Below are 57,671 nucleotides of genomic sequence, written 5' to 3' on the forward strand. Positions count from 1 at the left end.
GGCAAGGTTTATGATGAAATCGTCGCCCGATTAAAGGCGTGAAATAGACGATAATTTGGATTACGTCGCGAGGGAGGTCAGGCAAGCGGCGCAACGCTTTCTCTACCAACGCAATTATTGATGCCTGGGGCAGAGGTTGCTCCGTGGTCGCTTGCGCGAGTGAGGAAACTGGCGGGCAGAAATCGTGGGCCATGTTAGTGCGGCACGCACGGGAGTGACACGGCCTTACCTGGTGCCTGCGGTGAGATTAAATCGCAGAGCGCGTACGCGGGACTCCGCATTCGGAAAGTGCTGGCGCTCCGTAATGTTTATTTGCCGGTGGTGAGGACGGCGCGGAAGCGGGCTTTGCCGCTCATCATCAATTCGTAGGCTTCATTTGCTTTCTCCAATGGGAATACCTGGTTCATGGACTTCACGTTGCTGAGGAGGCTGAATGCAAGTGTATCCTGGGAATCAATGGAGGTGCCGGAATACCAGCCTCTGATTGAGCGGCTTCCCCCGATCAGCAAAAATGGAGATACTGTGAGTGAGGGAGGCGCACCGAGGATCATGAACGTGCCTTTGATGCCTAGACCACCCATGACGGCCGTCATGGCGTCGCCGTTGGTGATGGTGGCCAGAACCACTTTGGCTCCGCCGAGTTTAAGCAGTTCGGCTGCGGGATCTTGTGCCTGGCTGTCGATATAATGCCACGCGCCAAGTTTGCGGGCGAGCGCTTCCTTGTCTGCTCCCCGGGCGATGGCGACCGTCCGGAAACCCATTTTGGCGGCATATTGAACGCCGAGATGGCCGAGTCCACCAAGGCCAAGCACGGCAACGAGTTCGCCAGCGCGTGCGCCGCTGTTGCGGAGGGCGTTGTAAGTGGTAACGCCGGCACACATCAGCGGTGCGGCGTCGGCGGAATTAAGTTCATCTGGAAAAGCCGCGAGTGCGCTGAAGGGTGCAGTCATATATTCAGCGTAACCGCCGTCGGAAGTGATGCCGGTGACCAGGCCCAGAACGCAGGCGAAGAATTCACCACGGCGGCAGGGTTCACAACGGCCACAGTAGCCTCCGTGCCAACCGACCCCGACGCGTTGGCCAACGGTCCATCCCTGAACGCCGGAACCCAGGGCATCGATGACCCCGACGATTTCGTGGCCAGGGACGCGTGGATATTGAATACCGGGAAAGATTCCCTCTTTCACCAATGAGTCGCTGTGACAGACACCGCACGCCTGAACTTTAATGCGAACGGAGCCAGGTGCGGGTTCGGGGATGTCGCGTTCGACGATTTCGAAAGGTCCTTTGGGATGGGGAACTTGTACCGCGCGCATTTTTGGCATAATATTTCCAATCTGATTATTTCTTGCTTTGCGAATCTGATGAAGCAGCCGGGTTCTTTAACTTCTTTTCTTCAGCCATCGGGAACTTAGATGATGTGAAGAGTTGTGCAAGTGTTTGATGGAAGAATTTTTGAGGCGGACCCACTTCAAGGTGGAACCAAAAACATTTCGACTGCTGAATTTCGGACTTCAAATGAGATGAGGATCAGTGGGAAATTCGGGGACAGAAGACAAACGAGCTGCCAACCAGGACTCCCTGCCCTGCCTCGAGTTGTTAACAAGAAAGTTGAAGCGAATTTTAGGGTTGGTTGGGACGTCGGATTTTGTAACCAGAGGCACGAGGATTTTGTCTGGTGTTAGATACGAGAGCTCGTTTTAATGATTTATCGCCCAATGAATTGGAATCTGTCAGCAATTTTTGGTTTGTGCATCGCGCTGTTGGTGGGCGCGGAGTTTGGCTTGGTGCGTGCAGCGGCGGCGGTGAAGCCAAATGAAGAGGGATTGGAATTCTTTGAGAAGCATATCCGGCCAGTGCTGGTGGAGCGGTGTTATAAATGTCACAGCATTAAAAGCGAAAAGGTAAAGGGAGGGTTGCTGCTGGATTCCAAGGCTGATTTGCTCAAAGGCGGCGATAGCGGCCCTGCGATCGTGCCGGGAAAACCAGAGAAGAGTCTCCTGATCAAGGCGCTGCGTTATACCGACCCGGATTTGCAAATGCCGCCGAAACAGCAGTTATCGACAAATCAAATCAAGGACTTCGTGGCCTGGATCAAGATGGGTGCGCCCGATCCGCGCAAGCAACCATTAAGCGTGGCGGGGAAATCGGGAATCACCGGGATGAGCGTGGCAGATTCAAAAAAGTTTTGGTCGTTTCAACCAGTGAACGAATCGACTCCGCCCTCTGTAAGGAATAAAAAATGGGTGAAAAGTCCGGTGGATCAATTCATCCTGGCGAAGATGGAGGCGAGGAACATCCCCCCCAACCCGGCGGTGGATAAGCGAACTTTGATTCGGCGCGCGACGTTTGACCTGACGGGATTGCCGCCGTCGCCGGAGGAAATCACCGCATTCCTGGCGGACAATTCATCCAAGGCCTATGAGAAGTTAATAGACCGTTTGCTGGCATCGCCGGCGTACGGCGAGCGTTGGGGGCGGCACTGGTTGGACGTGGTGCGCTATGCGGATACGTGCGGCGACAATTCAGATTTTCCGGTGCCGACAGCATATAAGTATCGCAACTACGTGATCAATGCATTCAATAAAGACATGCCGTATGACGAGTTTTTGCGCGAGCAGATCGCCGGTGATTTGATGTCGGCAAAATCGGATGAGGAGAAGTTTGAAAAAATTATTGCGACCGGATATCTGGCAATCTCGCGGCGGTTTGGTTCACGGGCAAATGAGTTCCATCTGACAATCGAAGACACAATCGATAATGTCGGCAAGGCGATGCTGGGCCTGAGCGTAAGTTGCGCTCGTTGTCATGATCACAAGTTTGACCCGATTCCGAACTCGGATTACTACGCGCTTTACGGAATTTTCAACAGCACCAAGTACGCGTTTCCCGGCACTGAGATTTACCGGCATCCGAAGGATTTCGTGCCACTGGCAACGGGGACGAACATCGCGGCGGTGGCGGAGTATCAAACAGAATTGGCGGAACTGGATACGAAGATTGAGAATTTGCTGGAGCAGAAGCGCAAGTTCGACCGGTCCGATGCCGGCAAAACTGAATCCAAGGACGATGCCGCTTCGGACGCAAAGGAAAGCGATTCGGAGCAGAAGTTGCTGCAGGTGAAAGCGGATTTGGAGGACGCAAAAACGCGCCAGAAGAAATTGGAAGCAAATCCACCACAGGTGGAGAAGGCCTTCGCCGTTGCGGAAGGAAAGCCAGCCGATGCGAAGATTCAGTTCAAAGGCGAGCCAACCAATCTTGGTGAATTGGTGCCGCGCGGGTTTTTACAAGTTTTGGGTGGACAGAAGTTGCCAACGGAAGAGAAAGGGAGTGGGCGGTTGGAATTGGCGCAGTGGATCACGGACGCAAATAATCCGCTGATGCCGCGAGTAATGGTGAACCGGATTTGGCAACATCATTTCGGTCGTGGAATTGTGGATACGCCGAATGATTTCGGTGTGCGCGGAAAAGCGCCGACGCACCCGGAGCTGTTGGATTACCTCGCGGGGCAATTTAAGAAGAGTGGTTGGTCAATCAAGGCAATGCATAAATCAATCATGCTTTCGGCCGCCTACCAACTTTCCAGTGAGGAACGTGGGGATAATGCGGTGGTGGATGCCAACAACGATTTGTTCTGGCGCTATAACCGGCGGCGTCTAGACGCGGAGGAGATTCGGGATGCGATGCTGGCGGTGAGCGGTGCACTTGACAAGACGATGGGCGAGGAGCATCCGTTTCCGCCAGAGAACGACTGGCATTTTAGCCAACACAAACCGTTTGTGGCGGTTTATGAAACAAACAAGCGAAGTGTTTACCTGATGCAACAACGCATCAAGAAGCAGCCCTTTCTGGAAGTGTTTGACGGCGCTGATCCGAATGCCACAACTGGAGCAAGGCCGATCAGCACGACCCCGATCCAGGCCTTGTTCATGATGAATGACAAATTTGTTTATGAACAGGCGGACAAGCTTGCAGTGCGCATCGGGCTCGCACAATCGACCGAGGGCAAAAGGATTGATTATGCATATCACCTTGTCTTTGGGCGTCCAGCCACACCAGAGGAGATCAAGATGGGCCGCGACTATCTGAGAGATTCGCGCGCAGCGTTGAAGGAAACCAGAGTGCCGACGGATCAGCAGCCGCGCGCTGCACTGGCGAGTTATGCCAGGGTGTTGTTCAGCAGCAACGAATTTTTGTACGTGGATTAGAGAAGGTTGATCTTCCCTGGTCCATTCCCACGCAAGATTTGCATCCGGTTTTGAAATGTGTCAGCGATGCTTGCGGCAGCATTCTTGGCTTCGATAGCCTTGGGCCCGGTGAAGTGCTCATCGACGGTTTGTTTGAAGAGTGACAGCCAACGAGAAAAGTGCGCAGCATTCACCGGCAGAATGGAATGCTTGGGCCAGGGGCGTCCTTGATAAGTGGCAGTGCGAAATAAGATCGAACTCCAGAACGAATACATGGTGGGCATATGAAGCTCCCAGTTCGTATGCGCAAAATCATTAAAGATGGGTGAGAGCAATTCGTCAGCATTGACCTTGTTATAAAAAGAATCCACCAAGGTTTTAACGTCGTTTTCGCCGGTAATGTCAGTAAGGCTTTGCTGCATGTTGCCTGAGGATAACACAACTCCCATCATCTGGAAATAGCTGAGCAGAATATGCTGAAATGCAGGAAAGTAATTATTGAGACTAAATCTCATTATGTGTTATAGGTATGTGGTTGTGACTGCTGAACCCCCAATTGAGGTAAGACGGCGCGCTGGTAAATCGGGCAGAAAGGCCGGTTTTACCGAGGCTGGCGTCTGGGAGACTGTCGGTGGCGGGTGGAGACAATTGCACGGCAATTTTAGCGATTTGGGGTTTAGTGTGGAGTGGCATGATTTCCAGACAACCCGGAATCTGGATTGGTCCCGCAGTTTTCATCCCGGCAGCATCGAGATTTGCCTGAATATTTTGGGAAATGGCGAAGTCAAGACGCAGAAGCGGGAACTGATCCTGGGCCCTTCCACGGGCGGTTTTTATTTCCAAACCCTGCCGCGTCTATCAGCGTTGCGAAATGGGGGAGAACGGCACCAATTCATCACCATCGAACTGGCTCCAGTTTTTCTGAGACAATACCTGGCGGCCTCAGACGAAGGGTTGCACCCGAGGTTAAAAAGTTTTTTGGGCGGCAAGAATATTTCAGAAGTTTCGGAGCCCATTCACCTGGAGAGTGAGCAACAGCAAATGGTGGCGAGCCTTCAACATCCGCCGGTTCATGTGGGAGGTCGGCGTTTATGGTATCAGGCCAAGGCGTTGGAAATAGCGGCGGCAGTGCTTTATCAACCGGTTTTGCGGGAAGAGTTATTTTGTGACCGTCAGAAACGGCTTAGCCAGGAACGGGTGCAAAAAGTAATTGCGATCCTCAAGGAAAATTTATCCGAACCACCACCTTTGGAGGAAATAGGCCGGCGTGTCGGTTGCAGCCATTTTTATCTCAGCCGCATTTTCACCCAGGCGATGGGCAAAACGATTTCCGCGCAACTGCGTGATTTGCGGATGGAACGTGCAGCTGCATTGCTCCGCGATGGACGTATGAACGTTACCGAGGTGGCGTTGGAGGTTGGTTACTCGAGCTTGAGTCACTTCAGCACTGCGTTTCATCAGGAGTTTGGTTGCTGTCCCGGTCTCTATCCTATGGCAACCATTGTGCAGCGGAACGCAAAATCACTTCGTTCCTAAACAGGCGACCAAAGAAAACGGAAACTGGCTTGTGGAGAGGTTCCAGAACACAAGGGTGGCCGAGGGCGACGCGGTCAGATCTTCGTAACGACCACCGCGGTGCCATAGCAAAGAACTTCGGTGGCCGAACCTTTGCTGACGACTTCTGAAGCGTCATAACGAACACCAACGATGGCGTTGGCACCCATTTGTTGCGCATGGATCAGCAGCGAGTCATAGGCCTGCTGCCTAGCCTGTTCACACATCTCAGTATAGGCACCGATGCGGCCGCCGATGATATTTTTCAATCCGCCAACTATTCCCTGGGCAATGGTTGGCGCCCGCACAATAATTCCTCGGACGAGACCTTTGTATTCAACGATCTTGTAACCATCAAAATCGAACGTAGTTGTAACCATCATATATTTTAAGAGTGCGATCAGGTCATCAAAAGATGAGGCTGCACCGCCAATTTGGGACGATCATAGAATGTCACATGGGCATGTCCAGCCGACATTTGTATTACCCAGGTTGGATACCGGCATCGGCAAGGTGTACTGGATTAAGACATCAATTAGCAATCCATCCCCCCAACGCCCGGAACTCAGGAATCTGCTTTTGCGGCAAGAGAATCTTTACGTTCGAGAATTTCCCCACAAAACTCGGCACCTCATATGACTAATGCGCGGTTGAGCAAAATCGATGGCAGATGGCATGCAAGATGCTGACACTCGGCTCAAAGTGATAGGAGTTGCCTCTGCCGCCTGAATTCATCGGGGCCACAGGTTTATTCCACACTTATCCCAGTATGAATGCGAGCGAGCAGTGAATAGCTATACAACAAACCATCGGCGCGATGAGGCAAAGGAAATTCCCACGACTTCCTTCTTTCACTCCGCGGCCAGGTGCAGCCTGCTTTTTCCTGTATTTGGGATTTTAGGCAACGGAGCGGTGCATGCTTGTGGAGAATACATCGAGCAATATACCGGGGTGGATGAACACACCAGCCAGTTGATCATGGGAACTCTGTCGGCAGTCCTGATCGTGCTGGGATTTCTATTCGGATTTATAGCTCTTTGCGGAGTGCCACGATATGGGGCCAGGGGAATTCTGGTCAGATCATTACTGGGAACGCTGTTTAACGGTGCCATTCTCGGACTGGTTCTTGCGATCGCACTTCCCACAATATTGAAGGTAAGAGCCAGAGAACTGAATCCATCCTTGTCGGCGCAGATCGATCAAGCTGTTGGTGTGATAAAATTGGAAGCTCAACAAAAGCTGAGTAGTGGCAAAACCACCCAAGTCACGACGAACAAGGATTCCGCAGCGAAGGAAAGGGAATTGGACGAGTTTTTGCAGAAGGCTTCAAAGGAATACACCGGCGATTCCAAATTGGTTCTGACAGGAGCCAGCCGCTTTCTGCGTCAGGCGGTGACATTGGAGAAAGATTACAGCGAAAAGACAACGGCGCTTTTGCATCCCCCCGTCACCAGCCTGGAGGGAGTGGTGAAGCGAGAAGACCTGCAAGCGAGAAGAACCAATGTGATGGCTTATTTCGAAGCCAGCAAACGGCTTAAGGAGTTTGTGAAGAACTCTGATTCGCTTTTGCAGGAAGATCTTAAAAGCCGAAATGTGCCAGATGAAGCGGTTCAAAAAGCCATGGCGGGTTATCGAGAACAGGCGCCCTTGCGTGAAAGCTTGATGAAGATTTGGACGACTGATCAACGCATGGTGGCAGCGATGTTGGGTCTGTTGGATACACTCGACCAAAATTGGGGTAAATGGCACCTTGATGGAGGCAGTGGCAGAATCATTTTTGAAAGTTCCGACACATCGAAATATTACGATTTTTATATCAGCGAGTTGCAATCAACGAGTGTGGAAGCAAAGTCACTGCAACTGGAAGTGATGGCAAAATTGGAAAACTGATTTGCCTCAGTTCCTGGGAACAGTGCCTGAATCAACTTCATACCTGCGATTAATGCCCCGGACACATTGAATGCATGGCAGAGAGAGTCTCTGTTGGGAACATTCGTACAGAGATGAGATTGTCCAGGCTTAAGCAAACTTTGGTTCGGTACTTCCGCTTTAACGGAAATGTCTCATTCCCTTAAGGATTCGTTCCCGTTCTGGGTGGCAAGGGTTGCGCACCGGGGGCGGTTGGAGCCGGGTTAACTGCGTTTACTGCCGCACCGGGCTGGCTTTGGGCGCCAGGAGGAAGAGGGGGCGCAACGACAGCAGGTTGAGTTGGCGGCGTGACTGGAACCGGTGGAGGCTGGGCAACAGCTGGTGGGGCGGCATATACTGGCGTCTGAGTGGTGAATCCCGTAGTTACAGCATTTTTTGTTGGCAATTGTTCCGCGGGACTGCTGCTGATAGTGGTCGAATCCGTAGTAACAGCTCCACCAGTGGCACCTGAAGCATTGGGTGCAGTTGTATCAATCGCTCCTCCAGTACCACCGACTGCACTAGAAGAAGCCGAACTCGCCCCCACTGCCAACTGGTCCACCACTCTCACAAGGCCGGGTTGCGCCTGAACCTGCGCTAGAATGCGATCCTTTTCCTGGATAGTAGGAACCGAACCAACCAAGGTGACGACCCCCTGATCCACTATGACATTGACCGGAGCCTTCGCGCCACCAGCCTGCGGTTGGGTCAAAACGGATTGACGAATGCGAAGGAGCAACGCGCGGTCAGACTGCGTCGCCGCCCGATCCTGCATGCGTGAATTGGTATTAAAGGAAGAGCCGGTACGATTCGTACTGTAAAAGCGGTTGGTAGCGCCAGGGGAGGAAGCAGGGGTAAGATTATTCTGATTGGTGCCGCTGCCGGTCAATTGATTGCTGCTGACTCCAGAAACGGATGTCCCTGTCCCCTGCCCTGTAGATGTTTGGTTTTGATTCAAGGCGGGCGTCTGGGCAGCAGACTGCGAAGAATTTAGGGCATTGTTGTTCTGGACCGCGCCACCGGTTTGAGATTCGGCAGTGACGGCGCTGAGCACTACAAGCGCCCCGATGGTTGATAAGATCTTTTTCATGGTTTTTCTATTTAAAGCTTCGCTTTAGTGAGGTTGTCCCACAGTTTTGGGCTTAAGTAACAAACCACGTGAAAGTCCTATGCTCAATGGGGTTATGCCTGAAGAAAAGTAAGGCCGTTACCTACTGCCTCATTTCTGCCATGACGCGGCGGTTGGCAAATAATCAGCAACAAAACCAGGTCCCAACGCTCCTCTGTTCAATTTACCTTTTATTACCTATACAAAAGAGATGCTTCTCACCACGCAACAGGAGGTGATTTGCGACCAGGACAGGTGAAGCGATGATTTGTTCGCCCATGTCGTTCTCAGCCAAAAGATCAAACTTGGGTTCAATACGGGCGACGAAGACAACCCCATCCTCACGCACAGCATAGATTTTGCCGTCAGCGACAGTAGGTGACGCATAGAATTCGGAGCTGGTTCGAGGTAACTCGTCGCGCAACAGTGTCTTGCCAGTGGTGGGGTCAATGCATTCGATAACACCACGGTCAGGTCCATGATCGTGCAGCAAGTAAACCCGCCCTTTGTATTCAGCAGGTGTGGAACAAAAGGAACCAGTATCTTCGCGCATCCAGATGCGGTTGGTGATTGTGACGTCGGCCGTTCCGCCCAGCTTGATGCCGTGCAAACGTGTTCCGCGTCCGTAGGGAACAATGACCATGTCACCTGCAATCACGGGTGAAGCGACGGGCACCCAGTTCCTTTTCCCTTGAGGATTAAAATCGCCGCAGGACCAAAGAACTTTGCCGTCGTCAGCGTCGTGAGCCGTCAAATGCTCTCCACCCAGAACCAGCAGGGTTTCCCTGCTCTCGTGTTTCATGAGTATGGGGGTGGCATAACTATGATCGCCCTCATCAGGGGTGATATAGTTGCGTGCGACCTTCCAGTGGAGTGCACCGGTCGATTTATCAAATGCAGCAAGATAAGATTCACCGTGGTGGAGACGGGCAATGACAACGTCCCTTCCCGTGAGAACCGGGGAAGTGCCATAGTCCCAATAGAGAGTGTCGCGGCCATAAAGTTCGACGAGGTTGGTTTGCCAAAGGACTTTGCCATCAAAATCGAGCGCGGCGAACTCGCCGCTCTTATAATAAACGAATATGCTTTTGCCATCAGTGACGGGCGAAGGGTTGCTGCCGGAGCCGTGAGCGTTTTTGCCCGAACGTTCGGCACCAAACCGGGTTGTCCATAGCAGTTTACCTGACCAATCAACGGCCAGAATGGAGTCCTGCCCGTCAACGGGTGCCGTCACGAAAATATGATTCTGCCAAACAATGGGTGTGGAACATCCTTTTCCGGGTAGTTCAAGTTTCCACGATAAATTCGTCTCCGCATTCCATTTTACCGGATAGGTGCCGGTTTCAACACTTCCGTTGTCACGAGATCCGCGCCAATGTGGCCAGTTGGCAGAGGTATCCCCAGTCGCGTAGAGAGAGCGCGCAAGCAATGGGATGAGAACCAGAGCCGGAAGAAGTTTCATGGTCGCATTCTGTAGAAACGAAGAAGGGAAGGAAGAAAAAAAATAGAATTGTACAGCATCCCATCGAGGACGTCGCAATTTGCACGCTCCTGAGACTTTTATAAAAGGATTTGGCTTAAATGGTCAATTATTCCTGCCAACTCGCTGGACAGTGCCGAACCGCAGGCGTACGGTTTATTTAGAAGGAGACCTGAAATCAAAAGTTAGTAGTAAACAGAAACAGCCCAAAGGATTTTTATGGCAAAAGTTCTCGGTATTGATTTAGGCACCACCAATTCCTGCGTCGCCGTGATGGAAGGCGGCGAACCCCTCGTTTTGGACAACTCCGAAGGGAGGCGTGTTACTCCATCAGTGGTTGCGTTCACCAAAACAGGCGAACGCATCGTAGGGGATGCAGCCAAGCGACAGGCAGTGACCAACTCGCGCAACACCATTTACTCCATCAAGCGATTCATGGGCCGAAAATTTGATGAAGTCCAGGGGGAAATCAAAATGGTCCCCTACAAGGTCGTCCGGGCAAACAACGGCGATGCCGCCGTCGAAGTCATGATTGACGGCAAGCCCAAGCAATTCAGCCCACCGGAAATCTCGGCAATGATTCTGTCCAAGCTTAAAGCCGATGCGGAAACCCGCCTGGGGGAAAAGCTTTCCCAGGCAGTTATCACGGTTCCAGCATATTTCAACGATTCCCAACGACAGGCCACCAAGGATGCCGGGCGCATCGCGGGACTAGACGTTCAACGCATCATCAACGAACCCACTGCAGCTTCACTGGCTTACGGCCTGGATAAAAAGAAGGACGAGGAAATCGCCGTGTATGATCTGGGAGGCGGCACGTTTGATATCTCGGCGTTGGAGATCGGCGACGGGGTTTTTGAAGTCAAGGCTACCAATGGCGATACCCACCTGGGAGGTGACGACTGGGACAATCGCATCATGAACTGGATCCTCGACGAGTTTAAACGAGACCAGGGAATGGATTTGCGTAATCAACCGGATGCGGTGCAGCGCATTAAAGAGGAGGCGGAAAAGGCTAAAATCGCCCTATCCAGCACACTTGAATACGAGATTAATCTTCCCTTCATAACCGCGGATGCCAGCGGTCCCAAACATATCAGCATGAAACTGACCCGCGCAAAATTGGAGCAGCTTTGCGAGGACCTTTTTGAGCGGACGAAACCACCGGTAAAACAGTGCTTGAAAGATGCCGATCTCACTCCAAATGACGTGGATGAACTGGTTCTGGTAGGCGGCATGACCCGGATGCCACGCGTGGTTGAGATCGCTCGTTCACTCGTTAACAAACCACCGCACCAAGGTGTCAATCCCGATGAAGTGGTTGCGATTGGCGCTGCCATTCAGGGCGGCGTGCTTCAGGGAGACGTAAAGGGCGTGTTGCTGCTGGATGTGACACCGCTTTCACTCGGCATTGAAACGCTTGGCGGCGTAACCACCAGGTTGATCGAGCGCAATAGTACGATCCCGACTCGTAAATCGGAAATTTTTTCCACTGCAACGGACAATCAACCGGGCGTGGAGGTACACGTATTGCAAGGGGAACGACCTTTGGCGAAGGATAACAAGACCATTGGGAAATTCCAATTGACTGATATTCCCCCTGCCCCACGCGGTGTGCCGCAAATCGAAGTCGCCTTCGATATCGATGCCAATGGCATTTTACACGTGAGCGCCAAGGATCTTGGCACTGGGAAGGAACAGAAGATCACCATCACTGCCAGCAGTGGGCTTTCAAAGGAAGAAATTTCCAAAATGCAGCAGGATGCCGAAATGCATGCCGATGAGGACCGGAAACGGAAGGAGGAAATTGAATCGCGCAATGAAGCCGATGCGGTTGCCTACCGTGCAGAAAAAATGTTGCGGGACAATGCGGACAAAATTTCGGAGGAGGATAAGCGCAAGCTGGAGGAAGCCACTCAGTCGGCCAAGGAAGCGCTCAAGGGCAGTGACACCTCGGCGATGAAGAGCGCAACTGACAAACTGAATGAAGTCATGCAGGCTGTTTCCGCTGATCTTTATCACGCCGCGTCAGGCCGAACTGAGGCTGGTCAAGGTGCCGGTGCACAACCGGGAGGAAGAGCGGGCACTGAACAAGGAGCCAAGCCCGAGGAAGGCGATGTGCTGGAGGCTGAGGTTGTGGATGACAAAGGTAATAAGAGTTGAACCCGGCCAGGCTTTTCACCGAGCAGGCAACTCTTTGAAGCCGCACCGGTCCTGAGTTGAGGTTGTTATGGACTTAAATAAGTTTACCGAGAAGGCACAGCAAGGCTTGCAGGAGGCGCAAAACATCGCAAGCCGGAACCAACACCAGGCCGTGGATGTCGAGCACGTTGCTTTGGCGCTTATCCAACAGGAGAACGGATTAGTGCCTCGGCTATTGGAAATGATGCAGGCTCCGGTGGATGTGATCCGGGCAAGATTGGAAGAGGAACTTACCCGAATACCTCAGGTGACAGGTGATACCAGCGCCGCACCCGGGTTGTATGTTACCGCCCGGTTGAATAAATTGCTCACGAAGGCGCAGGACGAAGCGAAGAAACTTCGCGATGAGTACGTAAGTGTCGAACATATCGTTCTGGCCATGACTGCCGAGCCGGCCAGTTCACCCATCGGAAAGATTTTCAAGGAATTCAAAATTCGCCGCGACGAATTCTTAAAAGCGTTATCCTCAGTACGCGGCAATCAACGTGTGACCAGCGCCAATCCTGAGGCCACTTACGAGGCACTGCGCAAGTACGGTCGTGACCTGACCCAAATGGCGCAACAAAACAAACTCGATCCAGTCATCGGCCGTGATGCTGAAATCCGCCGTTGCATTCAGGTCCTTTCGCGGCGGTCCAAAAACAACCCAGTGCTGATCGGTGAGCCAGGAGTGGGCAAAACGGCGATTGTCGAGGGTTTGGCTCAAAGGATAGTGAGTGGCGATGTCCCGGAAAGTCTTAAAGACAAGAGCATCGTGGCCCTCGATATGGGGTCTCTGATCGCTGGTGCCAAATACCGCGGGGAATTCGAAGAACGCCTTAAAGCGGTTTTGCACGAAGTTGTTGGGGCGGAGGGCCGGGTCATCCTGTTCATCGACGAAATCCACACCGTCGTGGGTGCCGGGGCATCGGAAGGGTCCATGGATGCCAGCAACATGCTCAAACCGCCATTGGCTCGCGGGGAACTGCATTGCATCGGGGCCACCACATTGGATGAATATCGAAAGTACATTGAAAAGGATGCCGCGCTCGAACGCCGGTTCCAACCTGTGCAGGTCAACGAGCCCACGGTCGAAGACACCATTTCCATTTTGCGCGGGTTGCGCGAACGATACGAAATCCATCATGGCGTACGCATTCAAGATGCCGCTCTGGTCGCCGCGGCCCAACTCTCGCACCGCTATATCACCGACCGTTATCTACCGGACAAGGCGATTGATCTGATTGACGAAGCAGCGGCCAAACTCCGCACCGAAATCGAAAGCATGCCGGAAGAGCTCGAAGGGCTTGAACGACGGATCATGCAGCTCGAAGTGGAGCGCGAAGCCTTGCGCAAGGAAAAGGACCAGTCCTCGCGGGAGCGTCTGGCTGCGATAGAAAAGGAATTGGCCGATCTGAAATCCAACCGAGACTCCTTGCGGGCGGAGTGGGAGAACGAGAAAAAAGCCATCACTGAAATCCGCAAGCTTCGCGAGGAGCTCGAGTCAGTGCGTCATGAAATTGAGGTGGCACAACGCAGCGGGGAGCTGGGCCGGGTGGCAGAACTAAAATACGGCCGGCTTCCGCAATTGGAGAAACAGCTCAAAACTGCCGAGACAAGAATGCAACAAAGAGGAGGTCCGCAACTGCTCCGCGAGGAAGTGACTCCTGAAGAGGTGGCTGAAATCGTGGCGCGCTGGACGGGCATTCCCATTGCGCGATTGGTGGAAGGAGAAACAGGACAAGTTGCTGCGTCTGGACCAAGATTCTTCATGGGCGGGTTATTGGCCAGGATGAAGCCGTGCAAGCTGTGACCGATGCGGTAATTCGCGCCCGCTCCGGTTTGAAAGATCCCAAACGTCCGATTGGTTCATTCATCTTCCTGGGCCCTACTGGCGTCGGAAAAACCGAGTTGGCCCGCGCCCTGGCAGAAACGATGTTCGACAGCGAGGAGAACATGGTCCGCATCGACATGAGTGAATACATGGAGAAGCATGCGGTGGCCCGGCTGATTGGTGCGCCGCCCGGATATGTAGGTTATGAAGAAGGCGGTCAACTGACTGAAGCCGTCCGGCGCAAGCCGTATAGCGTCATTCTCTTTGATGAAATTGAAAAGGCCCACCACGATGTCTTTAACATTTTATTGCAAGTGTTGGATGAAGGCCGGTTGACTGACAGCCATGGTCGGACGGTGGATTTCAGGAACACCATCATCATCATGACGTCCAACATTGGCAGCCCGTACCTGACGCAACACGCGACGGAGACAGGAACCATTCCAGAGCGTGTTCGAAAGCAGGTGATGGCCGAAGTGCGGGATCATTTTCGTCCTGAATTCCTCAATCGCGTGGATGAAATTGTCCTCTTCAAGCCACTGACGCTGGCAGAAATTGAAAGAGTGGTCGAGCTGCAACTGAAGCTGGTGCGTGAACGATTGGCTGAACGACACATCGAGTTGGAATTGACCGACGCCGCCAAAGAGTTCATCGCACGATCAGGATTTGATCCGGTGTATGGTGCGCGTCCACTGAAAAGGTTTTTGCAACGAACGATCGAGACAGCCCTCGCACGCAAGTTACTAGCGGGAGAGGTTCACGAAAACAGTCATGTGCTGGTGGATCTTGAGAAGAACGAACTGGTCTTTACTTCCCATCCGTTGCATGAACATATCAGGGAAGCTGCCTGAACTTTTCGGAAGGCGCATCTGGCGAAACGGTTGCCGGCCATATCCAACCCTCGTCTGTCAACCGATTCGCAACGTATGTCACCGACTGCATGAGGATCGAAAGAAATTAATGATCTCCTCATACGGCCCGGGAGAGGAGATAGAAACCGAACAGGATGAGCAAAAATCGGATTATCATAGTTGGCGGTGGCTTCGGCGGAGTGAAGTGTGCCAAAACATTAAGCCGTGAACTGTCGCTCGACCATACAGAGGTGGTGCTTTTCAACCGTGAGAATCATCTCGTCTTCAGCCCGCTATTGGCGGAGGCTGTTGGTTCCTCCGTAAATCCGCTTGATGTTGTAGTGCCATTGCGCCAGTTGTTGCCGCGTGTCTTTTGCCGAACCGAGGAGGTGCAGAACATTGACCCACCAAGGAATGAAATCGAATACCTGGCGGAGGACTGCCAACCTGGTCGAATGCGTTACGACCACCTGGTTGTTGCGTGTGGCAGCATGGCGAATCTTCATGTCGTGCCCGGCATGGCGGATCATGCCTTTCCCCTGAAGAACGTCGGTGACGCCATAACACTGCGCTCGCACATCATGGAGGAAATGGAGAAGGCTGAAGTTTGCGCCGACCCGGAGCGGCGGCGGTGGCATCTCACCTTCATCGTGGTAGGCGGTGGATACAGCGGTGTGGAAGTTGCCGGTGAAATCAATGATCTTGTCCGCAGCAGCACGCGCTATTTTCAAAACGTCCGCGCGCAGGATGTGAAGGTCATTTTGATTCATTCCCGCCACCAGATTCTGCCGGAAATCGGTTCCCGTCTACGCGAGTTCACCCGCAGGAAAATGGAGCAAAGAGGTGTCAAAGTCATGCTTGACACATGTGTCAAGCTGGCATCGCCCGAAGGCGTGGTTCTAAAAGACGGCGAGTTCTTAAAAGGCGGCACCATCGTTTGCACGATAGGCAACTCGCCAACGTCAATCGTCGAAGCCCTCACGACGGCGAAGGAGAATGGCCGCCTGGCAACCAGGCCAGACATGCGCCTGCGCGACTGGTCCAATGTATGGGCCGTCGGCGATTGCGCCCAGATCATCAATGGCCATGATGGCCGACCGTCACCGCCAACAGGCCAGTTTGCGGAACGCCAGGGCACGCAGTGTGCACACAATATCATCAGGGTGTTGAACAACCGGGAGACGAAACCGTTTTCCTTCAAGCCGCTCGGGGAACTCTGTTCCATTGGCGGCCATTCCGCCGTGGCGGAAATATTTGGCCATGATTTGGCCGGGTTCGCCGCATGGTTTGTCTGGCGGGGCGTCTACCTGTTCAAGCTCCCGACGTGGGCCAGGCGCTTTCAGGTTGGGCTCGATTGGTTTCTGCTGCTCCTATTCCCGCGAGATCTCTCGCATCTGCGTGACCGTCAAACGGACCGCGTCACGCGAACGCGCTATCAGCCGGGAGATTTTATCTTTCAACAGGGTGAACCACGAACAGACTTCTATGTGGTCACGCACGGGGAAGTGGAAGTGCTCGATGGGGCAGCAAAGGATCCTGAGCATGCGGCGTTAGCGGTGCTTGGACCCGGCTCGTTCTTCGGAGAAAAATCGCTGCTTAATACCGAGCCGCGCATCACTTCCGTGAGGGCACGGACTTCCGTGGAAGTGCTGGTAATGGGAAAAAATGTGTTCACGCAAATCTCTCCAGCTCTTGGCCCCCTTCGAGATGCCCTGGCTCAAACCCTCAACTGCCGCACGCTTCAATGGGAGGCAAACACCTGATTGACTTTCTCGAACCATGGTTGAGCCTGAAATTAAAGATTATGAAATTTATTTAGAGTTGGATGATCTTCGCCATGAAGTGTGGAGAAAATTGAAGCATTGGTTCAGCCGTGTTTATCCGCTCGTGTGAATAAAGGATTCTGAAGCGACGAAGAGGAAGGAGAAATATGAACAAGGATGACATTTCAGCGGTGGGCGCTGTCAGACGGCTTTCGCAACCAAAAAAGCGCGCACGGCAAGCCGCCAAATCACGAATCGAGGAGAAGAAGACCACAATGAAGGCGGCCGCCATCGATAAGTTTGGTCCGCCATCGGTTTTAAAACTGCATATGCTGCCGATGCCCAAGCCCGGGCCGGGCGAAGTGCTCATTGCACTGCGTGCAGCCGGCATTGGCGTATGGGACGGGGACATACGGGGAGGATGGTGGCCGCAGGGACGTCCCAAGTTTCCACTGGTTCTTGGATCAGACGGCGCGGGAATTGTGGTTACGAAAGGAGTGCGTGTAAGACGTTTTCGCGAGGGCGACCGGGTATGGGCCTATGAATTCATCAATCCGAAAGGTGGATTCTATGCCGAGTATGCGGCAGTAGACGCTGAGCATGTCGGACGCCTGCCGCGGCGATTGGATTTTTTGCATGCTGGTGCTTCAGCTGTGACCGGGCTAACTGCGCTTCAGGGGATCGACGACCATTTGCGGGTTCGAAAGGGCGAGACGGTGTTGATCTTTGGTGCATCCGGCGCGGTGGGCACGCTGGCAGTGCAATTTGCGAAGCGCCGGGGCGCTAAGGTATTGGGAACTGCATCAGGAAGTGAAGCAACAAAACTCGTTCGCCGCCTTGGCGCTACTGGCGTATTTGATCCGCGAAGTAAAAACGCCGTGGAACAGCTCAAGGCGCTGGCACCTGGCGGAATCAATGCGGTTCTTGCTCTCGCGGGTGGGAATATGCTTGAGCGATGCATCGATCTCGTGCGCCCGGGAGGAAGGGTGGCACATCCGAACGGTGTTGAACCCGAACCAAAGCAAAGGAAAAACGTCCGGGTGCTCGCCTACGATGCAGCAGCAGGTCGGAGGGAGTCCGAACGTCTGGACCGCGCGGTGGAGGAAGCCCGGCTCCGCGTGCCCATTGCAGCGATTTACCCATTGGCACAGGCTGCGAAGGCTCACCAACGTCTCGAGAAGGGTCATGTCCTGGGCAGAATCGTGCTCGAAATCAAGTAACTCAACGGCTGGCATTCCCATGAAATCTCACCCAATAGCATTTTCCAACATCGAAGCTGCCTGTCCCAAGCTGGACGACGCACAAATCCAGGAATTGGCCAGGGTTGCCAAGTGCAAAGAGTTTCACGCAGGAGAGACCCTGCTGGCTGCAGGTGAACGCGAACTCAGATTCTTCGTGATCAAAGAGGGTGAAGTCGCCATCGTTGATCCTGTTTCCGAGAAGAAAGAGCCAGTTACGGTGCTTGGGCCCGGACAATTCACCGGCGATGTTGAACTTCTGGCTGGCCGGCCATCAGCCGTGAGTGCCATTGCTCAATCTGATTGTGAAGTGTACGAAGTTTCCGCGGACGACCTGAAGCGTGTCCTGAGTGATCTGCCACGCATAGGCGATACCCTGCTCCGGGCCTTTCTCATGCGCAGACAGTTGATTGAGGAGTTTGGTTTGGGGGCTTTACGCGTCATCGGCTCGCGCTATTCCAAGGACACACATCGGATTTGCGAGTTTCTGGCGAAAAACAAAATCCCGTTTAACTGGCTTGACCTGGAGAGCGATCCGCAAATGGAGGCGCTGCTGGCACGGTTCAAGATCACCGCCGATCAAACGCCGGTGGTTGTCTGCGGCAACGATAAGCTCCTGCGCAATCCTTCCAACGCCGAGTTGGCGGATTGCCTCGGAATTCGAAAACCAATTGAACAGACGACCTACGATCTCGTGATCATTGGGGCGGGGCCGGCGGGACTGGCGGCTGCCGTGTACGGGGCTTCGGAGGGTTTGAAGACATTGCTCCTCGACCGGGTGGGACCAGGAGGACAAGCGGGGACCAGTTCAAAAATCGAAAATTACATGGGCTTTCCAGAAGGTCTTTCAGGGATTGATCTGGCTGATAGAGCCGTGATTCAGGCCGAGAAGTTTGGCACGATATTATCGACTCCGGCGGAAGTAGCCGGGCTGGAGAGTGAGAGCGGATATCACAAATTGCGCATGGACAGCGGCGAGGAGGTATTAACAAAATGCGTGCTCATTGCCTCGGGGGCATACTATCGAAAGCTAAATCTTCCCAATTTTGACAAATTTGAAGGTGCCGGAGTGTACCATGCTGCCACCGCAGTGGAAGCTCCATTGTGTCGCCAGGCCCAAGTGGTGGTGGTTGGCGGGGGAAATTCTGCCGGTCAGGCGGCGGTTTTTCTTTCCGAACAGGCCAGCAAAGTGCTGTTGGTAATTCGTGGGGACAAGCTAGGAAAAAACATGTCGTATTATTTGGTGCGTCGCATCGAGCAAACGCCCAACATAGAAGTGCATCGCAACACAGAGGTTACCGGATTGCATGGTGACAAGTCGCTTGCCGCTGTGGATTTGACGAATAATAAAACCCACGAAACGGAAACGATTGGCTGTCCGGCTGTCTTTGTTTTCATCGGTGCGGTGCCGCACACGACCTGGGTGCCGCCCACGATCCGGCTGGATGACAAGGGATTTGTGGAAACGGGTCAACAGGTTGCAGAATCCGGAGCCTGGTCATTGCAGCGCCAGCCTTATATGCTGGAGACGACTGTGCCGGGAATATTTGCCGCGGGAGATGTGCGACTCGGCTCGATCAAACGCGTGGCTTCGGCAGTCGGAGAAGGGTCCATGGCGGTGCAGTTTGTTCACCAATTCCTCGCGGGCAGTCAAAAGCAGATGACCAGCCAACAACCTTCAGCAAGCGAACGTAAAACTGAAATTTCTACCTATGAAGACCGCGAGCATCAACACCGTGAAGTTGCCATCAGGTAAACGCGTGCCGGCATTTGGCCTGGGCACCTGGTATATGGGAGAAGACCCGGCAACACATGCCGAGGAACTGGCCACGCTTCGACTGGGACTGGACATGGGGGCCACCTTAATCGATACCGCCGAGATGTATGGCGAAGGCCGTTCCGAGAAACTGGTGGGTGAAGCCATCGAAGGGCGGCGTGACGAGGTATTCCTGGTGGACAAGGTTCTGCCACAAAATGCCTCGCGGAGACGGATGTCCAAGTTTTGCGACAGCAGTCTGCGGCGGCTGGGCACCGATCGGATTGATCTTTATCTGTTGCATTGGCGCGGAGAAGTGCCGCTGCTGGAAACCGTGGAGGCTTTCAAGGAATTGCGGCACGCTGGCAAAATTCTTGCCTACGGAGTGAGCAACTTTGACATCACGGACATGGAGGAGTTGTGGTCGATTCCCGTAGGTACGGATGTACAGACTGACCAGGTGCTCTACAATCTCACACGACGGGGCATTGAATGGGACCTGTTGCCGTGGCTGCGTGAACGTCGCGTTCCGATCATGGCCTATTCACCGATTGAGCGTTCGCAACTGGTGACCAATCAAAAACTCGTTCAATTCGCGGAGCGTTACGAGATGACGCCGGCACAGGTAGCACTCGCTTGGCTGCTCGCCAAAACGGATGTCATTGTTATCCCCAAAGCGAGCCAGCGCGAGCATTTGATCGAGAATCTGGGAGCACTGGAGCATCATCTCACCAAGGCACAGCTTGCCGAGCTGGACCGCTTATTTCCCCCACCCTCCAGGCCTGTTCCACTGGAGATGATTTGATGGTGGAAACTGACGCTTCGATCAAGGCGAAGAGTTTCAGTGATCACGCTTAAAGATGCTTAGCACTACGACAGCGGTAATAACAACGACCACGGCAGCGGTGACCATGAGAATGGAGTTCGTGCGGTATTTGCGCCGGACGTCAGCGTGCAGTTGGTTGGTGGGAATGGGGCCGCACTTTTGACATTTCAGCGGACTGAAAGCGGACGCAATCAAAGCTCCAATGAGTCCAAAGAGCATGCCCGGACCTCGACTGGCCTCGCGCTTCAGCTTGCCGCCACAACGCGGGCACCAGTAACCGGTCGGGACAGACGGAGGTGTCTGAGGCATCGAAGACGTTGCATTCTGATGGTCGCTCATGGGTTATTGATGGCTGCGTTTGGGTCAGCTTTTGTCGTTATGATGAATAAGAACTTCTGCTCTGCGGCGGAAAATCTACAAATGTGGCTTCTGCGAGTCGAGGAGGAAATGGTTGCCATTTATTGTATGGTCAGGTGAAATGTGGGCATGGATGAAATGCCACCATTAAATGAGAACACGCCGAAGCAGCCCCCGCCGCTGCCATCGCAAATTCAAGCTTCTCTCAATTCATTATTTGAACAAAAGGCAGCCACATTGAGCGTGTGGGCACCGATGCTGGCTCTGATACTCACTGCATCCTTGTATGGCCTGGTGCCCTCCGCAAGCGAGTGGGCGCAGAAGGGCAAATTTCTGGTCTTGAGCTTTGGTGGTTTGCTGATTCTTACCGGATTGATATCGGCAATCGTGGCATTGAGGAATAACGAGCGCGGAGTTTTTGGCCGGGCTTTGGCGGGGTTGCTGATTAATGCGGCCCTCATCGCTCTTTTGGTATTGGGTCTCCCAGTTGTATATGCAATCAAGGAACGAGTGCATAAACAGAAGGTAATGGCAAACGTGCAGGAGTCAGAGAGGCAACTGCAGGCCGATACCAAAAAGGCATTTGAAGCCGGCACCGGAACCAGGTCTGCGTCCGACCGGCTGCAAAAATTCCAAAAGAGCATGGAGAATGCCGCACAAGATTTGAAGGGCGATGATGCACTCGTGTTAAATGCTTCCAGTGCATATTTGAAACAATTACAGATTCTGACCAAGCAATATACCGACGCGGCAAACCCAATCCTGCACCCGTCAGTATTGAACATGAGTGAGGTGAAAGAGAAGGAGGATTTGGATGTGAAGCGGAAGGCGGTGGTCAAATTCCTGATCGCAAATGAAGAGTTCAAGTTATTTATAATGAAAGGTGAGGCTCCACTGAAGGAAGAATTGGAAAAGCTGCACGTGTCTGAACGAACGGCGGAATCCTGCCTCCGAGGATTTAGAGGTAAGCAGTATCTTCGGACCACCGTGGTCAAGATCCGGGAGCTGGATACGCGGATCGGCAACACAACCTTGAGCATGCTGGATATTCTCGATACCAACTGGGGAAAATGGAATTATAGGAGCGACAAAAAGAACGTGTTAATCGAAGACCACGATGCGTTGGAACGGTACAACGCATTTTGCAAGGAATTAATGGCGGCCGGCCGGAGTCAGGCAATGCTGCAAAAGCAACTGTTGAAAGAGCAGGCAGAGTAGAGTCGCCTAACAAGGCATGGTTTCTCATTCAGGCCGTCGGCAGCAATACTCCGAAGCGTGGTTATATTGAATGCCAGGCGCCTGCGGGCATGGCTAAGGAAATGATTGCGGTTTACTGAAGGGTTGGATGAAAAGTTGATGATGGATGACATGGGAAAAACGCGTTTCAGGGAGGTTTCAAGCCAGAGCGCGAGGTCGGAGCCTGACTGGCCATCGAACTTGACCAGGAGGGAATTCCGGGAGTTTGTAGCGAGAGGAGCAGAAGCAAAGGGACAAAAGAGACAGGCAAGGAGAGTCGCCAGCGACAAACGCAATGATGCCGTTAAAAAGGGTTTTATAATTTGAATGGAGTCCGGACAGAATTAGCGTAGCGGCTATTCATGCAGTAATGGTTTGTGATTTGAAATGAAAGCAGTTTGGAACAGGAATTGAAAGTCAGTTGAAGGAATCTGATGCAGTTGACACACAGTCCCAATGCATCACTGGGGCTTGTTTGGAGAGCGCCCGGAAGGACAGTATTAAGTGATATTATACTTTCGTTTTGAAGACAATTTCTCCTAGTGCGAGTCTGAAAAGACTCTACTATCAACGGCGTAAACAAGGAGATGAAAATATGTTGTTCAACTTGAAAGATTCGCAGTCAAACCACCCCGCGAGAAAGGGCAATAGCGCCCGAAGTGTCGCCTGGTTTGCAGGGGCGTTGCGCGGCATTCAGCTTGGGCGTTGCACGGCGAGGGAAATGGGTGATTACGTAGAGCGGAAAATCGTAACCTCGGAGGGTTGCGGTACGTCTGCTAAAAACAGGCCCGGCAGGCGCAAAAGCAGGGGTTTGATGAATGGTGTGGCAGCGCCAGGCGTCGGAAATAGTGATGGCATGAGTGAGCGGCTCGGTATTCAATCGAAGGAATGCGGATAGTGGAAGTAGACGGCAGTTATCGGCAGTTAATGGCAACAGTAAAAATGAATCAGTTGTTCAATCCAAACGAGTTTGGCATGACGCGGCGTCAGATGGTGCGGTCGCTGGTGAGTGGCTCGATTTTATTGCCGGGAATTTTGTCGCAATTGCTGGCCCAATCAGCAAGGGCTGATGAAGTGAACCCACTGGCGCCGCGGGCGCCGCATTTTCCGGGCAAGGCCAAGCGGGTTATTTTCCTCTACATGACGGGCGGGGCTTCGCATCTGGACACATTTGACCCGAAAGAAAAACTGATCAGGCAACATGCGGAGAATTCCACCACAAATGACAAGGGACCGAAGTATCTGGCTCCGTTGTGGGATTTCAAGCCGGGCGGCAAATGCGGCACTGAGGTGAGCGACCTCTTTCCGTATTTGCGCGAGTGCATGGATGATATTTGCGTGATTCGCTCGATGCACGGGGATCATAACGATCATTTCCAGGCGACGCTTGGGGGTGCATACCGGGGTCGGCCTCAACCGCGGGGCCAAGTATTGGGTCATGGGTGAGTTACCCTTTGGGGACGGAGAATCAGAATTTGCCGTCGTTCGTGGTGTTGGCGCCGCAGTTGCCATACGCGGGAAGCCAGGTGTGGAGTTCGGATTTTCTGCCCGGATGTCATCAAGGAACGCGCGTTTTGGCAGGCGCAGAACCCATTCCAGATTTGAACCGGCGCGCCCCGAGCGAAAAAATCGAGCGGATGGAGCTAAGTTTATTGGAGCGCTTCAATAAGAAGCATCAGCAATCGCGTCAGAGCGATCCGGCATTGGCAGCGAGAATTAAATCGTTCGAGACCGCGTTCGGCATGCAGCAAGTAATGCCGGAGGTCCTGGACTTTTCAAAGGAGACAGACGCGACGCTGGAACTTTACGGCTTGGAACGGGGCAGCACGAAAGGTTTTGCGTGGCAATGCCTGGCGGCACGCCGAATGGCGGAGCGCGGGGTAAGATTCATCGAGTTGATTGACGTCGGGTCGAGCGGGAATTGGGATGCCCATGCGGATATGAGATCGCATGAACCCCTGGCAAGGAATGTGGACCAGCCGATTGCGGGTTTGCTGAAGGATTTGAAGTCACGCGGCCTGTTGGAGGATACGCTCGTCGTCTGGACAACAGAATTTGGACGTTCGCCGGGTGCTGAGAGCAAAAAAGGGCGCGGGCACCATGCGTCGGCCTTCACAAGCTGGATGGCGGGTGGCGGGATCAAGGGAGGCATGGTTTACGGCAAAACGGATGAGATCGGTGGACGCGTTGTCGAGGACCCGGTGCATGTGCATGACCTCCATGCGACGATTTTACATTGTCTTGGATTCAACCACGAAAAATTGACTTTTAGACATGCAGGTCGTGATTTTCGACTTACCGATGTGGCGGGTAATGTAGTTAAGGCAGTCCTTGCCTAGGGAGTTCGGAAGTTTTTCAAAGAGGTATCAGCACGGATTAGTGCGCCCCGGTCGAGGTAACACCCCCGCCGCCGCCAGTAGGAAAGGCACGGGTGATGGAATCACCTGGTGCCACATGAGGTGCCGGTATGTTTGGGCCCGATACGGTGGACACTCTCTCGGAACTACTTTCACTTGCTGCACCAGTGCCACCAGCACCTCCGGAACGAACGGTGTTGCATCCGGCCAGCAGTAGTGCCCCACCAACCAAAAGCAAAAAATGTTTCATAATTTCATAAGAGGTTTGGATTATAAAAAAACGAACAGTCGGCCCTGAAATTCTCAGGACCGACTTTATTCAATTCAGCGGGTTGGGACCGCCGAATGCGCCTTGAACCTCGATTATGAGGTTAAGGATTGCTTTGACTGCTCGAGTTGCTGTTTAAGTTTGTGCTGCTATTCGCGCCGGAGTTGTTGCCGGAGTCACTGGTCCCCAGACCACCGCTGCTGGAGCTGTTGGTGCTTGAGTTGGAACTTGAGTTCGTGCTGGAACCGCTGGTACCTAGTCCACCACTGGAGGAACTATCAGACGAGGAAGAGTTGGTGGAATCATTGTTCAAGCCGGTTTTTGGCGAATCTGTGGCCGTGCTCGTCGATCCCGATGAACTGGTGCCGGAGTTGTTGCCAGAACTCTTGTCAGTGCTGGATGAGCTGGAATTATCATCGAGTCTGGCCATTTGGATAACGCCTTTAAGCGGACGAAGAGAAGCACCGGGACCGCGTGGAATGGTTGGGTTGCTATTGGTAACAGAAAAGCCGCCGCCGATGTTGGAATTGATTCCCGAGCCGATGCCGCCCATGTTTGTGCCAATGCCGCCGATGTTTGTGCCAATGCCGCCGATGTTGGAGGTGCCGAGACTGCTTCCACCTACGCTGGGGGAAGGAGTCCCAATCTGGCCAACACCTGTGCCGGGTGAGGGAGTTCCAATCTGGCCAACACCTGTGCCGGGTGAGGGAGTTCCAATTTGGCCGGAACCCGTGCTTGGTGAGCCGACACCGATGCCTGTGCCACTACTGGTCGTTCCCGCTCCCGTTCCGCCAGCGCCAGATGAACCAGAAGCCCCCGCGCTCCCTGCTGCTCCAACGCCCACTTGAGCCAGCTCAAAGCCCGGTTTTAGGAAGCTGGATTTATTGGTGTTGTAACTCGGATTTGCGTTGCTGTTGGTATTGCTCAAGCTGGAACCGCCGCCAGTGTTGCTATCGGTGCCGCTGCCGGTTCCACCGGATGAAGGATTTAATGCATCAGGGTTTGAGTTCGTGCTGCTGGAACTCCCGGAATTGGTGCTGGAGCCGCTGGTGCCCAGGCCACCGCTGTTGGTATCAGATGAGCCACTGGAACTGTTGGTGTAGCTCAAGCTGGAATTAGTTCCAGAGTTGTTGTAACTGCCAGTCCCAAGACCACCGCTGGTGTTTGTGGCTGCGCCGCCTTGCACGTTGTTGATACTAGCCGGACTACCGTAGAGGGTAGTGCCTGAGACGCTGCTGCCAGCGCCCACGGCACCCGCATTTTCGGTGCCTGCACTGCTGCTGGAACCGCTGACACCGCTTGAAGAAGTTCCGGGGTTATTGCCGGAGACACCCACGCCCGCTGCACCTGTGCCGCTATAATTATAATTATAGTTCTGATTTTCGTTCATCGTACCGCTGGTACTTGAAGAACCGGCGCCCGCCGGGCCTTGGAGAACGGAGTCGCTGCCCGTACCGCCCGTGCCGCGGTCACTATGACATCCGGCGAGCAGTGCCGTGGATCCCAACAAAATAAGCAATCTTTTCATAATCGTGAATTTCATAAACTTTTCTCTCCTGACAACCTCCTCCGTTGGCTATCGATCTCAATGGGGTGAAACCCGATTTACAGGTCAAAAGAAAAGCGCCGACTGAAAATTGCAGTGAATGGAAGATGCTTGCGGGCAAAGTTTTTTGCGACTGCAAGCAGATTAAAAATGTTGAGTTTGATGGCCTGGCCACCTAATACCGCAAGCGGAAGTAACGCATGGGAGGAGAGGCAAAAGTGTTGGTAAACGGACTGGTGGCAGTGGGGATGTTGGTGTAGGGCCCAATCACACTCGTGGCGGATTGCAGGGTAAAAGTGCCGGTCCAAGTAAGCACCAGGTTTGTTCGATTGTGAGCGTAAATGAGCGTTGGAGCTGGAGCGACATCCACACGAGCCCACCAGGTTCCCCAGGCATTCGCAGGACTGGCGGCGTATTCCTGAAGAGTCCACATGGTAATATCGTTTAGAGGATCGACGCAGGTGGCACTGTAATCGCCCCAGCGATTAATCCGGGAAGGATCCGAGGAATCATAAACGACATAAGTGGCCAGGCCCGTTTTATAAATCACATCGCCGCGAACGGTGTTGGCTGTGTCGGTGGAGTATCTCACGGAATAGCCGGCACTCGGGTGTTGACTGGTGGCGAAGCGGGAGTAACCAATGAGGAGATCGTTGTGCGAATTGACCGCCAAAGTCGGATAGGCATAATAATTTGTGTTCCCAGTGTCCTGGATGCGGCCAAACTGTTGAACGGTACCGTTGGTGGAAACCTGCCACCATTGGGCGGCAGAGCGCGTGGGCGCGGCGATTGGCAGGAAGGCATTTTGAGCGAGCCAAAGAGAACCGTTGCGAAAAGCACAGGACAGGATGCGCGAGTCGCCAGCGTCAATCCGCATAGCGCCAAGTTGGGGAAGAAAATTCGTGCCAACAGAAAAGCCCCAGCGATTGGTAGTGGTTGGGAGGCTGGTCCCAAGCGTGAGTTTTTCAGAACCAATATTGCCGGTAATCGTGCTGATGCGCAGTTCACCCAGTGTATTGTTATAATCCTCAATCATGTATTCGGTGGCCAGACTGGCATCAAAGGTGACGGCCGGGATGATGGAGAAACCGAGGCCGCTGGAATCAGTAAACAGTTTATGTGACTGAGCTCCATGAGCGTAGAGGTTGGTTTTGTTAAACACATAAATGTTCGCAGCGACATAGCCTTCTGTTATGAGGTCAAACATGTTCGCCGTTAACACAATCCAATTTTTGTTAAAGCCCAGATTCGGATAATCCGCCCAACTGGCATGGGTGGTGTCTCCCTGGATTTCATACAGAAACCAATTTCCAGTGGGGTCACTGTTTTGCGAAACGCCGACCAGAAGACTGGAAGAGGCCGTGTCGCCATTGGCCCCTGCGGAGGTGATCCAACGGCTGTTATAGGGATCGTAGAAGATGTGGGGATCAAAGGCGTCCGGCGACGTGCCCAGGGGAGACCAGAAGTTGTTCAAGGTGACCGTGCGAACAGTTCCACCATTGCGGTCCTGGATGCGAAATTCGCTGTTGAGAACAGTCGCCACGTGATTGGGGCCAACAGCACCATCCGTATCCGGAGGGAAAACTGTGTTGTTGTCCACCAAGCCCAAAAAATTGGTCGTAGGGCTGGGAGAAGGTGTCACCGGCGCAAGCGGTTGGCCAGGTTTGGTCCCAGTCGATGTCGCCTCCGCAGTGCCGACGGCATTCGTATCGACTGAATTGGTGGCAGGTGATACGACACGCTTGTTCGGGCTGAGTTTGTGACGCGGAATTTTTTTATTTGGTTTCGCCAGGTTCTTGTTAAGGGACTGCTGCCTGGCTAATTCCGAAAAATTCATCACGGCCTGGCTTTTCGTGACGCCAGGCTTCCCTTCGATCTCCTGTTGAGCATGAGCTCCAGGGCAGAAAAGCATGACAACTGCGAAAATGAAGGAGTTGCGCCATACCGCGCGCCAGAAGTCATTGACACTTATGTTCATTAGCTTCGAGTAAAAATCAGGGGCAGTTTACCATCCATTCAACACAGGGCAAAACATCATTTAAGGAATTCCCACCTACTCCCCGCCTGACTTGGTAACACAAAGATGAGGTGAATATCAAGCACTTACATTTGCGACATGCCGTCTTAATTGTTCAAGGAACCACCATATATGGCTCCATTTTTGATTCCAATAAGGCAATCAACTCCGGGTCCATAAACTTGTAATCATCAGAGATATGGAGGCAGATGAGTTGTTTGCCGATGAGTGCTTCGGGAAATCGATCGCGCAGACGCTGTGCATGGCGCTTCTCCATGACAAAAATGAGATCCGCCCAGCCGATGTGACCTTCAGTGACACGAATCCTCGCGGACGCCTCCGTGCCAGCGGAACGGACAGCGTAGCCAGGAAAACCCTCGAAAGTTTTTTCAGCGGTCAGACTGCGCCAGCGGTTGCGGCTGCAGACGAAAAGAATTTTAACTGGTTCGTTCAGGCGGATGATTATCTTCGAAGACATTCGATTTGCCAATACCAAGGTGCTTTTGGAATCGACGGGTCACGAGTGAGAGATTCGCACGAACACGGGAGGGCGCACGATTCAGCTTGAACCAGAGGCAGCGAAGGGGAAAATGTGACCTTAATCATATGAAGTTACCTTTACTCGCACTCGCCATAGGTTTGATGGCAGGAACTGCAATCGGAGCGGACTCCCCTGCTCCGCCTCGAGGCGATCAACAGCGACAAGCAGCTTATCCTGAAATTCATGAGGACAGGACTGTGACCTTCCGTGTGCGGGCGCCCGGGGCCACGAATGTATCAGTTGCGGGTGAGTGGCGAGGCGGCGGAACACCGATGACGAATGACCAGGGGAATTGGAGTGCGACTATTGGCCCGCTGGCACCGGACCTCTACAGTTACAGCATCGTGGTGGATGGATTGCATGTGATCGATCCATCAAACAGCCAACTGAAGCCGATGCGGTTTCCGAACAGCAGTGTTTTGGACATACACGGCGAGACACCATGCCTGCATGATTTTCAATCAGTGCCGCATGGCACGGTGCGTTTGCATGAATATAACTCCAAGGCGTTGGGAAGGATTCGCTCGTTGCGGGTTTATACGCCGCCGGGATATGACAAGAACACGCACACGAAATATCCGGTGCTTTATTTGTTTCATGGCTCGGGAGACAATGAAGCGACGTGGACGGAGTTTGGGCACGCGCATTTGATCACGGATAATCTCCTGGCCCAAGGCAAAATCAAACCAATGATTATCGTAATGCCCGGAGGGCACGCGTACACAGGACAGTCAGCTGGAACAAACACTGAGGCGCGCATGAAGAACATCAACCTGTTCGAGCAGGACTTGTTGGGCGATGTGCTGCCAATGATCGAGGAGAATTATCGGGTGAAAAGCGGGGCGGAGAATCGGGCGATCATTGGATTGTCGATGGGCGGTTCGCAGTCGCTGAGCATTGGATTGAAGCATCCTGAATTGTTTGCCTGGGTGGGCGGGATGAGTTCGGGGATACGGAATCCGATGGAACAGTTTGAGGGTTTATTCAAGGACCCGAAGGATACCAACAAGAAGTTGAAGTTGCTTTGGTTTGCGTGCGGGAGGTCGGACCAGTTGCTGGAGAGCAATCAGCAGTTTGATAAGTTGCTAACGGAGCATGGGATCAAACATCAGTTTCAGGAAGTGGAAGGAGCGCATCAGTGGCGGGTGTGGCGTAATAATCTGGCGGAATTTGAGCCAATGATTTTCAGGCGATAAACGGGGATGAGAGGCGAATTTCGGATCTGGACACGAGGCAGTTGCTTACCAACACATTGGCCGATATGAGAGTATGATGATTATTCCTCGGCCACATACCGCGACTCAAATCCGGTTTGAACCCAAATGAAACTGGTAAAAAAAAAGTGGTTGGCTTAGCCTAATAATGACTGACACTTTCCGTCGGTTTCTGACCACCACAGATTTGCAATCGGCAAGTCCTTGGCAAGCGGAAGCAGACCAGCATGGATTATAAAGATGAGAGGCAAACCACAACGGGCTCAACCCAACGCCGGCAGAGACGAGGCGGTTGAGAATTTTTTGTTTTTATTCATTAAAGAAAATCAGGAACTGTCGTCAAAAAGAGGGAATTTTCCCCAGCCGACCCGGCAGTTTCATGCTACGGAGCCATCAGGACGTTTCCTGGTAGAAATTCAAACCCAAGATTTTCACCACGATGCTAGAATTCCCTGAAAGTATCACCCGCGTATTAGAGAGCATTGCTGATTCATTTCTGGTGGTGGACGGAAATTGGCGGTTAACTTACATGAATCCGGCTGCCCGCCGCATCTTCACGGACCAGGGTTTAAAGGTGGAGGAACTTATCGGAAAGCACTTCTGGAACGAAGCCTTTCCCGAAACACGCGGCACCCTGATTGAGCAGGAATATCGGCGTTCCATGACTGAACGCGTTTCCGGGGAGTTCGATTACTATTTGAGGGCGTGGCAACGTTGGTTTGCGATTCGGGTTTATCCCGTCGAAGCAGGTGGCATCTCCATTTATTTTCACGACATCACCAAACGCAAGCTCACAGAGGAACGCGCGACATTTCTGGCCTCACTTTCCAAAAAATTGGCGTCGGTCACCGAGGAGGAGCAGATCATTAGAATCACCGTGGAGGCGGTGGGAAGACACCTCAATGCCGACCGTTGCTATTTCGTGGAATGCCTTGAACACGAGAACCGGATTCTCATAGGCCACAATTGGCATCGATCCACATCTTCCAGCATCGAAGGAGCGATGAGCCTCTTCGACTTTGGCGGGATTGATTGGTGGCATCAATACTCACAGGGCGATTTTGCCGTGGAGGATGTGGAAACCGAACCACTCACCCGGGAAAAAGCAGCCAACTATGTCACCGTCGGCGTCCGCTCTTACGCCGTGCAGCCTTGCCGGCGCGAGGGAGAATGGACAGTCGTACTTGGGGTTACAGAATCGTTCCCACGGAAGTGGACAGCCGATGAGTTGAGTTTAATGGATGACGTCATAGCCCGCGTTTGGCCGCTCGTGGAGCGGGCGCGCGCTGATCAGGCGTTGCGCAAATCAGAAGCCCGCTTTCGCGCCATTGTCAGCCAGGCAACGACGGGGGTGGTGCAGGCGGACGCTGAGGGACAAATGACGCTGGTGAACCGGCGCTGGTGTGAAATGCTGGGATATACTGAGGCAGAACTACTGACGATGAACATCGCAGAAGTGACTGAAGGCGAGAGCCTGCGTGCGACGCTCTCAGCGGTACATCGACTGGCGGAAGGGGGACCTTCGTTTGACATGGAGAAGCGCTACAAGCGCAAGGATGGTTCGACGTTTTGGGCCAGCAGCAGTGTGAATGCAGTGCGCGGCCCGGCCGGCGAGTATCAGGGCCTGGTTGCCGTCGTGCTCGACATCAGTGAGAGAAAGCGGGCGGAAGAACGGGAACGTCGTGCCGCTACGGATGCGCTGGAAGCTGCGAAAGTCAATGCCAATTTCCGCACACTTTTCGAACAGGGAACCTATTTCGCCGGGGTCATGAGCCTTGACGGCACGGTCGTTGAAGCGAACCGCATCGCCCTCGTGGCCTGCGGTTTTAAAAAGGAGGAAGTCATCGGGAAAAAGTTTTGGGATTGTGGTTGGTGGAATCGTTCACCGGCCCTCATGGAAATGGTACGCAAGGCCAGTCAGCAAGCGGCGGAAGGGAACATATTTCGGCAGGAATCGCCTTACTTCGTGGCGGATGGCAGTCAACGGTTTGTAGATTTGAGCATCGCCCCCGCCAAGGACGATTCGGGACAGGTGGTGTTCCTGATTCCAACTGGCACTGATATCACCGAACGCAAGCGAGCGGAGGAAGCGTTGCGTGAAAGCGAAGAGCGTTATCGGACGCTTTTCGAATCAATGGACGAAGGTTTTTGCATTATTGAAGTTATTTTCGACGCCGGCCAAAGGCCCATGGATTATCGCTTTCTGGAGATCAATCCCGCGTTTGAAAAGCAAACCGGATTCAAAGACGCCAAAGGCAGACGGATGCGCGAAATGGCTCCAGAACACGAGCAGAACTGGTTTGAAACTTTTGGGAACGTCGCCTTGACGGGGCAACCCGCACGCTTCGAAAGCCAGGCCACCGCGCTGGGCCGATGGTTTGAGGTCCATGCATTCAGCGTGGAGATGCCGGAGAGGCACCGGGTCGGGGTTGTTTTCAGCGACATCACCGAGCGACGGCGGGTGGTGGAAGCGGTGCGCGAAGTCGGGGAGCGTTATCAAACGCTATTCAATTCCATCGACGAAGGTTTTTGCGTTATTGAAGTGCATTTTGATGATAGAAACCGAGCGCAGGATTATCGGTTTTTGGAAACCAATCCGGCTTTCGCGAAGCAAACCGGGATCAAGGCCGCCGAGGGTAGATGGATGCGCGAGATTGCCCCCGAGCACGAAGAGCATTGGTATGAAATTTACGGAAAGGTGTCTTCCTCGGGCGAATCAGTGCGATTCGAAAATCGGGCCGGGGCATTGAACCGCTGGTTCGATGTCTTTGCCTTCCGCATCGGTGAACCGGAACAGCGAAAAGTGGCAATTCTTTTCACAGATATCAGCGAACGCAAAAAAGCCGAAATTGCCTTGAAAGAAGCACAGATGGCCCTGGCGAGACAGAACGAGTTTTTAGATCAGACGGTGCAACAGCGGACGGCGAAGCTGCAGGAAACCATCATGGAGCTGGAGGCGTTTTCGTATAGCATTTCCCATGATATGCGCTCACCACTTCGAGCCATGCAGGGATATGCCGAAGCACTCCTGCAGGATTATCAGAGCAACCTGGATGACCAGGCAAAGCATTATCTGGAAAGAATTCATCGGTCAGCCGCACGGTTGGATCTGCTGGTGCGGGATGTGCTGGCTTACAGCAAAGTTGCCAAAGGAGACATGCAGATGAAAACCATCAATCTGGAACATTTGATTGGTGATATTGTCCAGAATTATCCCAACCTCCACTCGTCCAGGATTCAGGTGACCGCATCCCCATTCCCCCCGGTGATTGGACATGAAGGGCTGCTTACTCAAATTGTTTCCAATCTCCTGGGAAATGCGGTAAAATTTTCATATCCGGGACAGTTGCCGGAGGTGGCGATTTCAGCCGAAACGATGGGCCCTGACGTACGAATCTGGTTTGCTGACAAAGGGATTGGGATCGCTCCGGAGCATCACGAGCAGATATTCCACATTTTTGGCCGGGTCTATCCGGATAAGAAATATGAGGGAACCGGCATCGGACTGGCTATTGTGAGAAAAGCTGCCGAGCGCATGGGCGGCTCCGCTGGTGTGGTCTCCGAGTTGGGAAAGGGAAGTCAATTTTGGATAACGCTTAAAAGATCTGCATGACGACCAATGGAGCCGTCCTCCTCGTGGAGGATAACGAAGATGATGTGTTTTTGATGAAACGCGCGCTTAAGGGCGCGGGAGTCACCAATCCTTTGAGTGTGGTGGAAGATGGTCAGGGGGCAATCGATTACCTATCAGGCACCGGTAAATTCAGCGATCGCAAGCTCTATCCGATTCCGACCCTGATATTGCTCGATCTAAAGCTTCCGCTGGTGAGAGGGTTGGATGTCCTGGCGTGGATACGGAAGGAGCCAAAACGAAGCAGCATCATAGTAGTGGTGCTCACGTCATCGGATGAACCGTCGGATTTGGCGCAGGCCTACCGGCTGGGAGCAAACTCCTATCTGGTAAAACCGCCCACAGCTCCGCAACTGCTCGACATGGCGAAGGCATTCAAATGGTACTGGCTGGGGTTAAATAGAACTGAATCCCAGGATAGTTGAGAATTGAGCCGATCGAAAACTGTGCGGAAAGCAAACTTCAGCCTTTGAAAGGGGGCTTCGATCGAGGATTGCTTCACCTCACCTATATGAATGCTATTTGAGATGTTCTCATTGAGCACATGGATAGGTAAATTTTTTGAAACTTTGGCAAAGCGGCGGTGTATTAAAAATGGAGCCGTTTGGGTTTTCTGCTCCTTTTCATGGGTTGGGCCAGTCCTGAGTTGGACTGGCCTTTTTATTAATTCACATTCAGCTTGGCCTACTTATCCCTGTCAGGCGTTCTACAGGCTGACAGGAGAACACCTGAAGCCGTCAGCAATCGGGGCCAGGGTTGTGAGAAACTCATCGAATGGTTCCACTCTCCTACCCAAAAATATTATACCGCAAAATTGTCATGAGCGCCGTCACCCCATCTTTCCAACCAATCTTCTTCCCCTCTTCGTAGGTGCGCCCCTGATAACTAATGGGCACCTCGTAAATCCGCCAGCGTTTCTTCGCCACCTTGGAGGTGAATTCCGGTTCAAAACCGAACCGGTTTGATTTAAGCGTAATGCCGTTGAGCACCTCACGGCGGAAAACTTTGTAGCAGGTCTCCATGTCCGTCAGGTTGATGTTACTGAATATATTCGACACCGTGGTAAGAAACTTGTTGCCTGCATAGTGCCAAAAATAGAGGACACGATGCGGCCCGCCCAAAAATCGGGACCCAAAAACCACATCCGCATTTCCGTCCAAAATCGGTTGCAGCAAGGTCTGATACTCCGCCGGGTTATACTCCAAGTCCGCATCCTGGATGACAATGATATCTCCCGTCGCCGCCTTGAACCCGGTTCTCAGCGCTGCGCCCTTGCCCTGATTCCGTTCCTGATAGATCACCTTGATGTCGGGCAGCTTCGCCAGTTCGGCAAGTTGGTCGCGTGTCCCATCCGTTGAGCCGTCATCCACGATGATGATTTCCTTGTCGAACGGTGTCTTGCGCACGCGCGCCACAATTTCTTTAATGGTCCCGACTTCGTTAAAAATCGGAATGACAACGGATAATCTCATAGATAACAAATAGTTACTTCCAGCGCGGATTATGATCCGCAAACGCCACGCGCTCCTGTCCGGCCGACCTCGGGCCGATGACGGGCAGCGTCAGTTCGCTCAACCTCGGAAAATTCTGCACGTTCCGTGCCAAGATTACAGCCGTTTCATCCATGTAGACTGTTTTCCAGCCTGGACGAAAAGAAAGTGCCTGAGTACCAGCCAAGTTTCTCGGTAAAAGCGCCAGGTCCGCGTCGTCGGGATTGAAGACCCGGGTGTCATACGGCTCACTCTTGTAGAATTTCCATTGCGCGGCGATCTGCGCGCGCGAGTAACAGGTGTCCAGCCGGCCATCCAGCGACGGCGGGCATTCGGGCAGGTGGAAAATCACCATTTCACCCCAATCAAAGAAGACCAGCGACTTGCCGCGCAGTTCATGCTCGTGCATGAAGGCAACCGCCTCATTTGGATATTGCGAACCCGGGATCTCCATCGTCAGTGGATGACTTTTATGCAAGGTGAAGGTGCCAACCCCAATCCCGATGGTAGCGCAGACGAGAAGAACCGTGGCAATTTTTTGAAAACCTGGTTGACGCAGGAGAGAGCGCAAATTTTCAAGCTGCCCGGAAAACCGCGCCAGCACATCAGCGAGGTGCGGCGTGGTGAGTGCCAGTGCGACAAGGCTGAAGAGAGGTGCATTGCGCAATGCCCGCCATCCCAAAAAAGCAAAGGCCGCACACGCAGCCATCGCCCACCATGCGCGGGGACGGCGCGTGAAAATCCAAGAGAACAGTGTTAACGCCATCAAAATGAAAAACACGGCATGATCCCAACCAAACGGCGTTGGGTTCCATTCCGTGATTTCCGGCCGCAGCCAAAGAACGCTGCCAATAAGCCACCGGAGCAATTCCGCCTTCCACGGGTTGCAGAAGAGGGCGGCCGTAGCGCCAAACAACGCCAGCCAAAGCACTACCACGGTTTTAAGCGACACTGGCGGCACGAGGGCATCTGCGATGCCTGGCCGAATTTTGCGAGCCAAAAATTGGCAGGTGGTACTTCCTGCAGACAATCCCAGCAGGCCGAAGCCGGCCAATGCGCCACCGTGAGTATTGATCCAGACTCCAAAGAGCACCGGCATCCCCAAAGCCCAAAGATGCGCCCCGGCATGAATCCTGAGCAGCAACGCCAACTCCACCACCAGAAACAACGCAGTGAAAATTTGCGGGCGGGCGGCGAAGCCATATGAAATTTCCACCACGGCCAGCGCACCCATTGCCCAGGCGACGAAACGATCCGACCGCGACAGACCGGACATGCCGAGCCGCAAGCTGAGTCCAAACGCCAGTAAACCAACAGCGACCTTGAGCAGCAACACTCCGCTCCCGCCCAGCAGAGCATGTACGCCACCTAAAATAATTTCCGCAACGACCTCATGATTGACCCACGGTTTTCCCAGCGCGGTGTAGGAGTAAATGTCCGCCTTTGGAATGGACCGGCTATGCAGCATCTCCTGTCCATAAACGATGTGGCCCCATAAATCCGGGTCGGTTGTATTTTCCGAAAGCTGGTAGATGGCGAGCATGAGCACGAACGCGCAAAAGCAGATTCTCATGGCGCGGAGACGTGCGTTGCACCATTCTGCCGGGGCCGCAGGCGCGGAGGAATTCAGTTGATCAACAGGCAGATTGCCGGTACTCATGCGGGGTCATGTTTAATCAATCAGCTATTTAAAAACAACTTTATTAAATCCCCAAACCGGCGACGTAAACGATTCCTGTCTGCCGTTGACGCCGCGAGAACCTAGCTTCATTTCGACGATGAACTCCCCCTCAGACCACAAGACCCCCCGATGGCCCTGGTCTTCGTTGTGGTCGGGTTTGGGCCTTGTGGGGATTATCTTTGTTGTTGCGGCGGCCCTGACCTGGCGCAAATGGCCGGATGTGCTGATTGACTTTGGCATGCAGCTTTATTTGCCATGGAAAATTTCGACCGGCAGCGTGCTTTATCAGGATGTGAACTACCTGACGGGAGGTCCGTTGTCGCAATATTTTCACGCACTGCTGTTCAAGTGTTTCGGCGTTTCGCTACTGACGCTGGTCGTTTCCAATCTGGTGATTGCCGCGGGCCTGCTGGTTTTAATCTACCGCCGTTTCCTGGCTGCTTCGGACCGATGGACGGCAACGACCATTTGCCTGGGGATTGTGCTGGTGTTCGCGTTTGGCCGGTATAGCAACATTGGCAACTTCAACTACATCACTCCTTATTGCCACGAAGTATGGCACGGTCTGGCGCTTTCGATCGTGGCAATCGCGTTATTATCGAGTTGGGTGGCGAAGCAGCGCATTTCGTTTGCGATGGGCGCGGGATTGTGCGCCGGCCTCGTGTTCATGACCAAACCGGATGTATTTATCGCGCTGCTGACCGGGACGGGTGCAGCGTTCATTTTGTGCGGTCTGACCAGCAGGCGCGCTGACTTCGTCCTGAAATCGCTGGCGATATTCGTGCTTGGAGCAGTGTTGCCTCTGCTTGGGTTCCTGTTTTATTTCCACCGGACGGAAGGGTGGCGGGACAGTTTGCGTTCGGTTTCTTTTGCCTGGGTGCCATTGCTGGGAACCTCGGTTTCGCAAGGCCCTTTTTATCAATGGTGCCTGGGCCTGGACGCACCGGGATTAAACATTCGCGCAATGTTGATTCACTTCGCAGTCATTGGCGCGGCCATCGTTGTCACTGCTGTGTTAGCCCGGCGCAAGCTGGACGTTTCAGCGAACCGCATGCTCGTAGTGGGATGGATTGCACTGCTGTTAGCCTTGGCCAGCGGCTTTGATTGGGTGGATTGTGGACGGTCGCTGCCGTTGCTGGACGCCGCGTTGTGCCTCATCCTGTGCGTGAAATACCGGGAATTGTCGCCCGGAACGCGGCCAGTATTTCCGCTGCTGTGGGGTATTTTTGGGTTGGCGCTACTGACCAAGTTGGGCCTCTACAGCCGGATTTGGCATTATGGATTTGCGCTGGCAATGCCGGCATTTGCTGTTGCAATTTACCTGCTGCACTGGTTGTTGCCGCAGGTGTTGGAGAAATACGGGGTGAATCGCCGGGTTTTTCGAAGCGCGGTCTGGCTGGTGTTGATGGTTGGTTTCGTGCGGTTGTTCCTGCAGTCACAGTCTGCCTATCGCGACCAGACGGTCGCGGTGGGGCGAGGCGCAGACAGAATAATTGCTTCCAATGAGCAAGCCACCCCGGCGGGCGCGGCGATCCAATCCGCCCTCGTCTGGCTTGAAACGAACGCGCCGCCGGAGGCCACGTTGGCGGTGTTACCTGAAGGCATCATGGTCAACTACCTGGCCCGCCGGACCAATCCCGCGCGCTATTTTGTTTGGAACCCAAGCGAACTGGCGGCGTTCGGCCAGGACAAAATGACCACCGCCTTCCAAGCCGCCGCTCCTGATTACGTCATGCTGATTCACCGGGATGCAGGCGAGTACGGAGTGAATTACTTTGGCCGGGAAGAAAGATTCGGTTTGGGACTCATGCAGTGGATTCAAAAGAATTACGAACCAGTTTGCCTGATCGGCGCTGAACCGCTTCGCAACTCATCCTTCGGCATCAAGATTCTGAAACGAAATTCCGTCGCGAAATAAATGGGGAAGCAACCGAACTCTCTGTATTTTGGCGATTGCCTTGGAACGAACGGAATCCCCACCCGGTTTAATCTCACCCGTACTTTTGAATCCCATCTCATTTGCGATGCCCAGACAAAAGTTTCTCACTCCCATAAATTGAATGCGTCTGTCCTGATACTGCCTGCCAACAAGGTTGCCAGTTGAGCAATTCAACACTAAGCTGATTGCCCTGTCGGCGGTTGGAACAGAAGCCACCTCGCAAACGGCACAACGGCTGAAATAATTCAAACAAACAATGTCGACCCGGATACATTACTGCGTGACCGCGAAAACCCTGTCCCGCGCATAACAAAATGACCCGATGGATCAAAAAATTCGAGCAGTACCCCAAGCCACTCATCATGGCTGTCAGCCTGCTGCTGGTGGCCATCATTGGTCTGGTGGATTGGATGACCGGCTTTGAGATTTCATTTTTTGTATTCTACCTGATCCCAGTGGCCCTGGCGGTTTGGTTTGTGGGTGATATTTTTGGAATTGTAGTCTCGGTGCTCAGCGTGGCGGTCTGGGTGGCAGGCGACATGACCGCGGGTGCCCGATATTCACGCCCATTTGTTCCGGTCTGGAACGCCATGATCGCCGTCGCATTTCTAATTGTGGTGGTTGGCATTCTCACCAGTCTGCGCAGATTGCATAGGGAATTGGAGAACCGCGTGCGCCAGCGGACTGTTGCCCTGACCAACGAAATGCAGGAACGCACCCGCCTGGAGAAGGAACTCCTTGGAATCAGCGAGCGCGAGCAACGCCGGATCGGTCACGATCTGCATGACAGCTTATGCCAGCATTTAACCGGCACGGCCCTTGCGGGACAGGTTCTGGGCGGGCGGCTTGCAGAAAAGTCATTGCCCGAGGCAGCAACCGCAAATCATTTGGTCGAGTTGGTTGAAGAGGCGATTGAACTTACCCGTACCTTGGCCCGCGGGCTTCATCCCACAGAGTTGGAGGGTGCAGGATTCCTGAACGGTTTTCAGGAATTGGCTGCCACCATTTCCGAGCGATTCAAGATAAGTTGCAAGTTTGAGAATTCCCGGGCCTTGGAGATTCACGCCCCGGAAGGTGCCATTCATTTATATCGTATTGCCCAGGAGGCCATCACCAATGCCATCAAGCACGGCAAAGCCAGGGAGATAATCATTCGCCTGGACATGTGTGATAATGTAATCACTTTGGAAATCGTGGATAATGGCATCGGTCTGCCTGAAAACGCCCGCAGCAGCGGTCAGGGAATGGGGTTGCGTATCATGGCCTATCGGGCGAGCATAATTGGAGCCTCTTTTAATATTGAACGACTCCCTACGAAGGGCACACGCGTTATCTGCATCCTGCCTGCCACCAGCAACCTTTCCTCAGACACCCATGGCACAAAAGCGCAAAGTTCTATTGGTTGACGATCATCCTTTGGTACGGGAGTGGCTCGCCAACCTGATCAATCAACAAATTGACATGTTGGTTTGCGGAGAGGCAGCCAATGCGCCCACGGCATTGGAATTGCTAGGGCAGACCAAACCGGACATAGCCATTGTGGATATCTCGCTGGAGGGTGGTTCAGGAATTGAGTTGATAAAAAACATCAAAGCCCTGTACTCCGGCGTAATAGTGATAGTGCTGTCGATGCACGACGAAATGCTTTACGCGGAACGGGCTCTGCGCGCGGGGGCGCGTGGTTATATCATGAAGCGCGAAGCCACCAAAAAAGTGCTTCAGGCCATTCGTTGCGTGTTGGAGGGAAAGCTTTACGTCAGCGAGAAGGTCAATGAAATGATGACCGAGAAATTTGTGGTTGGGCGGTCGCCTGCCACTGACTCTCCGATCGCACAGCTCAGTGACCGCGAGTTGGAAGTGTTTCAGTTGCTGGGGCGAGGACTTAGCACCCGCCAGATTGCCGACGATCTGCACATCAGTTTTAAAACCGTTCAGGCCTTTTGCGCCCGTATCAAGGAAAAGCTTAAACTGGCCAATGCCACCGAACTTCTGCGCGAAGCCATCCGGTGGCATGACAGCCAGCGGACGGAATAATCCGGTCATCAGCTGTACGATTCCGCCCTACAAAAAGTTTAGGCCGCGCTCCACAGACATCTCCCCACGGATAAATTATCTTCCGGGGCAGTGAAACGGATTAATGCGATTTCAGTATTAACAAAGTTGCTGCCCTGGCGAAGCCTGTTTAGGGCGCCTCGACTGTTTTTTAAAGAGGCAGCCACTTTAGAAATCGCGGTCATAGCCTTCTGGAAGAGGATGGATTTACAAGGATTTGGGTGCTGGGGACTCCCTGCTTGGACTAGTCGTTACTTCTGCTCGAACTGGTACAGCGCAGCCCAGCACCCAATATTTTGACCGTTTAAGCAGCCGGAAGACTGCAACTGCGTATCGTCAATTAATCATGTTAAGCGTTTTAAAACAATGTTTGAGGTGGTCGCTGGCTTTGTCCCTATCCGCATTTTCCACAATCACCGAAGCGCAAACGCCGGACAAACCGACACAAGAGAAGCGGATATTGGCCTTGGCAGAAGCCAGGCAAATCGCCTTTGAAAGGAATTGGGATCTGCTGGCTGCGAAAACCGGAATCGATACCGCCACCGCGCAGACGATTGTCACGCGGGAATATCCTAATCCCATACTTGCTCTCTCGACCTCCAAAATTGGCACGCACGAAAGCAGCACTTGGCTGGGCAATGGTCTTTGGGAGCGCAGTTACGATTCCATCGCCGCCGTGAGCCAACTGGTTGAAATTGGCGGCAAACGCCGCGCTCGCCAGCTCTCCGCCAGGGAAGGCGTGTTGAACGCCCGCGCCCGCTTTTACGATGCGAAGAGATCTCTGGACCAGGGAGTAACCAAAGCTTACGTGTCGGTTTTGCTGGCTGAGGAAAACAGGCAAACGCTGACTGAGTCTGCGCGCGCACTGCGCCATGAGGCTGATATTGCAGCGGCACGATACAAGGCCGGCGATATTTCCGATTCAGACCGTCGCCAAATAGAAAACAATGCCGAAACCTTTGAACTCCAGGCCAGGATGGCCGAGGCCACCGCGGTTCATGCGCGACTCGCAGTTGAAGTCCTGTTGGGCGTGAACAAGCCGCAAGGCAATTGGCTGCCTTCGGACACTCTCGAGAAGTTGGTTGCCTTGCACCAGGTTTTTTCGGAAGGCAACACAAATGGCGCACGTCCCGATGTTCTCGCTGCCGAGGCTGCGTTAAAGGGATCGGAAGCCGACTTGAAATTGCAAAAGGCCCTGCGTATCCCCGATCCAACATTTTCTGCTCTGGCGGAACATGAGCCTCCGGGCGGAGGACCTGCCGTCGACACTTTTGGTTTTGGTGTTTCCTTTCCCCTGCCACTGTGGAATCGCAACAAAGGCGGCATCAAAGCCGCTGAGTCTACCGTGAAGCAAAACGAAATCGCGCTCGACAAAGTGAAGGCGCAGGTGGTGATGGACATTGCCGATGCCCAGGTCAATTACAACGAAGCTTCCGCCCGTTTGCAACGTTTTCAAACAAAGATTCAACCCAATGCGGGCAAAGTGCGTGAGTCGATTGCTTATGCGTACGAAAAGGGAGGCGCATCCCTGGTTGATCTGCTTACGGCCGAGCGCGATGACAACTCCGTTCGCCTGGCCACCGCCCAAGCCATGGCGGATACGGCCAATGCCACTGCCGATCTTATGGCCGCAAACAATATTTTATCCCAAACCGAATGGCACTCGGACAAAAAATGAAAGGAACCTTTTCCATGAATTCGAGAAAGAGTGAAATACATGTCCAACCTTCCGATCGCATTTCAGCCGCGACAACCGTGTTAAAGGCGCTCAGCCTTGTGGCCATCATCGGATTGTTCGGCTGCCACAAGGAAGAAGAGAAAAAAGCGGCCGCGCCCCCGGCGCCGAGGGTAGATGGAGGCAAAATAATCATCCCCTCCGGCGCTCCGCAGAACAATTACATTTCCGTCCAGGAGGCCAACGCCAGAAAAGCGACGATCAGTCATCTTTCGGGCCGGCTCGTATGGAACGATGAAACGACGGTTCGCATTTTCTCTCCCGTCGCCGGACGTGTGGAAAGTGTAGTCGCCCATCTTGGACAAACAGTTTCATCCGGCGACACCCTGGCCAAGATGGCCTCGCCCGACTTCGGGCAGGCTCAGGCGGACCTGAGGAAAGCCTCAGGCGATTTGCAACTTGCTGAGCGCGCTTTAAGCCGGGTTCGTGACTTAAATAATCATGGGGCAGCTCCCACCAAGGATGTGGAATCGGCGGAAGCGGACCATACCCGCGCCCTGTCGGAAAAAGATCGTTGCCAGGCCAGGATGACGTTGTACGGCGGCACGGACAAAGCCATCGATCAAATGTATCCGCTGGTGAGTCCGCTTCCCGGGGTAGTCGTCGAAAAAAACATCAATCCCGGACAGGAAGTGAGGCCGGACCAGATGCTTGCCAATGCGCCGCAGCTTTTTGCTCCGCTGTTCGTGGTGAGCGATCCCGGCAAGCTTTGGGTGGTATTGGACGTGACAGAACTGGATGTGGCGTGTCTGAAACCTGGTGCGCCACTGAGGATCACCAGCCGTGCGTTTCCGGACAAGACTTTTGACGGTCGCATCATCGGCATCGGCAATTCGCTGGACCCAACCACGCGCACCGTTAAGGTCCAGGCGGAAGTGGAAAATCCTGACAAACTTCTCCGGGCAGAAATGTACGTCACTGTTGATGCCGTGTCCGCGGTCGAGGTCGCTGAGAATCAGGATTCGGGAGCGGACATTTCCTCCAAGGCCGTTTTCTTGAAAGACAACCAGCACTACGTTTTCGTGGAAGCTGCTCCCGGACAATACGAGCGGAAGGTCGTCCAGGTGGGCTCGGAAAGCGATGGCAAGGTTCTCATCATACAAGGCATTCACGTGGGGGAAAAAGTGGTCACTGAAGGTTGCCTGCTCCTCCAATCCTTAATCGAATCGTCAGATACCAAGTCATGATCGGCAAGCTCACCTCCTATGCCCTGCGTCACAGGGCCATTGTTTTCGCTTTGTTGGTGATTTTCACTCTCGCAGGCATCTCGGCGTTCCGACGATTGCCGGTGGAGGCCTACCCTGATGTCACGAACGTACAGGTACAAATCATCACGCTATTTCCCGGCCATGCAGCCGAAGAAGTGGAACGGCTGGTAACGATACCGGTCGAGAACGAAATGAACGGCATACCGAAGCGTGCCTCCATGCGTTCCATTTCACTCTTCGGACTTTCGGTGGTGACCATTGTTTTCCAAGATGATGCCAGCGGTGATTATGTTCGGAACCAGGCTTTTCAACACCTCTCAGCGGTGACCCTGCCATCGGGAGCGCTGGCAAGTCTTTCTCCCGACGCCACCCCGGTCGGTGAGATTTATCGCTACACACTGCATTGCAAGGACGGGAGCATGCCGCCGGTCGAACTAAAGGCGCTGGAGGATTGGGTGGTGGAGCGAAAGCTCAGGACCGTGGCGGGCGTTGTGGATGTGGTCGGCTTTGGTGGCCCGACCAAACAATATCAGGTGTTGATCGACCCGACGAAACTCAAGTCCTATAATATTTCCTTAAAGCAGGTTTTCGATGCGCTTTCCAACGGCAATAAGAACGCCGGCGGTTCCTATATCGAACATGGTCCGGAGATGTACGTTGTTCGCGGTCTGGGTTTCGTGCGGGACACGCAGGATATCGCCGCCATCGCCGTGGACACACGCAATGGCGTTCCGATCAGGATCAAGGACGTAGGCAGCGTGACCATTGGCGAGCAACTGCGGCTCGGGCGCGTGGGCAAGGGGATGCCAAAGGAAGATCAGGATGATGTGGTCCAGGGAATCGTGCTGCTTCGCAAAGGCGAAAATGCTCTCGAGGTGCTGCAACGAATTCGGGCGAAGGCGGATGAAATTAATGAACATGACCTGCCGGCCGGCGTTCAGCTTATTCCCCATTATGATCGTACCGACCTGATCAACCGCACCCTCCACACGGTGCGGAAAAACATGATGGAAGGCATCGGCCTCGTGCTGCTGGTGCTCATTCTTTTCCTCGGGCTGGGCAATTTCCGCTCGGCCCTGGTGGTGGCCCTGGTGGTGCCACTGTCGTTGCTGGGAGCTTTTCTGCTGCTGGATCTGCGCGGAATTCCCGCCAACCTTATTTCGATGGGGGCAATTGATTTTGGTATCATCGTGGATTCCGCGGTGGTGGTTATTGAAAATCTGCTCCGGCTGCTAGAGGAGAAAAAAGGAAAGGTTCGTTCGCTGCCTGACACCATTGTGGAAGCAGTTTCCCAGATGGGACGGCCCATCCTCTTCTCCAAGGCGATTCTGTTAACCGCGTTCATACCACTTTACACCTTGCAACGCGTTGAGGGAAAAATTTTCAAGCCGATGGCGCTGACTCTCACTTTCGCCTTGATCGCGGGAACCATTCTGGCTCTCACCGTCGTTCCCATGTTGGCCAGCTTGGCGGTGAAAAATAAAATCGCCGAGCACGAATCCTGGGTGGTGCGCGGTCTGCTCCGGATCTATCGTCCGATTCTCGACTGGGCGTTGGGAGCACGTTATTGGGTGATCGGTGGAGCGGTGGCCTGCCTCGTTTTGGCTGGACTTACCCTGCCATTCATTGGCTCGGAATTTCTTCCCAAGCTCGATGAAGGCTCTCTCTGGGTTCGCGGCTTCATGCCGGAAACCATTGCCCCAACCGATGCCTCGAAACTGGTGCAGAAGGTGCGAACCATTCTGGCGTCTTTTCCGGAAGTTAAAACCGTCGTCAGCCAGTTGGGACGCCCGGATGACGGCACTGACGTCAACGGCTTTGATATCGTGGAATGCGCGGTGGATCTGAAACCGCGATCGGAGTGGACAACGGCCAAAACCAGGGAAGACCTTGCCGAAGCGATGAACCGGAAGCTTTCGGAGATTCCCGGGATGCAATTCCAATTCAGCCAGATGATTGAAGATAATGTTAATGAGGCAATTTCGGGAATTAAGAGCGAATTGAGCGTCAAAATATTTGGTGAAAACCCGGATCAACTCCAAGCTCTTGCCAATAAGATTGCTGACGTCATCCGCAAGGTTCCGGGAGCAACGGATGTAGGCACGGATGAATTGCTTGGCCAGCCACAGGTTCAGATCAGCATCGATCGTGGAGCCATTGCTCGCGCCGGACTTTCCATCTCAGACGTTCAATCCGTCGTCGAGACATCCCTGGGCGGCACTGTGGCCACTCAAATTCTGGAAGGCGAACGGGCTTTCGATCTGGTTGTGAAACTGGCACCGAAGGCGGTTTCGGATTTAAATGCCATCCGGCACATCCCCGTGTTTGGTTCCAATGGTGAACGGTTGACTCTGGGTGCGCTCACCTCGGTGGATGTGCGCCCCGGTTTTGCCCGCATCTTCCGCGAGGAAAATGCGCGCCGGATAGCCGTGAAACTGTCGGTGCGTGGCCGTGATCTTGGTTCCCTGGTTGCCGAAGCGCAGAAAAAGGTTTCGGAAGCCGTCCTCATGCCCAAAGGATACCGGATGGAGTGGACGGGTTCGTTTGAAAATCAGCAACGCGCTGTGAAGCGGCTTGAAATCATCGTGCCGATCACCCTCGTCGCTATTTTCTTTCTGCTCTTCACTGCCTTCGATTCCAGCAAACTGGCGATCTTGATTCTATTGAATGTTCCATTTGCGGCAGTGGGGGGAATTCTGGCTTTGCCGCTGGCCGGGCTTTCGCTTTCGGTGTCTGCGCTCGTTGGATTCATTGCCCTGTTTGGGGTCTCGGTTCAGAACGGAGTTCTGCTCGTGGAACGGATTCGGGAGCTTCGTTGGGAAGGCAGGCCCATGATGGATGCCGTCCGGGAAGGCGCTATTTCACGCGTGCGACCGGTGGTAATGACGGCTGCAATGGCCGCGCTGGGCCTATTACCGGCGGCACTGTCTCATGCCGTGGGGGCCGAAACATCCCGTCCGTTTGCAGTGGTCATTATCGGCGGCCTGATTACGGCAACTCTGCTCACACTGCTGCTTTTACCCATTCTTTATCCGCTTTTTGAAACCGAGAAAGTCAAAGAAGGGGCTTGAGATTGTTCCATGATTGAAAAATATGAGTTCTGCGGCGGGCAAGAGATGGAGAAAGTCGCAATCAATCTGAGAAGTCTGATTTCCGAAAAGGGAGATCTCCCTGTCCGTAAGGATGGGGTTGGAAAGGAGCCTCCTGCTCCTTTGCATGGGTACGGCCAGTCCTGAGTGGGATTGGCCTTTTTTCGCCGGGCAAACACGTCGAGTATGGGGTGTGTGTTGGCGAGAAGTAAATGGGGTGAATATGCGCTGGTTGTGGGTTGGAAGTTGTGCTAAATCTTGAGTTGCTTCAAAAGATGAAACTCTTATTTGTCCATGAACGATTCGGCGCAATGGCAGGGGCCGAGGTGAATGCGTTCCTCACGGCTTCGGAGTTAAAGAGCCGAGGGCATACGGTGGGTATTATTCATGGCGCAGGGACGGGGAAGAACGAGGCCGGTTGGCGGGAAACTTTTTCGGCCTGTTTTCCACTCCAGAACGGAGACAGCGCCAGGATCGTCGGGGGAGCCCTGAAGGAGTTTCAGCCGGATGCGGTTTACGTGCATAAGATGGCGGACCTGGGGGTGATTGAGGCCCTGGTGAAATCGAGGTATCCACTGGTGAGAATGGTGCATGATCATGATATTTACTGCATGCGGAGTTATAAGTACAACCCGCTTAATCGCAACATCTGCACGCGCCCGACGTCGCCTTTTTGTATTTTTCCTTGCGGTGCAGCGGTGTCGCGAAACCGTGATGGTGGTCTGCCGGTCAAGTGGGTGAGCTACCTGGATAAGCGCAAGGAGATCCGACTGAACCGGAGGTTCCATCGGATGGTGGTGGCGACGCATTACATGAAAGAGGAGCTGGTGCGAAACCGTTTTGACCAGCGATTGATTGAAATCCATGCGCCGGTGCCAAAGACGATTGAGAGCGGGTTGCGGGCATCGTTTAGTGATCGCAATTTGATACTGTATTCGGGACAACTCATTCGCGGGAAAGGGGTGGATGTGTTGCTGGAGGCTTTGGCGGAATTAAAGATGCCTTTTCAATGCATTATCCTCGGTGAAGGGAGCCACCGGCCGTTTTGTGAAGACTTAAGCCGTCGTCTTGGATTGAGCGATCGGGTGCAATTCAAAGGTTTTGTGCCGCAAGATGAACTGAAGAGTTTTTATGTCGATGCGAGTCTGACGGTGATGAGCTCAGTGTGGCCGGAACCGTTCGGCGCGGCGGGGCTTGAAGGGATGAGATATGGATTGCCAGTGGTGGCATTCGATGCGGGTGGGATCAAGGAATGGCTGTTGGATGGTTACAATGGTTATTTGGTGCCGTGGATGGATCGGCCGCAATTCACCGCACGGGTTAAACAGCTTTTGCAGGACAAGGATTTGGCACGGCACCAGGGCGAACGTGGCCGCATGATGGTGCGCGATAAATTTAATTTTGCCCAATATATACAGAATTTGGAAACGATGTTTGCAAAGGTGGTTTCAGAAACACAATCGAGACCAGCACATGAAACCTAAACACGTCTCCCCCCTGCTGGTTGCCATTGTCGGGGGCAGCGGCGCTGGCAAAAGCTGGCTGGCTGACCAATTACAAAAGCTGCTTGGAGACAAAGCAGGCAGAATCAGCCAGGATGACTTTTATCGTGACCGGTCCCATTTGCCACCGGGACGACGCGCATTGGTTAATTTCGATCACCCGCGTGCAATTGATTGGGCAGCTCTGGAAGCAGCGTTGAAGGATTGTCTGGCAGGAAAACCAACCTGGCTGCCTCAATACGATTTCGCAACGCATTCGCGGCTGCCAAAATGTATTCTGTTTAAACCCAAGCCGGTCATAATCCTGGACGGCCTGTGGTTGCTGCGGCGCCCCTCGTTGCGACGGTTATTTCAGGTCAGGATTTTCATTGATTGCCCGACGAAGCTTCGTTTGCACCGGCGCTTGGGTCGGGATTTGCTAATACGTGGGCGCGATCAATCGTCGGTTCAGAATCAGTTTTGGAAGATGGTGGAACCGATGAATGCGCTATACGTAGCACCGCAGTCGAAATGGGCCCACATTCTGCTGGATACGCCTTTCAGCAAGTCTGAGGTGCGTCGTTTAGCTGGCGAGTTGCTGGCGCAAGTAAAAAGCTAACCGGGCAGTAGATGACAGAGGATATTGATTTTTCGGGACAAGTTCAGTTGGACGTCCAATACATTGAAAGCCGCAGCTTAGGTTGTGACTTAAAGATATTGGTCACGACCGTGCCAGCAGTTTTGTTCAGGAAGGAAGCTTACTCATGAAGGCATTACTCATTTGCCCGGCTGAACGGGAGTCAGTCCGATCGCTTGCTGAAACAGCGCCATTGGCGCACCCTTTTGGCAGCCACCCAGAGTTCTCTGGCTACTCTCTTACAAGTAAGTCCCGCAACAGCTTCCGATAAGACCCGATGCATGTAACATTTGTAATTGGGACAGCTTTGTGCTTTAAGTTAATGGGTAATTCAATCTAAAAGAATGCAGGTCTCAGTACAGAAGGTTTAACTGATGGTTTCGGGCCTCTCTCACAAAGCAAATGAGTTCTAATGACTATGAAGATGCAAATCCAGGGCGAGACATTACGGATCACGGATATCAAAGAACTAGGCGCAGCCAATTCCAACGATTTTCGTGATAAGGCGCGTGCCGCCTTGACCGAAGCTCAACGCAATATTGATATAGACCTTTCCCAGACCATGTTCCTGGATAGTTGCGGTCTGGGCACCCTGGTTTCTCTTCATAAAACAACCTGCAGCCGCAAAGGCATGATGCGCCTGCTCAATCCGACTCCTGGAGTTCAACAAATACTCGAACTTACGCGCATGCATCGCCTTTTCGAGATCGTGAAGAACTAATTCCATGTCCGTGGTTTCCCCTGCCACATCCCGGCCTGTCACCCTGAGAATTACGCTGGCCTGCAACCTGGCCGAGGTTTGGCCAGCGGTACAGAATGTTCGTTCCTTCCTCAGTGAACAAGGTTGGGATGACAATTCCTTGATCGCCTTTGACCTCGCTCTTGTGGAAGGTTGCAACAACGCAGTCAAATACGCAGATGACCGCGGGCGTGATCAGGCGATAATTATTGAAGCAATCTCCGAGGCGATGCAGGTCGAATTCCGGATTCACGATAATACCGCCGGTTTCGAGTGGCCTAAAAAGGCCGTGTTGCCTGATCCCGAAAGCGAAAGTGGGCGAGGGATTTATTTAATAACTTCACTCATGGATTACGTCGGATACTTCCGCGGCGTGGGTGAAAACATTCTCGTAATGAGGAAAGAACGAGCCCTCCAGGAACCCTCCTTCGCAACATCAAATCTGGAGACACTCGATCAGTTTACCAAAAAGATCGCGGAGAACGAACGGATGATTGCTGAAATGGTGGAGGAACTAAGCTCCTGCTACGAGAGTCTTTCGGCGATTTTTCGCTATAGCACAGAACAGGGCAAGACGGGCAACTTACGAGAATTCGCCCGCCAACTCCTGACTGATCTGCTGCAGATTGCGTCGGCAGAGTGGTTTATTCTGCGCCTGGTTCCCAAAGGAGAATCACGTCTTGCAGTATTTGCGGCTTCTGAACCGCTGCTTGAATTGGAACCACTTTTAATCCCTGCAACCGGGAATCCCCCCTATTCCATGGAGGTGGATGCCGCCATGACGTGTCAGAGAGTATGGTTCAACTCAACGAATCCCGTGCCAGCGGATGGCCTGCTCCATAAATATAAGCCCGGCTCTGCTGGCCTGGTGCAGCCAATTCTGTTTGGGGGACAACTCATGGGTACGCTCACATTGGGCAGGACGCTTGCGCCAGTTTCCTGGCCTAATCAAAGCAGATTAATATTCACTGCAGGGCAGACAAATGTGGTGAGCACGTTTGCAGATTTTCTGGCTATTCAGGTTGCCAATGCCCGCTTTCAAGAGGAGCAGTTCCACCGCCGGCTTGTTACTCACGAATTGGAGATTGCCAATAACATCCAAAGATCGCTTCTACCGACGACCTTACCGCAACTGCCAAGTTTTACTCTCGCGGCCTTCTGCCGGAGCGCGCATGAAGTTGGCGGTGATTTTTACGATGTTTTGAGGGTAAGCGATCATTCGGTGTTGCTGGTCATTGCTGACGTCATGGGCAAGGGAATACCCGCAGCGATGTTTGCCGCCATCCTGCGTACGTTATTACGGGCAGTCCCTGAGTATAACAACCAGCCCGGAGCGCTGCTCACGCGTGTGAACCGCCTGCTCTACCCTGAGCTTTCAGCAGTGGATATGTTCATCACAGCGCAACTCGCCTTCGTTGATGCGCACGAGAGAAAAATGATAACAGCGAGCGCGGGTCATTGTCCTTTAGTTGTGGCCACGACGAAGGGAGTAACGACTTTTTCTCCGGAAGGAATGCCACTGGGGATTTTACCGGACACAATTTTTCAGGATGAGACCGTGGAACTGAGCGAGAAATGCCGCGTATTGCTTTACACAGACGGTTTGACCGAAGCTTTGAGTGCAAAAGGCGAATACTTCGGTCAACAACCTTTGCTGGACTGGTTGGAAGGGAGCACGAAAAACTTAAGTACAGCCGATCAGCTCAAGGAGGAATTGGCCCGGGAGTTGGAAAAATACCAGGCAAATACAACCTCGAACGATGATCAAACTTTCATAATCATGGCGGGATAGTATCAGAAGTCCCCATGGCAAAAAGGCTACCAGTAGTAGATAATTCCTATTACATGCAGCGGTTGATGCAACATTATCTTTTATGGGAGGGTTATCAAATCGTAATAACCTGACCAGACATCATTTACCTGCGACATTACTAAACCTGGAAATAATAAATGAAGCCCGTTCTTCCCCTCTTTGTTTTTATTGACGCCTGCGGATGGGAAATTATCAAAAACGATCCTTTCGGAAAGAACTTCGCCCCGAATCGCAAAAAGCTCGATTCTGTTTTTGGTTATAGCTCGACCTGCGTTCCGTCCATTCTTTCTGGTCGTTGGCCGGTGGAGCATCGGAACTGGTGCTATTTCGTTTATGATCCAAAGAACTCCCCTTTCAAATCATTAAGACCGTTTCGCTGGTTGCCAACAGCCATTACCAGCCGTCGCATTTTTCGACGCTGGCTAACCAAATTCGTGAAGGTCCATCTCAAATTCCGCGGCTACTTTGACCTTTACAATATTCCTTTTAAATTCATCACGCTGTTTGACTTTACAGAAAAGAAAAGCCCATTGAAGCCAGGCGGGATGAATCGCGGTCCGAATATTTTTGATTTTCTCGGAGAACGCAAAATCAATTATCACGTCAGTGCCCCCGAAAAACCCGAGATCGAAAACCTGGAGGCCGTGATCAAGGACATTGAAAGCGAGTCCATCGATTTTGCATTTCTTTACTGGGCGGGGCTGGATGGCCTCCTGCACATGGTGGGAAATCAATCGCCCGAAATTCCAGCCAAACTGCGACTTTACGAACAGTGGATTGACCGAATGATGGCCGCCGCGCAAAAGCACTATTCCGAAGTCCGTTTGTATGTGTTCAGCGATCATGGCATGGCCAATTGCGACGAATTGCTCGACCTCAAGGCAAAGATTGAAGCTTTGGATATCAAAATGGAACAGGACTATGCCGTCGTCTATGATTCCACCATGGCGCGTTTCTGGTTCTTCAACGATCGTGCGCGCAAGGTAGTTACTGAAGCCCTTCAGAAAGTGCCACAAGGCCGCATCATACCTGATTTGGAGCTGAAGGAGATGCGAACGCTTTTCGAAGATCGATATTTTGGCGAACTCATTTTTCTGGTGAAGGAAGGCGTGCTCATTGTCCCCAGCCATATGGGCGAACGTCCCATCCGCGGAATGCACGGCTATCATCCAAAAGACAAACACACCTACGCCTCCCTGTTGACAAACCAAACCGAGATTCCGGAAGAGATTGTAGCAATTCCTGACGTTTTCAAATTGATGACCCGCGACGCGGAATTGGCCAAGGAACGTAATGCGGCCGATCAAGCGCCTGCAACTTACGCTTGAAGTGACACCATTAAGGTAGTAGGCCAGACCAGCAATTCCTTTCTTTTTCACCTGTCAACAAATACGCGACAGTGGCGAACAAGTTCACTTTCAACCAGATCAGTTTGCAATAGAATGGAGATTTAACTAAACCTTTCATGGTAAACGGGGCCAAGTTTTGCTTTCCATTCCCTGTCCTGTTGCCTCAAGGATAAATGACACCGGGGATTGGACCGGATTTGGGTATTCGTTGCCTCACATTAAATGACACCGACGTGTTTATTGTTTTTCCCTCCGTCAGGAGGGTCCTTTTGCCCCTGCTGCTGCAGCAGCAGGGGCAAAAAAATTTCTCATTCTTCCATCCCGTCCTCATTTTAAGATCGGTCTGAGTTGTTTATCCGTTTGCCTGGCCAGTTCAAAGGGATCGACGGCGTAATACCAGTCGCGCAACCGTTGCGCCTGTTTCCTACCCAGTTGTCCGCTGCTCACCAGCCGCTGGTAGGCCGTCTGCGGACGGTCGTGACGGCGAACCCAGCGGCTGCCTTCCCGATGCTTGGCCACCAGCTTGGCTGAGGGCAGAAAAAAGTTCTGCAATGGCCCCCAGGTTTCCTTGTAAAGCTGGTTGATCAAGGGCACCGCTGCCGGAGATTCCAACCGGGCATAGCCCAGAACCTGCCGCGGCCACATCCAGTTCTTCTGCTCCACATGCGCATTGTCATCTTTATGATAAGGGCGTGAGCGGGTGAGTTTTACGGGCACCACGCGCTCCTGCAGGTAACGCACCAGATGCCAGTTCAGCCATTCGCTCCCATTGTCAAAATCCATCCCCAGCAAAGGAAATGGCAGGTTTTTTTCCACGTCCCGGGTTTGCTCCAACACCCCTTGGGCACCCTTGTTCCACACGGCCCGACCTTCCGTCCACCCACTCCCCAAACACGTGTAGGTCAGGCTCCAAATGAAATCACCCGCCAGGCTGGAACCGCAATGCGCCACGCTGTCCGCCTCCAAAAATCCCGGACGTTGCTCATCCCACACTTCCCCCTGAATGGGAATCTGGGTCCGCAACAGCGTGCCGGGCCGGGTGCCACATAACCGGCGAGGGACTTCCGCTTTGAGCGGCGCCAGCAGCCGGTCCAGGGTCGCGGCACTGACCTTTCCCAAGAGCTTCTTCTGTGCTGGCAAAAGACTGCCGTAGTGCTTGCCATAATGCGGCAACCACAGGGCCAGCGCCGGTTCCAGCCGCTTGCCACAAAGCTGTTCACTGGCTTTCCAGATCCGCTCGACCACCTCACGCACCGGCTCATAGACCGGTTCGGCCCCGGGGCGCACTCCGCCCTTGGGCTTGGGCAATTGATCCCCCAACAACTTGATCGCATGCTTGCGATCATAGCCATGATGTTCACAAAACTCATCGAGCATCCGCGTTTTTCCTTCCCGCCCTCGACCGGCATACCGCCTCCGCAAACGTTCCAACTCTTCCGTCCGACAACTGCTCTTTGGCATCTTCATTCTCCAAGTTTGTCGGTGTCATTTTCCCGTGAGGCAACGTATTCCTTCAGTCCGGCTTCCCAACCTCTCTCCGGTGTCATTAATTATGAGTCAACTCGCTGTAGATAAGACCTCATAAAATTGACGTGCCTTTCTTTCTCTCTCCTTTTATGTTCTCCACGCTTTATGGCTAAATTAAAACCTTTTGCTGCGTTGCGACCACGGCCCGATCTCGCCGCCCAAATTTGCGAATTGCCCTACGATGTCATGTCTTCCGCGGAAGCCCGCGACATGGCGGCTGGCAATCCCCTCAGTTTCCTCCACGTCTCCAAACCGGAAATCGACCTCCCGCCCTCCATCGATATCTACGCTCCCGAAGTTTACGCAAAGGGTAAGGAGAATTTTCAAAAGCTCATCAAGGACGGCGCTCTCAAACAAGATGCCCAACCGGCCTTCTATCTCTATCGCCAGATCATGGGCAAGCACGGCCAGATCGGCCTCGTTGCCGCCGCGAGCTGTGAGGATTATCTCAATAACATCATCAAGAAGCACGAGTTCACCCGACCCGACAAGGAAGACGACCGCGTCCGCCACATTGAAACGCTCAATTCCCAAACCGGCCCGGTCTTCCTCACTTACCGAGCCAACGCCGTCATCGATGACCTGACTAAAAAGAAAACCGCCGAAAAGCCGGACATCGATTTCACCGCCAAGGACGGCGTGCGCCACACCGCCTGGGTTATCAATGATCCGCAAACCATTCAACTCATCGAGAACGAGTTCGCCCGCATTCCGTTCCTTTACATCGCCGATGGACACCATCGCAGCGCCGCCGCCGGTCGCGTCTATCAAAGCCGCAAAGGTGCCGGTCACAGCGGTTATTTCCTGAGCGTCATTTTCCCGCATAACCAAATGCAGATTCTTCCCTACAACCGCGTGTTGAAGGATCTCAACGGTCTCTCCCCTGCCCAACTGCTCGAGAAGCTTGACGCTGTGTTCACCATCAAATCAAATGGCAACGCTCAACCGACTCGCAAACACGAGCTCGGCCTCTTCCTGAATGGCCAGTGGTACACGCTACATTTCCGTCCGCAATTCGCAGCCACCACCGACCCCATCGAAAAACTCGATGTGACCTTGCTGCAAAAATACGTGCTCGCCCCTCTCTTCGGCATCGATGACCCGCGCACGAGCAAAAAGATCAATTTCGTCGGCGGCATTCGCGGCACAGGAGAATTGGAGAAACTCGTCAACGCCGGCGAATACGCCTGCGCTTTCTCGATGTTCCCCACGAGCATCGAAGACCTCATGACCATCGCCGACGCCGGCGGCATCATGCCTCCTAAGAGCACCTGGTTTGAACCCAAGCTCCGCGACGCCATGTTCTCGCACATGATTTAACAGGTCATTTTGCACAAATTCGTCTCCGGTTTAAGCTGGTGCTGATTCTCGGCACCAGCTATTTTTTCAATATGAGTTCAAGGAAGCAGCAGCACGGCATGACCCTGGTTGAAGTGCTTATGGTCATTATTGGTGTTGCGCTTATTATAGTTGCACTCATTTTTCCATTTTATGTTCATAGCCGCCCTACCACGGGGCTTTTATGCATGAACAATTTGAAGCAAGTGAATGAAGCGCTGGAGCTATATTCAAAGGATCACAAAAACAAGTTTCCAGATCTGGATCAACAGTCGGGAAACAATGGGCCAGACGCAATGTTTCTTCTCTATTCCCTGAATTATATTCGACAAAGCAACCTTTTTGTCTGCCCAGAAGTGGCCCGGCAACGAGAAAAGCAGAGACACTTCTACCAGAAGAAATTCGTCCCGCAAATAAGCCGGGCATTCTTTGTTTCCAATGGCAACGACTATGCATATTACGACGGTATTTCTACTGAATCCGCCACCATCCCTATTCTCGCTGACCGGTTCGCTTGGACTAACAGGCAAGCAATGGAGAGCAAATTACTAAACCATCCTGAAGGCAAAATAATCGCCGCCTTCACAGACGGACACGTCGAATCGGTCAGACCAAACATCATCATCGGCACCACCCTCACCCCGCCCTGGTCAAAAGTTCTCGATCCCATCCGCGTCCCATAACCTTGTCGCAACCGGATTCGCAAAGTTTTCTGAGTGACTCACTTGGCCGGACGCAAAAGTTTAGGAGTCCAAAACATTGTTAAGCGACACAACATTTTTTCCACGGACAACGGACCACTGACAAAGAACCTCCCATGAACTTCTAAGCTTTTGTTTTCATTCACATTCATGCTTACATTTCCCCGTGGCATCTGAACGCCTCAATCGCAGTCTCCGCGCAACCTGGCTCGGCATGGTTCTCAATACCCTGCTCGCTGCCGGGAAATTGTTTGCCGGAATCATCGGCCATTCCCACGCGTTGATCGCCGATGCCATCGAATCCCTCGCCGATGTTTTCAGCTCCATCGTTGTCTGGCGCGCAATGGTGGTTGCCGAGGAACCTGCCGATGAAGACCATCCCTACGGTCACGGTAAAGCCGAACCCATCGCCTCGGCCATTGTCTCCACCATGCTGTTGCTCGCCGCTGCCGGCATCGCCTTCAATTCCGCCCACGAATTTTTTTCCGGTGAACGCCACACTCCTAAAGCCTTCACCCTCGCGGTATTGATCTTCGTAATCATCATCAAGGAAGCCCTCTACCGCTTCGTTTCCAAGGAAGCCAAATCCGTCGATAGTTCCGCCGTGCGTACCGATGCCTGGCATCATCGCAGCGATGCCATCACCTCCCTCTGCGCCGCCATCGGCATCACCATCTCCCTGATCGGCGGCAAAGGTTATGAAACCGCCGACGATATCGCCGCCATTGTCGCTGCCGGCATCATCGCCTGGAACGGCTGGCACTTGCTGCGCCCCGCCTTGAGCGAACTGATGGACCGTTCGCCCGGCCAGGACGTCATCGATAAAATTCGGCGGACCGCGGCCGACGTGCCGGGTGTGCAATGCATCGAAAAATGCATGGTCCGCAAAGTCGGTCATCGTTACTACGCCGACATGCATGTGCAGGTCGATCCCCTCATGACCGTGCAACGCGGCCATGCCATCGCCCACGACGTCAAAGACCAGATCCGCGCCGCCATCCCCGCCGTCCGCGACGTCCTCATCCACATCGAACCCAGC

Annotated in this window: 43 protein-coding genes and 1 pseudogene (2 of these 44 only partly in view); 31 read left to right on the top strand and 13 right to left on the bottom strand. The window is 53.3% G+C overall.

Going from position 1 to position 57,671, the window contains the following annotated elements:
• Positions 1-42: the 3' end of an FkbM family methyltransferase gene (locus tag CFLAV_RS04595; RefSeq protein ID WP_007413467.1), read on the top strand. The gene continues 945 nt to the left of window position 1, outside the view; the window shows 42 of its 987 coding nt (coding positions 946-987); the start codon falls outside the window, past its left edge; the stop codon is at positions 40-42.
• A 266-nt stretch (positions 43-308) separates the two neighbouring features.
• Here CFLAV_RS04595 and CFLAV_RS04600 read toward each other — a convergent pair whose 3' ends face one another.
• Complete coding sequence (locus CFLAV_RS04600) at positions 309-1,325, bottom strand: alcohol dehydrogenase (RefSeq protein WP_040546926.1); 1,017 nt, start codon at positions 1,323-1,325, stop codon at positions 309-311.
• A 393-nt stretch (positions 1,326-1,718) separates the two neighbouring features.
• Here CFLAV_RS04600 and CFLAV_RS04605 point away from each other — a divergent pair, with 393 nt between their 5' ends.
• Positions 1,719-4,208, top strand: a complete 2,490-nt coding sequence (locus CFLAV_RS04605; RefSeq protein WP_040546927.1) for a PSD1 and planctomycete cytochrome C domain-containing protein — start codon at positions 1,719-1,721, stop codon at positions 4,206-4,208.
• Here CFLAV_RS04605 and CFLAV_RS04610 read toward each other — a convergent pair.
• Entirely contained in the window at positions 4,205-4,702 is a 498-nt protein-coding gene (locus CFLAV_RS04610) for a group III truncated hemoglobin (RefSeq protein ID WP_007413470.1), read from the bottom strand. The genes CFLAV_RS04605 and CFLAV_RS04610 overlap by 4 nt on opposite strands.
• A 22-nt stretch (positions 4,703-4,724) precedes the next feature.
• On the opposite strand from CFLAV_RS04610, the gene CFLAV_RS04615 reads away from it, so the two are divergent.
• Positions 4,725-5,723 carry a helix-turn-helix transcriptional regulator gene (locus CFLAV_RS04615; RefSeq protein WP_160164484.1) on the top strand — a complete coding sequence of 333 codons (999 nt, stop codon included), beginning with the start codon at positions 4,725-4,727 and terminating at the stop codon, positions 5,721-5,723.
• Positions 5,724-5,797: 74 nt separating this feature from the next.
• On the opposite strand, the gene CFLAV_RS04620 is transcribed toward CFLAV_RS04615, so the two are convergent.
• Positions 5,798-6,121, bottom strand: a complete 324-nt coding sequence (locus CFLAV_RS04620) for a YbjQ family protein (protein ID WP_040547029.1) — start codon at positions 6,119-6,121, stop codon at positions 5,798-5,800.
• 406 nt (positions 6,122-6,527) lie between these two features.
• Here CFLAV_RS04620 and CFLAV_RS04625 point away from each other — a divergent pair, with 406 nt between their 5' ends.
• Positions 6,528-7,631 carry an MFS transporter gene (locus CFLAV_RS04625; protein ID WP_007413473.1) on the top strand — a complete coding sequence of 368 codons (1,104 nt, stop codon included), beginning with the start codon at positions 6,528-6,530 and terminating at the stop codon, positions 7,629-7,631.
• 181 nt (positions 7,632-7,812) lie between these two features.
• Here CFLAV_RS04625 and CFLAV_RS04630 read toward each other — a convergent pair whose 3' ends face one another.
• Both CFLAV_RS04630 and CFLAV_RS04635 read right to left on the bottom strand, forming a co-directional pair.
• Entirely contained in the window at positions 7,813-8,739 is a 927-nt protein-coding gene (locus tag CFLAV_RS04630) for a BON domain-containing protein (RefSeq protein ID WP_007413474.1), read from the bottom strand.
• A gap of 202 nt (positions 8,740-8,941) precedes the next feature.
• Entirely contained in the window at positions 8,942-10,219 is a 1,278-nt protein-coding gene (locus CFLAV_RS04635) for an outer membrane protein assembly factor BamB family protein (RefSeq protein ID WP_007413475.1), read from the bottom strand.
• 237 nt (positions 10,220-10,456) lie between these two features.
• On the opposite strand from CFLAV_RS04635, the gene dnaK reads away from it, so the two are divergent.
• From dnaK to CFLAV_RS04665, 6 genes and pseudogenes are all read left to right on the top strand, one after another.
• Positions 10,457-12,400: a molecular chaperone DnaK gene (gene dnaK / locus CFLAV_RS04640; RefSeq protein ID WP_007413476.1), complete on the top strand. Its 1,944-nt coding sequence runs from the start codon at positions 10,457-10,459 to the stop codon at positions 12,398-12,400.
• Positions 12,401-12,467: 67 nt separating this feature from the next.
• Positions 12,468-15,103: pseudogene (clpB, locus tag CFLAV_RS04645) on the top strand (ATP-dependent chaperone ClpB).
• Between the two features lie 155 nt (positions 15,104-15,258).
• Positions 15,259-16,866, top strand: a complete 1,608-nt coding sequence (locus CFLAV_RS04650) for an FAD-dependent oxidoreductase (protein ID WP_007413479.1) — start codon at positions 15,259-15,261, stop codon at positions 16,864-16,866.
• A 167-nt stretch (positions 16,867-17,033) separates the two neighbouring features.
• Positions 17,034-18,086: a quinone oxidoreductase family protein gene (locus CFLAV_RS04655; protein WP_007413481.1), complete on the top strand. Its 1,053-nt coding sequence runs from the start codon at positions 17,034-17,036 to the stop codon at positions 18,084-18,086.
• Positions 18,087-18,105: 19 nt separating this feature from the next.
• Positions 18,106-19,860 (top strand): FAD-dependent oxidoreductase, encoded by a 1,755-nt coding sequence (locus tag CFLAV_RS04660; protein ID WP_007413482.1) that lies wholly within the window; start codon positions 18,106-18,108, stop codon positions 19,858-19,860.
• Positions 19,832-20,665 carry an aldo/keto reductase gene (locus CFLAV_RS04665; RefSeq protein ID WP_085998860.1) on the top strand — a complete coding sequence of 278 codons (834 nt, stop codon included), beginning with the start codon at positions 19,832-19,834 and terminating at the stop codon, positions 20,663-20,665. Before CFLAV_RS04660 ends, CFLAV_RS04665 begins: the two co-directional genes overlap by 29 nt.
• 36 nt (positions 20,666-20,701) lie before the next feature.
• On the opposite strand, the gene CFLAV_RS04670 is transcribed toward CFLAV_RS04665, so the two are convergent.
• Positions 20,702-21,025, bottom strand: coding sequence for a hypothetical protein (locus CFLAV_RS04670; RefSeq protein ID WP_150107270.1), 324 nt, complete (start codon positions 21,023-21,025; stop codon positions 20,702-20,704).
• Between the two features lie 156 nt (positions 21,026-21,181).
• On the opposite strand from CFLAV_RS04670, the gene CFLAV_RS04675 reads away from it, so the two are divergent.
• The 3 genes from CFLAV_RS04675 (at position 21,182) to CFLAV_RS04690 (ending at position 24,618) form a co-directional block, all read left to right on the top strand.
• Positions 21,182-22,261, top strand: a complete 1,080-nt coding sequence (locus tag CFLAV_RS04675) for a hypothetical protein (protein ID WP_150107271.1) — start codon at positions 21,182-21,184, stop codon at positions 22,259-22,261.
• A 945-nt stretch (positions 22,262-23,206) separates the two neighbouring features.
• On the top strand, positions 23,207-23,725 hold the full coding sequence (locus tag CFLAV_RS37365; protein ID WP_202796842.1) for a DUF1501 domain-containing protein: 519 nt from the start codon (positions 23,207-23,209) through the stop codon (positions 23,723-23,725).
• Positions 23,722-24,618 (top strand): DUF1501 domain-containing protein, encoded by an 897-nt coding sequence (locus CFLAV_RS04690; protein WP_007413489.1) that lies wholly within the window; start codon positions 23,722-23,724, stop codon positions 24,616-24,618. The genes CFLAV_RS37365 and CFLAV_RS04690 overlap by 4 nt, the downstream gene beginning before the upstream one ends.
• A gap of 37 nt (positions 24,619-24,655) precedes the next feature.
• Here CFLAV_RS04690 and CFLAV_RS04695 read toward each other — a convergent pair whose 3' ends face one another.
• The 4 genes from CFLAV_RS04695 to CFLAV_RS04710 form a co-directional block, all read right to left on the bottom strand.
• Positions 24,656-24,886 (bottom strand): hypothetical protein, encoded by a 231-nt coding sequence (locus CFLAV_RS04695; protein ID WP_040546929.1) that lies wholly within the window; start codon positions 24,884-24,886, stop codon positions 24,656-24,658.
• Between the two features lie 121 nt (positions 24,887-25,007).
• A complete protein-coding gene (locus CFLAV_RS04700) occupies positions 25,008-26,447 on the bottom strand; it encodes a hypothetical protein (protein WP_007413490.1) in 1,440 nt (479 codons plus the stop codon).
• Between the two features lie 178 nt (positions 26,448-26,625).
• Complete coding sequence (locus CFLAV_RS04705; protein ID WP_007413491.1) at positions 26,626-28,428, bottom strand: hypothetical protein; 1,803 nt, start codon at positions 28,426-28,428, stop codon at positions 26,626-26,628.
• 154 nt (positions 28,429-28,582) lie between these two features.
• Complete coding sequence (locus tag CFLAV_RS04710; protein WP_007413492.1) at positions 28,583-28,945, bottom strand: low molecular weight protein tyrosine phosphatase family protein; 363 nt, start codon at positions 28,943-28,945, stop codon at positions 28,583-28,585.
• Positions 28,946-29,073: 128 nt separating this feature from the next.
• On the opposite strand from CFLAV_RS04710, the gene CFLAV_RS04715 reads away from it, so the two are divergent.
• The 3 genes from CFLAV_RS04715 (at position 29,074) to CFLAV_RS04730 (ending at position 34,278) form a co-directional block, all read left to right on the top strand.
• On the top strand, positions 29,074-30,204 hold the full coding sequence (locus CFLAV_RS04715) for an esterase (protein WP_007413493.1): 1,131 nt from the start codon (positions 29,074-29,076) through the stop codon (positions 30,202-30,204).
• A gap of 457 nt (positions 30,205-30,661) precedes the next feature.
• Entirely contained in the window at positions 30,662-33,835 is a 3,174-nt protein-coding gene (locus CFLAV_RS04725; protein WP_007413494.1) for a PAS domain S-box protein, read from the top strand.
• On the top strand, positions 33,832-34,278 hold the full coding sequence (locus CFLAV_RS04730; RefSeq protein ID WP_007413495.1) for a response regulator: 447 nt from the start codon (positions 33,832-33,834) through the stop codon (positions 34,276-34,278). The genes CFLAV_RS04725 and CFLAV_RS04730 overlap by 4 nt, the downstream gene beginning before the upstream one ends.
• 363 nt (positions 34,279-34,641) lie before the next feature.
• Here CFLAV_RS04730 and CFLAV_RS04735 read toward each other — a convergent pair whose 3' ends face one another.
• Both CFLAV_RS04735 and CFLAV_RS04740 read right to left on the bottom strand, forming a co-directional pair.
• Positions 34,642-35,325, bottom strand: a complete 684-nt coding sequence (locus CFLAV_RS04735) for a glycosyltransferase family 2 protein (RefSeq protein WP_007413497.1) — start codon at positions 35,323-35,325, stop codon at positions 34,642-34,644.
• Between the two features lie 13 nt (positions 35,326-35,338).
• Positions 35,339-37,003, bottom strand: a complete 1,665-nt coding sequence (locus tag CFLAV_RS04740; RefSeq protein WP_007413498.1) for a hypothetical protein — start codon at positions 37,001-37,003, stop codon at positions 35,339-35,341.
• Positions 37,004-37,121: 118 nt separating this feature from the next.
• Here CFLAV_RS04740 and CFLAV_RS04745 point away from each other — a divergent pair, with 118 nt between their 5' ends.
• The 12 genes from CFLAV_RS04745 (at position 37,122) to CFLAV_RS04800 (ending at position 53,045) form a co-directional block, all read left to right on the top strand.
• A complete protein-coding gene (locus CFLAV_RS04745; RefSeq protein ID WP_007413499.1) occupies positions 37,122-38,942 on the top strand; it encodes a hypothetical protein in 1,821 nt (606 codons plus the stop codon).
• 335 nt (positions 38,943-39,277) lie between these two features.
• Positions 39,278-40,369, top strand: a complete 1,092-nt coding sequence (locus CFLAV_RS31840; protein WP_007413501.1) for a sensor histidine kinase — start codon at positions 39,278-39,280, stop codon at positions 40,367-40,369.
• Entirely contained in the window at positions 40,338-40,997 is a 660-nt protein-coding gene (locus CFLAV_RS04760; protein ID WP_007413502.1) for a response regulator transcription factor, read from the top strand. The genes CFLAV_RS31840 and CFLAV_RS04760 overlap by 32 nt, the downstream gene beginning before the upstream one ends.
• Before the next feature lie 364 nt (positions 40,998-41,361).
• The gene (locus tag CFLAV_RS04765) at positions 41,362-42,693 is read left to right on the top strand and encodes a TolC family protein (protein WP_007413503.1); all 1,332 of its coding nucleotides are present in this window, start codon (positions 41,362-41,364) and stop codon (positions 42,691-42,693) included.
• A gap of 14 nt (positions 42,694-42,707) precedes the next feature.
• A complete protein-coding gene (locus CFLAV_RS04770; RefSeq protein WP_007413504.1) occupies positions 42,708-43,937 on the top strand; it encodes an efflux RND transporter periplasmic adaptor subunit in 1,230 nt (409 codons plus the stop codon).
• Positions 43,934-47,029: an efflux RND transporter permease subunit gene (locus CFLAV_RS04775; RefSeq protein WP_007413505.1), complete on the top strand. Its 3,096-nt coding sequence runs from the start codon at positions 43,934-43,936 to the stop codon at positions 47,027-47,029. Before CFLAV_RS04770 ends, CFLAV_RS04775 begins: the two co-directional genes overlap by 4 nt.
• 293 nt (positions 47,030-47,322) lie before the next feature.
• The gene (locus CFLAV_RS04780; RefSeq protein WP_007413507.1) at positions 47,323-48,531 is read left to right on the top strand and encodes a glycosyltransferase family 4 protein; all 1,209 of its coding nucleotides are present in this window, start codon (positions 47,323-47,325) and stop codon (positions 48,529-48,531) included.
• Positions 48,521-49,147, top strand: coding sequence for a uridine kinase family protein (locus tag CFLAV_RS04785; RefSeq protein WP_007413508.1), 627 nt, complete (start codon positions 48,521-48,523; stop codon positions 49,145-49,147). The genes CFLAV_RS04780 and CFLAV_RS04785 overlap by 11 nt, the downstream gene beginning before the upstream one ends.
• Positions 49,148-49,158: 11 nt before the next feature.
• Entirely contained in the window at positions 49,159-49,296 is a 138-nt protein-coding gene (locus CFLAV_RS37985; RefSeq protein WP_007413509.1) for a sugar transferase, read from the top strand.
• Between the two features lie 287 nt (positions 49,297-49,583).
• Positions 49,584-49,886: an STAS domain-containing protein gene (locus tag CFLAV_RS04790; protein WP_050785627.1), complete on the top strand. Its 303-nt coding sequence runs from the start codon at positions 49,584-49,586 to the stop codon at positions 49,884-49,886.
• A gap of 4 nt (positions 49,887-49,890) precedes the next feature.
• Positions 49,891-51,696 carry a SpoIIE family protein phosphatase gene (locus tag CFLAV_RS04795; protein ID WP_007413511.1) on the top strand — a complete coding sequence of 602 codons (1,806 nt, stop codon included), beginning with the start codon at positions 49,891-49,893 and terminating at the stop codon, positions 51,694-51,696.
• A gap of 158 nt (positions 51,697-51,854) precedes the next feature.
• A complete protein-coding gene (locus CFLAV_RS04800; RefSeq protein ID WP_007413512.1) occupies positions 51,855-53,045 on the top strand; it encodes an alkaline phosphatase family protein in 1,191 nt (396 codons plus the stop codon).
• 348 nt (positions 53,046-53,393) lie between these two features.
• Here CFLAV_RS04800 and CFLAV_RS04805 read toward each other — a convergent pair whose 3' ends face one another.
• Positions 53,394-54,533 (bottom strand): hypothetical protein, encoded by a 1,140-nt coding sequence (locus tag CFLAV_RS04805; RefSeq protein ID WP_083808748.1) that lies wholly within the window; start codon positions 54,531-54,533, stop codon positions 53,394-53,396.
• A 165-nt stretch (positions 54,534-54,698) separates the two neighbouring features.
• On the opposite strand from CFLAV_RS04805, the gene CFLAV_RS04810 reads away from it, so the two are divergent.
• The 3 genes from CFLAV_RS04810 to CFLAV_RS04820 form a co-directional block, all read left to right on the top strand.
• A complete protein-coding gene (locus CFLAV_RS04810; protein WP_007413515.1) occupies positions 54,699-55,913 on the top strand; it encodes a DUF1015 domain-containing protein in 1,215 nt (404 codons plus the stop codon).
• 38 nt (positions 55,914-55,951) lie between these two features.
• Positions 55,952-56,614: a type II secretion system protein gene (locus CFLAV_RS04815; RefSeq protein ID WP_040546933.1), complete on the top strand. Its 663-nt coding sequence runs from the start codon at positions 55,952-55,954 to the stop codon at positions 56,612-56,614.
• Positions 56,615-56,798: 184 nt separating this feature from the next.
• On the top strand, positions 56,799-57,671 hold the 5' portion of the coding sequence (locus CFLAV_RS04820; protein ID WP_040546934.1) for a cation diffusion facilitator family transporter. It continues 15 nt past the right edge of the window; only the first 873 of its 888 coding nucleotides appear in the window; the start codon lies at positions 56,799-56,801; its stop codon lies off the right edge, out of view.

This window comes from Pedosphaera parvula Ellin514 (assembly GCF_000172555.1).
Classification (GTDB): domain Bacteria; phylum Verrucomicrobiota; class Verrucomicrobiia; order Limisphaerales; family Pedosphaeraceae; genus Pedosphaera.

Coding starts and splice junctions, on each gene's coding strand:
- CFLAV_RS04655 (WP_007413481.1), top strand. CDS start 17,034: ATGAACAAGGATGACATTTCAGCGGTGGGCGCTGTCAGACGGCTTTCG.
- CFLAV_RS04770 (WP_007413504.1), top strand. CDS start 42,708: ATGAATTCGAGAAAGAGTGAAATACATGTCCAACCTTCCGATCGCATT.
- CFLAV_RS04650 (WP_007413479.1), top strand. CDS start 15,259: ATGAGCAAAAATCGGATTATCATAGTTGGCGGTGGCTTCGGCGGAGTG.
- CFLAV_RS04745 (WP_007413499.1), top strand. CDS start 37,122: ATGAACTCCCCCTCAGACCACAAGACCCCCCGATGGCCCTGGTCTTCG.
- CFLAV_RS04775 (WP_007413505.1), top strand. CDS start 43,934: ATGATCGGCAAGCTCACCTCCTATGCCCTGCGTCACAGGGCCATTGTT.
- CFLAV_RS04670 (WP_150107270.1), bottom strand. CDS start 21,025: ATGAGCGACCATCAGAATGCAACGTCTTCGATGCCTCAGACACCTCCG.
- CFLAV_RS04800 (WP_007413512.1), top strand. CDS start 51,855: ATGAAGCCCGTTCTTCCCCTCTTTGTTTTTATTGACGCCTGCGGATGG.
- CFLAV_RS04660 (WP_007413482.1), top strand. CDS start 18,106: ATGAAATCTCACCCAATAGCATTTTCCAACATCGAAGCTGCCTGTCCC.
- CFLAV_RS04600 (WP_040546926.1), bottom strand. CDS start 1,325: ATGCCAAAAATGCGCGCGGTACAAGTTCCCCATCCCAAAGGACCTTTC.
- CFLAV_RS37985 (WP_007413509.1), top strand. CDS start 49,159: ATGACAGAGGATATTGATTTTTCGGGACAAGTTCAGTTGGACGTCCAA.
- CFLAV_RS04780 (WP_007413507.1), top strand. CDS start 47,323: ATGAAACTCTTATTTGTCCATGAACGATTCGGCGCAATGGCAGGGGCC.
- dnaK (WP_007413476.1), top strand. CDS start 10,457: ATGGCAAAAGTTCTCGGTATTGATTTAGGCACCACCAATTCCTGCGTC.
- CFLAV_RS04785 (WP_007413508.1), top strand. CDS start 48,521: ATGAAACCTAAACACGTCTCCCCCCTGCTGGTTGCCATTGTCGGGGGC.
- CFLAV_RS04790 (WP_050785627.1), top strand. CDS start 49,584: ATGAAGATGCAAATCCAGGGCGAGACATTACGGATCACGGATATCAAA.
- CFLAV_RS04810 (WP_007413515.1), top strand. CDS start 54,699: ATGGCTAAATTAAAACCTTTTGCTGCGTTGCGACCACGGCCCGATCTC.
- CFLAV_RS04695 (WP_040546929.1), bottom strand. CDS start 24,886: ATGAAACATTTTTTGCTTTTGGTTGGTGGGGCACTACTGCTGGCCGGA.
- CFLAV_RS04605 (WP_040546927.1), top strand. CDS start 1,719: ATGAATTGGAATCTGTCAGCAATTTTTGGTTTGTGCATCGCGCTGTTG.
- CFLAV_RS04635 (WP_007413475.1), bottom strand. CDS start 10,219: ATGAAACTTCTTCCGGCTCTGGTTCTCATCCCATTGCTTGCGCGCTCT.
- CFLAV_RS04630 (WP_007413474.1), bottom strand. CDS start 8,739: ATGAAAAAGATCTTATCAACCATCGGGGCGCTTGTAGTGCTCAGCGCC.
- CFLAV_RS04610 (WP_007413470.1), bottom strand. CDS start 4,702: ATGAGATTTAGTCTCAATAATTACTTTCCTGCATTTCAGCATATTCTG.
- CFLAV_RS04795 (WP_007413511.1), top strand. CDS start 49,891: ATGTCCGTGGTTTCCCCTGCCACATCCCGGCCTGTCACCCTGAGAATT.
- CFLAV_RS31840 (WP_007413501.1), top strand. CDS start 39,278: ATGACCCGATGGATCAAAAAATTCGAGCAGTACCCCAAGCCACTCATC.
- CFLAV_RS04805 (WP_083808748.1), bottom strand. CDS start 54,533: ATGAAGATGCCAAAGAGCAGTTGTCGGACGGAAGAGTTGGAACGTTTG.
- CFLAV_RS04710 (WP_007413492.1), bottom strand. CDS start 28,945: ATGTCTTCGAAGATAATCATCCGCCTGAACGAACCAGTTAAAATTCTT.
- CFLAV_RS04725 (WP_007413494.1), top strand. CDS start 30,662: ATGCTAGAATTCCCTGAAAGTATCACCCGCGTATTAGAGAGCATTGCT.
- CFLAV_RS04620 (WP_040547029.1), bottom strand. CDS start 6,121: ATGGTTACAACTACGTTCGATTTTGATGGTTACAAGATCGTTGAATAC.
- CFLAV_RS04760 (WP_007413502.1), top strand. CDS start 40,338: ATGGCACAAAAGCGCAAAGTTCTATTGGTTGACGATCATCCTTTGGTA.
- CFLAV_RS04705 (WP_007413491.1), bottom strand. CDS start 28,428: ATGAACATAAGTGTCAATGACTTCTGGCGCGCGGTATGGCGCAACTCC.
- CFLAV_RS04700 (WP_007413490.1), bottom strand. CDS start 26,447: ATGAAATTCACGATTATGAAAAGATTGCTTATTTTGTTGGGATCCACG.
- CFLAV_RS04675 (WP_150107271.1), top strand. CDS start 21,182: ATGCCACCATTAAATGAGAACACGCCGAAGCAGCCCCCGCCGCTGCCA.
- CFLAV_RS37365 (WP_202796842.1), top strand. CDS start 23,207: ATGGCAACAGTAAAAATGAATCAGTTGTTCAATCCAAACGAGTTTGGC.
- CFLAV_RS04735 (WP_007413497.1), bottom strand. CDS start 35,325: ATGAGATTATCCGTTGTCATTCCGATTTTTAACGAAGTCGGGACCATT.
- CFLAV_RS04740 (WP_007413498.1), bottom strand. CDS start 37,003: ATGAGTACCGGCAATCTGCCTGTTGATCAACTGAATTCCTCCGCGCCT.
- CFLAV_RS04765 (WP_007413503.1), top strand. CDS start 41,362: ATGTTAAGCGTTTTAAAACAATGTTTGAGGTGGTCGCTGGCTTTGTCC.
- CFLAV_RS04715 (WP_007413493.1), top strand. CDS start 29,074: ATGAAGTTACCTTTACTCGCACTCGCCATAGGTTTGATGGCAGGAACT.
- CFLAV_RS04730 (WP_007413495.1), top strand. CDS start 33,832: ATGACGACCAATGGAGCCGTCCTCCTCGTGGAGGATAACGAAGATGAT.